A 56065-nucleotide genomic window follows, 5' to 3' on the forward strand; every position below is an offset into this window, starting at 1 on the left:
TCGTCACCAATGCCCACACGGGCATTTCGCTGCAAAGAGCGCGTACCTCGCTCGACGGGCTCCCGCTAGTGCGGGCTTCACCGCGACAGAATGCTCACCGCCGATGCTCCCGGTGCCCCATACAGATGGGTGTAACCGACGCGGGGCCGCCCCGGAACCTGCCGATCGCCGGCTCGGCCCTGCAACTGCAGCACCGTCTCGTAAATCTGGCGCAATCCGGACGCGCCGATGGGCTCACCGTTGGCGATGAGGCCGCCGTCGGTGTTCACCGGCAGCGCGCCACCGATGTCGGTGCGTCCGTCAGCGATCCATTGTTCCTGTTCGCCGTCGCCACAGAAGCCGTTCTCAGCCATATGAATCAACTCGGAGCCGGCGTCGGTGTCCTGCAACTGGGCGACCTGAACCTCCTCGGGTCCGATCCCTGCTGCCGCGTAGGCGGCCCTCGACGCATCGACCGTCGGACTCGGCGCGGTCTGTAACGGCAGAGACGGACTCTGCACCTCGAAGGCGCCGTGCCGACGGGTGCGTAGCTCCGAGGCCCGGACATAGACCGGCGTGGAAGTGAACGAGCGGGCCAGATCGCCGCGGCACAACACCACCGCGGCGGCACCCTCGCAGGGATTGCAGTACATGTAGCGCGTCAGCGGGTAGTTGACGACCTCACTGTCCCGGATGACCTCAGCCGGAACGGGTTTACGCCGCCACGCGTGCGGTGTGATGGAGCCGTTGTGCAGGTTCTTGGCGGCGATCCGGGCGAGACTGTCCGCGGAGATGCCGTGTAATCCCATGTAGCGGTTGATCTTAGTGCCAAAGAAATGCGTCGTGAGAAACAATCCGGTCTGCCCGTACCACGCGGGTTGGCCGACCACGGCCGGGTCCGCGGCGAACGCCCCGCGCGGATGCTTGTCCATGCCGATCGCCATCGCGACGTCGGCCTCTCCATTGCGGATCGCCGCGGCAGCCATCTGCAGCGAAGTCCCGCCGGTGGCGCACCCGTTGAACACAGCGCGGACCGGGATCCCGGTCAGCCCCAGCCATCCGACGATCGCATCCGGGTTAGAGACCTCGTAGCTGCCCACGAACGCCGTCTGCACCTTGGCCCACTCCGTGCCGGCGTCGGCGAGCGCGGCCCGGGCCGCCTCGACGCCCATCTGTAGCGCCAGTTTGTCGCCGTGGCGCCCGAACGGGTGCAGGCCGACACCGACGATCGCCACGTCATTCTTCGCGCTCACTGGCGCGCCTCATTCGCTTCACCCACGGGCGCAAAAGCGTAAGTCAAGATTTCGGTGCCGTCCGGGCGGGTCGTGTAGGGCATTACCACCAATTCCATCTCCATGCCGATACGCAGTTTGGCCGGGTCCGGCTCGGTGAACCGGCCTTGCACCAGCAGTTCTCCGGGCAGCTCGACATACCCCAGCGCGTAGGGCACAAACGTTTCCATCGTGTCGTCACCGTCGTAGGGCGGGGCGGGCGGACGAAATTGCTGCGTTGTGAAGGCCCACAACGTTCCTCGCCGGCTCAGCAGACGCGTGCTCTCTCCGGGGCGGGCCGGGAAGGACAGCACGCCGTCTTGTTCGGATGCGATCAGTCGGGGCTCTTCCGCGGGCCACGTAAACAGATTCTCCGCCACCGGCACCTGTGTCGCCATGGTTTTGACGATATCAAGAGTTCATTCATTTAGCTATTAAAGCCATTGCGCTGGCGCGCCATGTCGCCGCGGCGGATCTTGCCGGCCGCGGTGCGGGGAAGGGCGACGACGAATTCGATGGTCTTGGGCACCTTGTGGGCAGCCAGGCGCTCGCGGCAATAGGACCGAAGTTCGGCGGCGCTGGGCGCCGCAGCGGGATCACTGAGTTCGATGACCGCGTGGACCCGCTTGCCCCACTCGGGGTCGGGCAGCCCGACCACCACGGCGTCGGCCACCGCGGGGTGTTCGGTCAAAGCGGCCTCGACCTCAGCGGGATAGACGTTGACGCCACCGGAGATGATCAGGTCGACGCGACGGTCGGCGAGGTAGAGATAGCCGTCGTCATCGACCCATCCCATGTCGCCGACCGAGGTGAACAGATCCGCCGTGGTGGCGGGCCGGGTGTCGCCGAGATAGCGGAATACCGGCTCGGTTTGGCCGGGCCGCCGGAAATGAATGGTTCCCACCACGCCGGGCGCGACCTGGCCGCCGGCGTCATCGAGAATCCGTAGTTCGGAGTTAACCGGGCGGCCGACAGTGCCGGGTCGGGCCAGCAGCTCTTCCCCGGTCGCTAAGCAGGATCCGGCATTCTCCGAGGATCCGTAGGCGACATAGAACCGGCCGGCACCCAGGCGGTCGATCCAGAATCGGGCCAGCCAGTCCGGTAGGGGGGCACCGCCGTGTAGCAGCGATTCAACCGAATTGAGATCGCGGCGGTGCACATCGGCGCAACGAGCCATTCGTTGAAGCATGATCGTGGTCGCGGTCAATGTGTTCACGCGGTACCGTTCGATCAGGCTGAGCACCAGTTCGGCGACGAAGTGTTCCAGCAGGATCACTACCTGACGCTGCAGCAGTGCGGTGAACGTGATCAGCGCGCCGTTGGTGTGGTAGAGCGGCGCGGGCACCAACTGGATCTGACCGGCACGATGGCCCATCTCGCGCGCGGAGTCATATTCGGTGCCTGCAAGCGAGAACGTGCCGGATCCCTTGATGCAGATCACTTTTGGCACTCCGGTCGATCCTGAGGTGGCGATGGCCCGTGCCGGATCCGGCGTCCTGTCCGGCACCGGCTCGGTTGATATGGCCGGGTCTTCGAGAGTGCGGGCGGCGATCACCCGCTGACCTTCTCTGTCCGGCCACGAGGCCACCACGACTGCGGGACGTGTGACGTCGAGGACACGGCCGCGCTCCCACTCAGGCAGATCCGAGCGCAGCGGCAGGACGCATGCGCCGGCTTTCCACGCACCGAACGCGATGACAACGTGCTCTATCGAATTCGGTAGTCCGATCACCACAATGTCGCCGTGGCTGATGCCTAGGCCGGTCAGGCCGCGCGCCACACGGTTGCTGCGATGGTCGAGTTGCGCCCAGGTGACGCGATGCTCTGCCCCCGCGCCGGTGACAAAGATCATCGCCGTCGCGTCCGGGCTCTGCGCGGCGATATCGGCGAGTCGCCGCCCGTAGGAAACGGCGGCGTCCGGCGAGCTCAGAGCGGCTTCGCGTTGGTGATGATCGCCTCGGCGACAAGGCGGTCGGTGGCATCGCGGACGTGGACCTGGGAAACCTGAATCCGCCGGCCGGGTTTGATACAGACGCCGGTAGCGGTGAGGTCACTGGTGGCCGCCGAGAGATAGTTGATGTTCATCGACACTGTGGCGATGAACCCCTGCGCGCCGCTGGCCGCCAGTGATGCGGCCGTGCCGCAGGTATCTGCCAGCGACGCCACGACGCCCCCATGGAACCCGTTGCCGCTGTGGCACAACCACTCGGCGTGCGCAAGCGTCATCACGACTTGCTCGTCATCCCAGCGCAGGACACGAACACCGCACTGCCGGTTGAAGGGGACTCCCGACTCGTAATGCTGGGCCTGGCGCTTCCAGCGCGCCTCCGGCGTCTCCTGCGTCTGCTCAGGCTTGGACATCGGCCTCGCTCCCTGCGATAGAATCAGCTCAATTAATAATACGTTAATCATGTGAGTTCAGCGACGGAGGAGTGCGGTGCAGCCGGAGGTGACCGTGGGCATCCGAGTGCCCCACGAGTTATTCGTCGGCGGTGCAACAGCTTTGCGGCGAAGCGTGGCCGACGTGGAGGCCGCCGGAATTGACCGGGTGTGCGTGGGCGACCATATCGCGTTCCACGGTGGGCGCGGCTTCGACGGACTCGTCCAGGCAACGGCATTGGCGGCACTCTGCGATCTGGAGGTCCAGACAGCGGTTTACCTGCTTCCGCTGCGCCACCCCGTTCCGGTCGCCCGTCAGGTGCTGTCGTTAGCCCTGCTGAGCGGCGGCCGATTCGTGTTCGGAGTAGGCATCGGCGGTGAGGATCCGGCCGAAGTCGCGATGTGCGGCGTCGATCCTTCGACGCGGGGTCGGCGCATGGACGAATCCCTGGGCATCGTCCGCGACTTGCTCGCCGGCCGGGTTGTCGACCGCGCTGGCGGGTTCTACGAACTCGATGCCGTGCGGATGACGCCCACCCCGGCAGCCCCGGTTCCGGTGACCGTCGGTGGTCGCTCCGCCGCGGCCCTGCGTCGCGCCGGGGTGATGTCGGAAGGCTACCTGGCGCTGTGGACCACGCCGCAGCGCTGGAAGGAGTCCATCAGGATCGTGGAGGGGCATGCGCGCGATGCCGGCCGGGACGGTGTGGCATGGCGTCACGGGTTGCAGGTCTGGTGCGGCGTCGCCAACTCCGCGGCACGGGCCCGTCTACTGGTGGCAGACGCCATGGAGTCGCTGTACCGAATAGCGTTTGCGAAGTTCGAAAAGTACACGCCCTATGGGACACCCGAGGACGTCGCGAACGCCCTACGCCCCTACCTGTCCGCCGGCTGCCGCGAATTCAATCTGATCCCGATCGCTGCACATCCCGACGAGGCGATCGCCGGTGTCGGCGAGGTCCGGCGGCTGCTGCAGATCACCGACGGTTGAAGCCACGCAGACAGGTCGCCCGGCAGGTGTAGGGGGCGTGGCATCGCAGCGCTCCGCGCATCCCGCTTCAGTCCACGAAACGAGGCTCGCGTCTCTCGATGTTGGCCTGCACGGCCTCCAGCTGATTCGGAGTTCCGATCGTCTCCCACATGGCGCGGCGCTCAGCCCGCAGGTTCGCCGATGCCACCGGCACCGCCGCTGCCGTCAAGGCTTTCGCATTCCGGATCGCCTGGGGGTTGCGGGCCGCGACGTTGCGGGCAAAATCCGTTGCAGCGGTAAGTGGATCATCGAACACTGCGGTAACCAGTCCTAGCCGGGCTGCTTCATCTCCGCGTACGGTGCGCCCGGAGTAGATCAGATCTCGGGCGTGGTCGAGACCGATCAGCGCCGGCAACAACTGGGTTCCACCCATATCCGGAACGAGCCCCCAGTTGATTTCACCCGCAGCCAGCTTGGCATCACCGGTGGCGTAGCGGATGTCGGCGCCCAGCGCCAGCTGCAGACCGGCACCGATCGCGGCGCCGTGCACAGCGGCGATCACCGGGACCTCGATCAGCCGCCAGACCCAGACGGCCTTCTGGCCGCGCCCCAACAACAGTCCTTCGACGCCCAGGTCGCCCCAGCGCTGGGGATCTCCGTCAGCGTCGGCTGGGATGAGCGAGCCACCGGACTTCTGTCCGGCGAAGCTCGTTCGGTCCAGACCCGCGCAGAAACCCCGGCCTTCACCAGAAAGCACCACAGCCCGGAGGTCCGGTCTGGATCGCAGCGACTGGCCTGCTTCGATCAGCGCCTCAAAGAGCTCGTCATTGAACGCGTTCATGACCTCTGGGCGGTTCAACCGGACGTCGGCGACGCCGTCGGCGACGTCGACCAGCACCACATCCGACATCAATGCCTCACTTCGTAGTTGTGACGAACCGACTGAAGCGCGCAGCGCACTTTCCCGGGCTATCCGGCGGCGGCACACCACCGGAAACCGGCGCGCCGGGCGCTACTTCTGACCCGACCGGGACCGGAAGGCGGCCACTCGCTCGTGGAACTCCGGCGTCGTGAACGAGGTGAACTCCTCTGCGAGCGCGTACTCGAGCACGCCGAGAGCAGCGCGAGACAGGTGCATGTTCAGCGCGACCTTGCTGGCCCGCAAGGCCTGCGACGGCAGCGCGGCCAGCCGCTCACCCAGCACCAGCGCCTCGTCGAGCACCGCGTCGTCGTCGGCGATCTTGGTGACCAGATTCAGTTTCTCGGCGATCGACGGGGTGATCTTGTCGCCCAGCAACACATACTCTTTCGCCTTCATCATCCCGATCAGCAGCGGCAGCATCGCCGCCCCGCCGTCGCCGGCGACCAGGCCGACCGCCACGTGCGGGTCAGCCAGATAGCTGCTCTCCCCCATCACCAGAAAGTCGCTCAGCAGCGCGATAGAGCAGCCCAGTCCGACGGCCGGACCGTTGACCGCAGACACCAGCGGCTTGGGGAAGTTGATCACCTCGAGGAACACGGTGCGCGCTTCGGAGATCTGAAACTGGCGAGCCACCGGATCGTCGATCAGACGGCCGAACATCACCATGTCGCCGCCGGCCGAGAACGCCTTACCGACACCGGTCGTCACCACAGCGCGGACATCGTCGTCGGTGGCCAGCACCCGCCAGATGGTGGCAAACGCGTGGTGCACCTCTTCGTTGACCGCGTTCAACGCCTCTGGGCGGTTGATGCTCACCACGTGGACTCCTCCACGCTTCTCCACCAGCAGCCACGGGGCGAACTCTTCGTAACCGGGCAACGTGGCGACTTCTGAGGTGGTCATGGCGCTCCTGTCAGTTCTTCTCGGTGGAAAGGATGGTGATCGCCGAGACCGCAGTCGGACCACCGATGTTGTGTGCCAAGGCGACTCGTGCCCCGTCAACCTGATTTTCGGCCTCGCCTCGCAATTGGTTGAACAGTTCATAGCACTGCGCCACCCCGGTGGCGCCCGGAGGGTGACCCTTGGCCTTCAACCCGCCGCTCGGGTTGATCGGGATCGAGCCGCCAACATAGTGCTCGCGTCCCTCGACAAGTTTGTAGGCCTCGAAGCGATCGGCGAAACCGAGATCCTCGTAGCTGATCAGCTCAACACCGGTGAAGCAGTCGTGCACCTCGGCGACGTCGACGTCCCCCGGTGTCAGCCCGGCCATCTTCATCGCGGCCTTCGCGGCCCGCACCGTCGGCGGGAATGTCGTCATATCGCTCTTGTGCTGGTGCATCACTCGGTCCATGCCGATTCCCACACCGCGCACCCACACCGGCCGATCGGTGTAGCGGTCGACGACTTCTTCGGCGGCCAGGATGACCGCTGCCGCACCGTCACTTTGCGGGGTGCAGTCATAAAGCCCGAAGGGCTCGACGATCATCGGCGCCGCCAGTGCTTGTTCAACGGTAATCTCGTAACGCAGCTGGGCTTTCGGATTCTTCAGCGCGTGGAAATGGTTCTTGACCGCGACCATCGCCATGTGCTCCTTGGTCGCCGGCGACTCGTGCAGATAGCGGATGACGTGCAGCGCGAAGTTTGCCGGCGCGACCAAGCCCAGCGGGTAATCCCAAGCGTTGTCGCGGGTCATCGCAGCCCAGTCCCAAAATGTCGTGTTCGATGCGGTCTCACGCACCTTGTCGGCGCCAACGACCAGCACCACGTCGTAGAGGCCCGACGCAATCGCCAGCGTGCCGTTCCGAATGGCGTCATTACCGGTGGCACAAGCGTTTTCGATACGTGTGACCGGAATGTCGGTGAGATCGAGGGTGTCGGCCAAGATGCCCGACGGGAAGCCGTCGGTGGTGGACAGCTCGCCGAACCAGGCAGCCTCGATCTCCGACTTGTCCATGCCCTTGTCGACGTGCGCGACGGCTTCGGAGTATGCCATCGGCACCAGGTCTTTGATGCCGAGGTCGAAATGCTCGGCGAACGGGGTCATCCCAGCGCCGACGATGGCCACGTTCCTCATGACTGTTCTCCTTGGAAGGTGCGGCCCGGCCAGAAGGCATAGCCGTAATCGGGAATGCCGGCCCGGGTGGCGATCTTGCGCAGCACCACCGAGCCAGGCTGCCCGATGGTCGCCTCACCGGCGGGTACACCGGTCACTTTGAGCAACACGCGCACCGGGCTGTCGTCGAGCTGGACAACTGCCAGCGAGTACGGGCTGGGCAGGTCAGGTACCGGAATCCGGATCGTCGTGTGGGTATAGACGGTGCCGGTGCGGGGCAGCGGCACCATGCGGTAATCCCGGGCCAACGCACCCCCGTCGTCGACACGGAGCCGAGGCGGGAACTGCGGTGCGGTGTCGACACCGGGACGCTCGTCGAACACCGCTGCTTCCCAACGTAATTTCGGTTCAAACGCGCGTGCGTATGCGGCCAGCGAGATCGGAATACCGACGCCTTCGGAGACCCGCGTCTTGGGCAATTCCCGCGGCGGCTCCTCGTCGCGCACGATCCGCGGCGGAACTTTCGTGAGCGTCAGTTCGGCCACACTGATCGTGGACTGCTCGATCGCGAGCACCAGACCGGGTGCGCCTTTGTCGATCGCATCGGCCAGCAGCCGGATCACCGCGGCACCCGACACACTTGCGTCCTCGACCGCAGCGGACGTGTCGAAGTCGCGACCCAATTGGGCGGACTTGATTCCGCTGACGGCGGCCACAGTGGGCGTGCCGGTCAGGCCAAGCCGCGCCAGGGTCGAACGTACCCCGACCTCTCGCTGCAGGCGGGGATCGCCGTAGGCGTGCCGTGTTCCGTCGTCGGCACGCGCCAGCAAGGGCAGGCTGCGGGTCTGTCGCGCCGCCGGGGTCAAGGTCGCGCCAGAATCGCCGGTCAGCAGCGCAGCTGCACCCGCGGAGGCGTCGTTGTCGTCGGCGGCGATCACTAGCGTGCCCGGCTCGGCACTGGTCGCCTGGTCGAGCACCGCGGGCGCACCGCCGAGCACCTCGGTCACCGAGATGTCCGCGGCCAACGACAAGCCGGCCAGCAGCACCGCCGCGTTGCCACCCTCGAGCAGCGGGAAGTTGCGCGACACCATGACGACACGGCGGGCCGAGGCGCCGGGATCGGCGGCGCGGCCCGCCGCCACCGCCATGGTCAGTGCGTCCTCGTCGGGGCCTTTGACCCGGCGGGAACCGTTGATCCACGGCGGCAGGTAGCTGCCTATCGAGATGACGTGACTCATACCTGCCTCGTTTCAGTGCCCGGCAACCAGACGGGGAACGACTAATACGATATATAGTTATACCATTCGGGGGACATGTTGCGAGCCGTGCCGGCGCACCCGCCGGGGACCGCTGACGACTTGGTGGAGCCTCGCGGATCGACCGCCTTGCCGGCGCCCATGGCTTCGCGCGCAAACGTTCAATAGTCATATTGAACAACTGTTGTCGTTATTGTCTTGCGGGCAGGGGTTGTCGATGTTACGTTCGTGGCACTTGGCCAGCGACCCTTAAGCTGACCGAAAGGATGTCTGACGGCATATGACCACGGCTGGAAGAACGCATCCCTTGCAACGGCGAGAGGTCCGTGGGCAGCGGACCGGATCGCCGGTCGAGCCATCCGACGTCTGGCCGCTGGAGCACCGCGGCGAGATCGGGGCCGACCGAATACTCGATGCCGCCAGAAGTCTGTTCTCGACCCACCCGCCCGAAAGCGTCGGTATGCATGAGATCGCCAAGGCGGCAGGCTGCTCCCGCGCGACGGTGTACCGGTACTTCGAGAACCGAGAAACGTTGCGCGCGGTATACATGAACCGCGAATCCTCCCGGCTGTACCACCAGGTGGTCGAACAGATCACCGGGTTGGACGACCCGCGTGAACGGCTGATCGCCGGCGTCACCACGGCGCTGCGGTTGGTGCGCCAAAGCCCCGCCCTGGCGTCGTGGTTCACCCGCACGGGGATTCCGATCGGTGGCGCAATCGCCGAGCAGTCCGACGTCATCCAGGCACTGACCGCGGCGTTTTTGTTCACGCTGGGACCTGACGAGCCCAGCACTGTCACACGGCGTGCGCGCTGGCTGGTTCGGGTCATGACCTCGCTGTTGATCTTCACAGGCTGCGACGACGCCGACGAGTTGGCCATGCTCGAGGAGTTCGTCGTACCGATCATCGCGCCGGTACAGGCCGATCAGTAGCTCCTAGCGGGTCGGGAGCCGCCAACCGAGTGCACACCATGAGCCGGGGTCAGGATTTGTACGGTGTGCTGCCGTAGCACGCCGCATTGCCCACATCAAGGGTGCTTTCGCAGATGACCTTCCCGCGAAGGAGGATCCGTACCGTCACCCAATTATTAGGCCTGGCCTCTGGGCACCAGGCTCGTCCATCACAGACACGCGGGCGCCAATCGGCGCGAACCTCAGCGCCATCCGTGGAGGGCGCGTGAGCGTCGACTACCGTCACGGTGGTCCGCCAGGGAAGCGGCGCATCCCGCACTACTTTTCGCGCAGAGAAGTCGAAGTACTCGATATCTGCCGAGGTGACCTCGCTTGAAAGGACCTCGTACGTGACGCTATCCGCGGCGTGCACCGGCGGGGCCAGCGTCACGGCGGAAACGCCGGTAATCAGAGCTAGCATTATGAGCTGGATACGAATCATCGGCACTTCCTGCAAGTGACACCCTCGGCCTGCAGGCTGAACGGTCCGGCCGTCGCCGACATAGTCACTCCGTCCCCGCCAATACCACCGCGACCAAGCTATACCCAGTCGTTTCGTTTCGTCGCACGTCTACACCGAAATCTGTGTAGGAACAGTCCGGGATTGCGGCGTGTCCCTCCAGTAACATCCCCTTTATCGCGTCAGCTTCGTTGGGGCGAGCACCTTGAAGCACCACCGCTTTATCCCCGCTGTAACCGAGATCCTTTAGCCCAGGAAGTGGGTCAGTGATCGGGACGTGTTTTGCGATATGTTCAACATAGTCATCGGTCGACTTATTGATGATCTCCGCTGCTTGCGCGACTATCGGGTTCTCGGTCAACGGCCCGCATGAAGTTCCGCTGCGCGCGGACGCCATCACGGCTTTCACGCCCGCTGCATCCGCAAAAGCCGATGGTGCCAGCACCATACCGCCCGAAAAAACCAGCGCAATCGTCACTATCGGTCGGATACACGCTTTCCGGCGCCACGCCGCCCTCCGGACGTCAAGTGGAGCAAGTGATTGTCTTAGCACCTGAACTCTCCCATCAACACGACCCGTAACTTAGGCAGACCCGCGTGGCAGTCTCGTCGTAGCCTTTGAACCAAGTCCCTGTCTGCGTCATCAAGAACTTGAATTCACCACGTCCGCAATATGCACTGCTGTCCGGCTTGATCGCGCACATCGTTGAATTGTAGGTAACGTAACTGCGCGGCGGCAGGGTCTCAATGGCCTGTCCGGCGGGGAACTGAATGCCCGCGGTCCAGCCGTAGTGCACCGACCGATTCCCGTTGAACCAGGCGATGTGATCCGCGCCCGAGGGCGCACCCGGAATATCGCCGGCGCAGCCGAAGCTTCCCTTATCCCAAATGCCGCAGTTGAGCCCCGAGGGCGTCAAGAACCAGATACCCGGACGGCCAGCAACGACGAACCGGTCTGGCTCGATTTCGTCGTACCACGCCGTTATGTGCGATACGTCTGGGAATGGGTCGGCTGCCGCATCGCCAGGCGGGTCAGCGCGTCCAGGAACCGCGGCACTGAATACCAATCCAACCGCCGCCGCAGCGGCTGCCAGCCACCGACGACTGCCGATACGGTCCCGCATTCTTTGATCCTCCTCTGCTGAGCGGACGCGTTCGGCGCCGGCAACAGATTCCCTCGAGGCCGCCGTAGATCGAGACGAATCGCACGCCCGCCGTCTCGGATCAGTTACCGGATCGCGTTCTACTGGCATACGTGCGAACGCTTGATTCTAGTGCCCCAACGTAATACTCGTTTCACCGATGGGCCGGTGAACCAGTCGGGTTGATGGCTTTTGATCCCAGCGCTGACGTTGGATAGGTGCTGCCACAGTAAGTAGAACTCCTTACCTTGATAGAGCGGGAAGTAGATGTCGCCGGCATGGTCTGTGGACTGCGTAAGCGCTTGGGCGCGCGGGGCCAGGAAGTCCACGGATTGGTCAATATTTGCGGTAACTATGTCGGCCTGCTGTTGAAGGTCGCCGATGCTATAGTCCCAGTCGGAACCCGCGCCCGAGATCACCCCGGGCCCGTTCGGCGTGATCCGGTGGAATTGAAGCCGGTCGATCTGGCGCATCAATTCGTCATATTGGGTATTGAACCACTGGCACATCTCCCGTTCGGCGTTGATGTCCGCATCGGTAACACTTCCCCTCGTTTCGTCATAAGGGAAAGGAAATTTCGGCGCCCAGCCCGAAGGCGTCGGAGTGACCATCGGTAATGGCTCCGGAGGCCGGTCATAATCGGACGGATCCGCCCGACTAGAAGGTCCGGTCACGACAGCTGTACCGGATAACGGCAGCAGGGCGCACATCAAGGCGACGATCCAGCGGCCAATGCCTTTTCGCGTCACCATTATCATTCCCCTTCCCGGAGCGAGCCTATTTTGGTTCTAACGCGTCGCCGACCCCGCCTACCTCGGTTATTTGCCAATCCCGATCGCTGTCGATCGTGACGCTATACGTCGCCGTCGACTGCAGTGGTTCCGGCGCCTGCGCAGTCTTGGTAAGAACGCTGACAAAAGAGTCGACAATATAGATTCCGCCAGTCACGGCACGAACCTTCGCCGCGAGCGGACGCGCCGTGGACTCCCAACGGAGGGGCACCAATATCTGTTCCATCGACGTGGCAGCTTTCGTCAGCTTCTCGCTGAGTTCGGGACTCGTGCCTGCAACAAGCTTGACTTTCCAAGTATCGAGGTCTCGGTAATTCATCGCCGCCGCTTCTACCGCATAAGTCAGAGCAACGCTTTCGGCGTGCGTCTTGTTTTCGGATTGCCGGCCCTGCTCATCGAGCTTGCGTTGCGCTCCTACGTATAGCGAGGCCAAGACACCGACGCCGACGACAAGGGCGGCAATCACCAGGGCAACCGTCAGGCTGCGAAGCGAAACCGAGAGCTGCAGTCGTCGCGACCGTGTGCCCTGCGTCTCGTCTTCGGTCGCCGACGGAACTTCAATGGGTGTTTCGTCCGCCGGCTTCAAACCAGATGGATCGATCTCGGCCGCATCGGGTTCGGGGGCGTCCGGTTCGGTATCAACCATCATGTAACTTCCTCAATTCTCGGTGACGCGCAGACATACTTGCCTTGTCAATTCTCCGGGATGGTCACGTGCAATGTAATCGCGCCGTCCTCGGGTAGTGCGCCCACGATGTTGGCTAGGATCTGACTCGGGTCGAACGTCAACAACGCACCGGCAATACCCTTCATTTTTGGCCGAATCGCTTCGCCGATCACTTTGAGGTCACCGCCATTATCATCCAATAACTTCTGAATCCGGCGCAACAGATCACCCATTGTGACCATACCCTCTGGACGTAATTCTAGGCCGCCCACCGAAAATTCTTGCATGATCCTTTGAGCACCTAAGGCGCTACCCCGGATTCCGGGTACCGTGTTAGCCAGCGTCGGCCCGACCCACCCGGCGTTCTGTAACAGCGTCTGAAAGTTGCTCAGCAGCACTCGCCCGTGACCGTGCATATCCGCGGCGGTGTTTCTCAACAGCTCGCTGGCGTGAGTCAGGTTGGGTAGGACCGAGTTCGGATCAGGCAGTGCGGCGTCACCCTCAACGAGTATGCGTTCGACCGCATCGGGGTCCGCCTGGCTGAGTACCCGCCCGACGCTTACTGCCAGCTCCGTTATCGACGCTGGTTGTATCACCGATTCCGTTGCTATGTGCTGGCCGTCGCGCAACATCGGGCCATCCTCACGCCTCGGAACCAGGCCGATGTACGTTTCGCCGAGTGCAGACAGGTTTTCGAGCCGCACTTCGGTATCGGCGGGAATGCGGAAACGGCCATCAACGTAAAAGTCGACAGTGGCACCGTCGACAGATGACGCAATTTTGCTGACTTTGCCGACCGGCACGCCACGCAGCAGGATATTGGAATCGACGACGAGACCATTGATGTCTGCCACGGTCATGGACAAATTGGTACGGTCAGAAGGCGGCCTAACCCGGACCCCGAGCGCGCCGATGTAGCCCACCGCAAAGGCAATCATCAGACCGAACACAACGAACGACAGGAAATCGCGCCCCCTCATGGTGTCGCACCCAGGATCCGTAGTACTTCCTGCACATTGCCAGACAGTTCCCGACCGTCAGGCCCGACTATCGACGTAATATTGATCGCCGGATATTTATCTTGCGGGAGGAAGAAGTCGGTAAATACCCTCCGCCATGCAGGCCACTCCTCCTCGAATGACCATTTGGATTGCTGCATAGCGCCCGCTGTTTCGGTGAGTGAGTGCAGTAACGGCATCAGCCAGAAACCGCCACTGTAGATACTGCCCGTGGCCGGAAGGAGCGTGCCAACATATGAAAAGATCTCCATGAACCGCTTGAAGGCTGTCATCCCCGACTCTGAGAACATATCTTGGAATATCATGATCCTGCGGTGCATAACGCCGACCGTTCCGGACACGCCGTCGAGCCATTGATCGACCAGGTTCATATTGTCCGACAGGTCACCGAGGTCGGCCGCCACTTGGGAAGCCATTTTGCGGATCGCCGCCTCTCCCCCCGGCGGCTGGAGTCTGTTGATATGGATGATCGTGTTCTGTATGCGCTGGATGGATCCGCTCGACACGAAGTTCGCCATGTTCGCGATCGTGTCCTCCAGTTGTGGCGGAGACGAGGTCTGCGCCAACGGGACACGATCGCCCGAGCGCAACACGGGCCCTGCCGCCTGGTCTCGCGGTCGATCGAGGGCGACGTAAATATCGCCCAAAACCGTGTCTTGCTGCAGCACCGCTCGGATGTTCGACGGCACAGCGACGGCGGGGGCAATCCTCGACGTGACGTCGGCGGCGCGGCTGGAAAGTGCCACCTCCGTGACGACGCCGACCGTGGTGCCGTCCATCACCACCTTCGCGCGCTCCGGCAAGTTGAGCGCATTGTCGAATTCGATGACGATGTCATATCCACCGCGATAGCTATTACCCGGCTGAGGCAGCGCGGTGACATTAATCGAAGTGCACGACGAAACGGCAAGAACACCGGCGACTACTCCGGCCAACCACCACATCCGGGGCTTCATCGGTTCGCCTCACTTAGCACGTACTGCAGCAGCGCAACGTCAACCGCGTACGGTTGCCCTGCCACATCGGCACAGCTGCCGGGCATTGCAGCATTCATGATCCCGCACTGCGCAAGCCCATTAGGCGTGCGGATGCGGTACAGCGGCGGACGATACGTGATGTGAAATTCACGGTTATTGTAGTGATTGGCTATCGTGTTAATCCACCATGGCACCGGATTCATGAGGTTCGCCAACCACGGCGCGTGTGCACTCAGCTTTCGCACCGAAACCGACGTCGCGTCGAGCATGAACTGAATCTCCTCACCGAGGTTTTGTTCCACGTCGATCGCGGCTTTGAGCAATCCGATAAACCCTCCGACCATGTGGTGGCCACCATCCAACGTCACGGCGACGTCCGACATGTTCTGCTCCGCGTTGAGCAAAACCTCCTTCAGCGGCCCTCTGACATCGGTCAGTGCTGAAGTCAGTTGAGCGAGGTTGGTGATAATCGATCCGATGTCGCTGATCGCTTGATCCGGGCTATCGACCACCGCCGATGACGTTGTCAGCAGCTGATTCACGCCGGCCCCGTTGTTGTGCACCGCCCGATCGACCTGGCGCACGACATCGGCCACATTCGTCGACCCGTCGGGGTTGATCCCATTGACGAACGTGGTCGCCGAGCCGATCACTTCGGACAGGCTCTTCGGGGTCCATGAACGCGTAAGCGGGATACACTCACCGGTGCCCAGGTTCGGACCCGAATCAGCGTTGCCGACAAGCTCCAATGACCGGTCAGCAAGGATCGATGTCGACCTGGTGACGGCCTTGACATCGGCCGGCAACGGACGCCGCTCGGTAACACTGAACTCCACACGCACTTCGGTTGGGCGGGGATTGATGCTCGTGATTTTTCCGATCGGGTATCCCATCCGCGTGACCGGATTGCCGACGTATAGCCCGACGCTGTCGGGCATGATCGCGCAATATCCCTCAGTCGACCGTCTTTCCTGCGGCCGGCCGCAGGCAGCCCCGGCAGTCATCACCATCGCGCCTGTGAGCGCGATCGCGGCGACGCGGCAAAAGTGACGCATACCTGAACCGGCCATTAGCACCCACTCCCCGGTATCGGCATACACAGGTCAGTGGCCAGTAACTCCGGCGCCGCCTGCTGTGCGTCCAGAATCCGTTCGATCTTTCTGCGCCCCAAGCGAATGGCCCGTACGATCACGCCCTCGCGCTCCACCCACATCGTCGCTTTCTCGATCCAATCACGCAGCCTCACGAGGGCCTTGTCGCGGTGGTTCTGATAGAAAATAAAGATCGGCGTCAGACTCTCCAAGACCTGACCCATGCCCTGGAGCGCCGCAGCCAGACCCTGGCTGTAGAGCGTAATCGTCTGTTCTATAATTGATATCCTGCGGACGATGTCTTGGAGTTTCTCACGATAATTGTTTAGATCACGGACATATTCATCGGACAGGTCCAGGATGGCACTTACTTGCCCGCGTTGCCGTTCGATCGTCGACATAATCGCGTTGCCCGCATCGATGACCGCGGCGACTGATTCCACGTTGGTGCCGGCAAGCCCCTGCTGCACCTCGTCGAGCGATTCCTTCACGGGCTTCGGATCAACGTTGTCGGTGATCTTCGTCGCGTCGGTCAGGGTCCGTATCAAACTGTATGGCATCGTCACGCGCTCCATGGGAATGGCCTTGGCGTTCAAAGCGATGTCGCCCAGTGACACGATGTTCACGTAATAGCCCCCGACCACGGTGAGCATGCGGACTTGCACCTGCGACTGGTCACCGACGAATGCACTGCCGTCGACCCCGGCCCGAACCCGCACCTGATTCGCTTCCAGTGCGAGATCCTTCACCTTGCCGACGTTGATCCCGGCGATGCGTACCGGGTCTCCCGGACGGACCGCCGCCGCGTCGTCTGTGTAGAAGGTGACGATCTTCTCCCCGGGCGGGTTGACATAGACCATGGCCGTCACGAGCGCCACAATGGTCACAAGGACAAGAGCACCGGCACCCCACGCAGTCGGGTTACGTAACACTTTCATCGGTTGCACAGCACCACTCTTCGTCCATTGAGGAGTACGTCCATTTGCTCCGGCAACTGAGCCCGGCCCCGCGAGCAGGGCAGGGGCGCACCGGCCTCCGGCGGCGGTGGGATGTTTTCCCACATGACTGGAACCAGTTTGATGGCATCCATAAAGTCCTCGAGGTGCGTGAAGGCAACATCCAGTGCCTCGTCCATGTCGATGCCATTCGACGGGAAGGCATCTGGACCGTAGGTGAAATAAGAACCACTATCCGCCACGGGTGGGAACCCGATATTCGTCAGCAATTGCGCGACCTGCCCGGTGAATGCGCCGTAGAGATCGGCTTTCCGGAACTCGTCCAGCGCTTGTGTCAGAATGCCATCTACGGGCCCCTCATTAAGCCAGTCCATTATCTGGGTCAGATCTTTCCCATGTCCCCCCATGGTGTCTGAAATATCCTTCAAATTGTGCATCAACGTCGCAATGACATGCTCGCGGTCCGATACGAACCGGGTGAGCTTGCGGATGCTCTCCAGCATCGGCGCCAGTCCGCCGCCATCACCGGCCAGATAGGTCGCCGCATTCGTGGTAAAACTGTTCAGCTCCTCAGGACTGAGGGTGGCGATCACCGGTTGTAGCCCGTTGAACAGTGTGGTGACATCGAAAGACGGTTGCGTCATCGCGGTGGTCACATGGGTGACGAGCTCGGCGTTTGAATAAGTCTCCGTCGGATCCACGATATCCAGATACCGCAAGCCGGTGAGAGCCTGGTATTTGATAGCAAGCCGAGTTCCGCCGACCACGCCATATCGTTTGTCGAGGGTAAACCCGACCACGGCGATACTTTGACCGCGTTTTCGCTCGAGCGCAACCGAGTGGACCTTCCCGACTCGAACCCCTCGGACCCGCACGTCGGCGTCCAGATGCAACCCAGATGCATCAGTGAAGTCGGCACTATACGATCGCGTATCCCCCGCTACAGGCTGCCTAATAATATTCGCAACCAAAATAAACATGACGATAGCGACGGCCCCGCTGATCGCCAGCCGCCAGAATGCAGCTCTAGCCTTCATCATGGCGCACCCACGGCTGCGAACGGCGCCGCTATACCTGGAAGACTGTCAAGGACAATACGAACCTGGATAGCTCGCTGCTCGGGACTCCCCTCGTACATTTTCTCAATCCGGGAACGCAACTCCACGAGCATCTCGGAAATACCCGCCGGCCTGATCAACGGCGGCACCACATCCGTCAGTGCGGTGATACTGTCCACCACGGGCAACAGATCCTCCGTATGCGAGTACTCCAGTTTGCCGATAGCCCCAAAAAGGTTATCCGCTACAAAACTCATGAATGGCTCGATAATATCTGAGTACTCGTGCACGGTGGCGTTCCATACGCCCCTACCTAATTTGTTATGGCCGTGCGTTACCGCGGAGCTGGCATCGATCAGCGCATCGGTAAACGATGGGAACGCTACGCTCACTCCCGTCGTATTTCTCAAAAGTTGCGCGGTACTCACCGTTTGCGTGTCGGCAAGCGCATTTGCCGAGATGATCATGGTCTCGATCAGCGGATTCAACGCATCGGTGTACCGGGTGGCTTTGTCGACCACCTGGATCAGCCGCGTGGTCAACGTACCGGTGGCAAGTCTTCCGAGCCGAGACAGCAACGCTTGAAGCGCAAAGTTGCCCTTCGGCGCGATCTGCAGGTGGATCCCATCGTGGAGTGGGCTCCCGCCCTCACGTGCGATGAGATTGATACCTGTCACGCCGAAATAGTTGATGGGCCGGAAATCTATATCCATCGCGTCGGTTAATCCCGCTATTGGCGTTTTCTGCAAATCAGCATCCAGGCGAACACCACCTCCGGGTAAATTGGCAACGGCCGTGACGGCCCCGACCTTTACCCCGTGCAGAACCAGTTCCGTACCCTTGGCGACCCCCGGACCGATGTACGGCGTCTGGATGCTGACAGAAATTTCGTCAGGCGATCGACCTCCGAAGGGTTTGAACACCGTCAGCAGGCCGGCGACGACGGCGACGCAGAGCACGAGTGCTGCGCCGACGGTGGTCAGCGTCCGCTTCTCAGCTTCCTCCGAGCCGTGCAGTAACATGCCCGCTCACCTAACCTTTGAATACGAACACTGGGTGAAGGCCCCACAGTGCCACGGTCATTATCAAGTCCAGGACGATGATGGTGATCAGGCTGGTCCGCACAGCGCGACCCGATGCTTGGCCTACACCAACCGGACCACCCGAAGCAAAGTATCCGTAATAGCAATGGATGACAGTCACTGCTGCACAGTAGACGGCTATCTTCAGCACGGAGTACGTGAGATCCCTGGGTGTCAAGAATTCGACAAAGTAGTGATTATATGTGCCGCCCGGTTGGTTGTGGAAGACCCGGATAACGGCGTCCATCACGACGAAATTAGCTATTAGCGCCACCAAAAACCCCGGTACCACACACGTCATCGCGCCGACCAGGCGAGTGCCGACCACAAAAGGTATCGGCCGGAGCCCCAACGCTTCCAAAGCATCAATCTCTTCGGAAATGCGCATCGCACCGATCTCGGCTGTCATCCGACACCCCGCTTGCCCGGCGAACGCAACAGCGGCCACTATGGGCCCGATCTCTCGAACCCCTCCGATTCCGCCAACAATCCCCGACAATCCGCCGAAGCCAATAATATTCAAGACGGAAAACGCCTCAACTGCCAATGAGGCGCCGACCGCGATACCCAGGAGCAGCAGTACGCTTACCGCCCCGCCATCCACGATGAGCGAACCCCTGCCCCAGGCGAGGCTGTTCATCTGCTGCAATGTTTGCCGTCGATATTTGACGACCGCTACCGGCACGGCACTGACGACCTTGGCGATGAAGACTACCCAGTGGCCGATGTTATGGAACAGTCCGCCGATCGGCCGCACTGCCGCTGTTGCCAATCGAGTTCCGAAATACGTGCTCGGTACTGCTACGTGGCGACCGTCAGCCACTACGCCACCTCCAGTGGAGCAAACATCGACTGCAACTGTGTTATGGCGAGGTTGGCGAAGACGATCCACACGACATTGACCACCACCGATGAATTAACAGCATCCGCGACACCGCGCGGACCGCCCTTCGCCTCCATTCCTCGGAGCGATGAAACGATACCCACGATTGCCGCAAAGACCAGCGTCTTGCCGATTGCGAACCATATGTCCACGAGCTTCGCGAAGGTCCCGAACGACATCCAGAAACTTCCAGGTGCGACGTCGGACGCTCCCACTGCCATCAGAAAGGAGGATGCAGTTCCCGACACCACAATCAATATGCAGAGAATGGGGGCAATCAACAGCAGTGCGAGGAAACGCGGCACGACCAACTGCCGGACCGGGTCGACACCCATCACCCGCATTGCGTCGAGTTCCTCACGGATAGCGCGTGCCCCAAAATCCGATGCGATGGCCGAAGCCGCCGCGCCCCCCAACAACAGCCCCGCGGTCATCGGCGCTCCCTGCCGAACGACACCGACGCCGGCGGCAGCACCGAGCAGCGACGTGGCCCCGAGTTGATTGACAAGCCCCGACGTCACCACCGTGACGATTGCGCCGATCGGGATGGCCATCAACAGCGCGGGTGTCGCCGTCACTTTGAGCAAGGCCCAGGCCTGTACAACGACGTCGCCGACCGCGAGCCTCAGGGAAATGACATCGGCGACGATGTAGCGCAACACGTCCGCGAACAGCTGCAGGCCACGACCGGTCGTGGCTGCGGTACGCCGTGGAATCATGCCCACGTGGCGCGCAGCCCGGCGCGGGTAAGCCACAAAGCCTTGGCGTAACGGGCCCATCGTTCTCGAGCCCACCATGCTCGACTCCGAAGCCAGCCCGTCCTGCAGTTGGTCGTTGTCGACGCTGGCGGTCATCGATCACCGTCAGCATGTTTATGGGATCGCGTGCGCTCCGACGGGTCGGTGGGGATCGGCATCAGTGGCAGCAGGCTGTCCCGCATATCAATAGCCTTGCGGAAAGGGTAGATCTCCGTACTGCGCGGCGTGGCCGGACCGCTCTCGCGAGGCGTCGGTCGTACCACCCCATTGGCCCTGGGCAATGGGCCCGCGGGCGCCGACGATCAGTGGGGAGGCGTAGGTCGCCTGACGCGGCGCTTTCAGTGTCGGACCCGATCCAACGGCGGATCTGATCTGGAGCCACGGTCTCATGAAACGTCCCCTCCTGCTGGCACGCCCCCGGGACGCACTGTAGTGGCCGTCACGCTGGTCACGGGGGTGTGACGTAAATCAGTTATTTGGTTGGACGATTACACTAGATGAGGGCCTCGCGGTTGACAAGCGGGAATTACTTCCGCTTCAGAAGGTTCCTGTGCTGCCTCATCGGTGCTGGTCATCGAGCGGCCGCGGTGGACCCTCATCCAGTGGTCTGCGGAGACGGCAGTTGGCATCGTCTCGGTTCGCGGGGTGGTCCCGCGCCGGTTTGCGTACCGTGAATAAGGTATATAGTTACAGCATTTTGCATCAGAAGATGACGGCGAGGGAGACGGCTTTGGCAGGAAACCCGGTGGCTCCTACCTTGAAGGACCGTGTTGTTGTTGTCACCGGCGCCAGCCGCGGCATCGGCCGCGAGATCGCGGTCCGCGCCGCGGCCGACGGTGCGAACGTGGCGTTGTTGGCCAAGACGGAGATACCGAATCCCAAGATCGCCGGAACTCTGGCCGAGACAGCCGAGGCCGTGCGGGCGGCCGGCGGTCGTGCCCTGCCGCTGGTGTGCGACGTGCGTGACGCCGACGCCGTACAGCGCGCGGTGACCGCCGCGGCCGAGGAGTTCGGTGGGATCGACATCGTGATCAACAACGCGGGCGCACTGGACCTGCGACGCACTCCGCAATTGCCTCCCAAGAACTTCGCCCGGCTGCTGGAGATCAACGTGCAGGGCCCGTTCGCCGTCGTGCAGGCGGCTTATCCACACCTGCGCCGGTCCACCAACGCGCACATCGTGAATGTGTCGCCGCCGCTGAACCTGGAGCCCTCCTGGCTCGGCGCCCACACCGGGCACACGGTCGGCAAGTACGCCGAGAGCATGCTGACACTGGGCTGGGCCGCGGAGTTCGCCTCGGTCCCCATCGCCGTCAACTCGTTGTGGCCGGCCACCACCGTGGCCAGCACCGGGATGATGGTTGCGATGGGCGAGGACACGGTACGGGCGCAGGCGCGACACCCGCGCATCATGGCCGACGCGGTGCACGCCCTGGTCACCCGCCCCACCGCCGGCTGCAGCGGCCACTTCTATACCGACGAAGATGTGCTGCATGAGGCGGGCATCGATGACCTGGCGCAGTACCGGCTCGCGGCCCGCGACGAAGACCTGACCGGAAACTTCTATCTCGCGTCGACCCCGCTGCCGACGGTGTAGGACGCTACTGACGATGACCACCTTGATGCCTTCCTTCGAGGCACTGTGCGCGAACGAACCCGAACTGGCCAAGCTGCGGGCGTCGATCCGGGACTTTCTGCGCGCTGACCGTGCCGAGTTCGGCTGGACACCAGCCGTCGACTCATGGCTGGGCGGCTGGGATCCGGAATTCAGCGCCCGGTTGGGCGACGCCGGATTCGTCGGTTTGACCATCCCGAGGTCGTACGGCGGCCACGGGCTGGGCCACCTGCACCGCTACGTGGTGACCGAGGAGTTGCTGGTGCAAGGTGCGCCGGTGGCCGCGCACTGGATCGCCGACCGACAGGTCGCGCCGGGGCTGTTGACCTACGGCAGCGAGGAGCAGCGTCAACGGTTGCTGCCGCGCATCGCCGCGGGTCGGTTCTACTCGTCGATCGGGATGAGTGAGCACGAGGCCGGCTCCGACCTGGCGGCGGTGCAGACCAAGGCCACCAAGACCGACGGCGGCTGGCTGCTCAGCGGGACGAAGGTATGGACCAGCGGTGCACACCATGCCCACCAGGTCGTCGTGCTGGCCCGTAGCAGCCCGGCTGACCCGGAACACCGCCACGCCGGTTTCAGCCAGTTCCTGGTGCCCTGCGACGCCGACGGCGTCCGGATCGATCCGGTCGTGCTGATGTCGGGTGAGCACCATTTCAACGAGGTCACGTTTGACGAGGTGTTCGTGCCCGACGCCGACGTGCTCGGCGAAATCGGAAACGGCTGGCACCAAGTGACATCCGAATTGTCGTTCGAACGCAGCGGGCCCGAGCGGATCCTGTCCACCGCCCCGCTGATCATCGCCGCTATCCGCGCGCTGGGATCCGGTCCGGCTCCCGACGACCGCACCGCCGCCGAGATCGGCGATCTGGTGGCCCGGTTGATCTCGCTACGCCAGTTGTCGGTTTCGGTCGCCCGCACACTGGCCGACGGCGAGGACGCCGCGAACCAGGCTGCCCTGGTCAAAGACCTCGGCACCCGGTTCGAGCAGGAATCGGTCGGCCTGGTCGCCGACCTCCTCGAGGGCGCGAATCACGACGACGCGCTCAAACTCATGCTGGCTACGGCGTTTCTGCACAAACCCATGTTCACTTTGCGGGGCGGCACCAACGAGGTGCTGCGCGGCGTGGTGGCTCGTGGAATGGGGTTGCGATGAGCGCTCTTTCGGGTGGAATCTTCGACTCGGACCGTTCCGACGACGACACCGCCGAGTTGCGTGCGCTGGTCGACGACATCGGCCGACGGTCCTTCGAGACGCGACTGGGTCAGCGCGGTGTGCCGGAACGATTCGACCCGGATCTGTGGCGGACCCTTGAGGACACCGGGCTGGCGCGGCTGACCAGTACGCCGGACCTGGACGCCGGGCCGGTCGAGTCCGCGGTGGTGCTCTACGGCCTGGCGCGTTACGCGGGTGCCGTGCCGATCGCCGAGACGGACCTCCTGGCCGCGTGGCTGGGACAGCGGGTCGGCATCGAGCTCCCCAGCGGGCCGCTGACCGTCGCGATCGCCGACGCCCGGCACGCCGACGGCCGGGTCAGCGGCGTGGCCCACGATGTGCCGTGGACGCGGGCGTGCGCGGCGGTGCTGTTGGCCGGCCGCATCGGCGACCAGGTATGGGTCGGCACCCTCAACGCCGATGACCCGCAGATGGGTGTCGACTCCTACGAAGGTCACAACCTCGCGGGCGAGCCGCGTGATCGCATCACGTTCGATGTCGCGGTCGATCGGCTGCACTGCGTCGACCGGGCCGTTGCCGACGAGTTGGTGCGGCGCGGCGCCTGGGCACGCTGTGCGCAGACCATCGGCGCTTTGGACGCGGCCGCCGCGCTGTCGGTGGACCACACCCGAGACCGGGTCCAATTCGGCCGTCCGCTCAGCAGGTTTCAGGCCGTACAGCACGTGCTGGCGGCCATGGCCGGTGACATCGAGCGCGCCCGGGCGGCGGCCACCCTGGCGGTCGCTGCGGCAGCAGATCACGGCTTCGCCTCGGCGCAAACCGATTTCGCCGTCACTGCCGCAAAGGTCACGATCGGCCGGGTCACCGCCGCCGTCACCACGGCTGCCCACCAATTGCACGGCGCGATCGGCGTCACCGTAGAGCATCCACTGTGGCTGGCGACCATGCGCGCACAGAGCTGGGTCGCCGACTACGGCAGTACCGGGCATTACGCACAGCTCCTGGGCCGGGCGACTCTGGCGGCCCAGGATCCGTGGGACGTGCTGATCGGCGATAAAACAACGTGAGAAATATTGATCAAGAGGAGGATTCGTGACAGGAACGAAATTCGAAGGTGCATCGGCAATCGTCAGCGGCGGAGCGGGAGGCCTGGGTGAGGCGACGGTTCGGCGACTGTACGCCGAAGGCCTCGGCGTGGTCATCGCCGACCTGGCCGAAGACAAGGGCAAGGCTCTGGCCGACGAGCTGGGCAGCCGAGCCGCCTTCGTGAGCACCGACGTCACCAGCGAGGACAGCGTACTGGGCGCGGTCGAGCAGGCCAACAGGCTCGGCGTACTGCGCTATGCGGTAGTTGCGCACGGCGGCTTCGGCGTGGCGCAGCGTATCGTCGGAAGAGACGGCAGCCCAGCAGATCTCGGCGGATTCACCAAAACGATTGATCTGTACCTGAACGGGACGTACAACATGGCCCGCCTGGTGGCGGCGGCGGTGGCGAAGGCCGACCCCGGCGACGACGGCGAGCGCGGAGCGCTGGTGCTCACCGCATCCATCGCCGGCTACGAGGGCCAGATCGGACAAACCGCCTACGCCGCCGCCAAGGCCGGTGTCATCGGGCTCACTATCGCCGCAGCCCGCGATCTGAGTTCGGCGGGCATCCGGGTGAACACCATTGCGCCCGGGACCATGAAGACCCCGATCATGGAGTCCGTCGGCGACGAGGCGATCGCCAAGTTCGCGGCCAACGTGCCGTTTCCCCGCCGACTCGGAGCACCCGGCGAGTTCGCCGACGCCGCGGTATTCCTACTGAGCAATGGCTACGTCAATGGTGAGGTGATGCGCCTCGACGGCGCGCAGCGCTTCACTCCGAAGTAAAAAGCGAACCCGCGCTTACTGACAGGAGCAGACGGTATGGATCTCGGATTGCAGGATGCCCATGTCGTCGTCACCGGCGGCACCGCCGGCATGGGTCGGGCGACCGCGCAGTGCTACGCGCAGAACGGCGCCCGAGTGGCCGTCCTAGCAAGGGACCCCCGGGCCCTCGACGAGACAGTCGCGGTCTTACAGGCGGCCGGCAGCCCCGACGCCGTGGGTATCTCGACGGATCTGTCCCGGCAGGAAAGCGTCGAGGAGGCGTTCACGCAACTGGATTCACGCTGGGGTCTGCTCAACGTGTTGGTCAACACCGTCGGCCCCGCCGCCCCGATCGTCGGTGAGTTCGAGGAACTTGCCGACAGCACGTGGACGCTGGCGTTTGATCTGATGGCGATGGGCGCCGTGCGGACGTGCCGGGCTGCATTGCCCCTGCTGCGGAAGGCGGAATGGGCCAGGATCGTTAATGTTTCGGCGCATTCGGTGCAGCGGCAGTCCCCGCGTCTCATCGCCTACACCGCCGGCAAGGCAGCGTTGACCAGCCTGACCAAGAATCTCTCCCAGACCCTGGCCAAAGACAACATCCTGGTGAACACCGTCTCGCCCGGCAGCTTTATGACCGCACAGGTCCGCGACTACGTCGCGGACGAGATGACAGCGCGAGGACTGAATCCCGACGACCCGGTCGACGTCGCCGCGGTCCTGCAGGAGATGTTCGGCGACGCGTTGGGCCAACTGGGCCGCGCCGGCCTCCCCGAAGAGATCGCGCCGATGATCACCGTGCTCGGTTCGCGCCACAACACCTACACCACCGGCGCCGACCTCAACGTGGACGGCGGCTCGGACTTTCGATAGGCCCTACAGGCGCCCTTCCACCCGCAGGTCCGGGTGCACCCAGGTCGGCGACCGCTTCTCCTTGAACGCACGAAACCCTTCGATCGCCTCGGGTCCCTCCAGGCTGGTCTGCATGCCGATGCGGTCGAAGAGCCCCATGTAGTTGTCCAGGCTGGCCTTGACCAGGCCCCTGGCTGCCGGCGCCGTGCGGCAGATCTGGGCAAGCAGATCGCGCGACACGTCGTGTAACTCCTGGTGCGCTACCACGCGCGTCACCATGCCCCAGTCGAGGGCCTCCTGCGCGGTCAGCGTCCGACCGGTGAGCATCAGGTCCCGGGTCCGGACCGGTCCGATGAGACGAGCCAGCATCTGGCTGTAGTAGGTGTCTGCGATGCCGCGGAACAACTCCGGCACCCGGAAGGTTGCGCGGTCGCTGACCACGGACACGTCACTGCACAGGGTGATCTGCAGGCCGCCGCCCTGGCATAGCCCATTGACCGCCGCCACCACCGGTTTCGGCGATTTGCGCAGCACGTCGAACGGGGTGACGTCCATCCCCAGGGTCGACGCGAAGTCCATCCAGTTGTCTTCGCCGCCCTGTCCCAGATCGCCGCCGGGCGCAAACACGTCGCCGGTTCCGGTGATGAGCAGGCCCGCAAGGTCGGGGTCGGCGTTGGTCCGGCTGATCGCGTACCGGATACCGAAATACATCGCCGGCGTCATCGCGTTGCGTGCCTGCGGGCGATCCAGGGTGCAAATCGCGAACGCGCCGTCGCGTTCGAACTTCAGATACGGGCTGCCGAGCCAGTCGCCATCGGGTGGGCGCGGACCGCCGTCGGAGGTATGGGGCATGCAGAGACTTCCTTTCACGATCGTCGACCAGTCAGTAAGTAAAATTAGCGAAATAGTTGTACGATTCACAACTGCTCGCGTAGCATCCATCGATAGGTCTGTGCCGGCCGACTGCACTCGGTCAGCCTGCGCCAGGGACCGTCCACCCCAATCAGCGGGAACGAGAGGAACAGATCATCATGGCCTTACTCGATGGCCGGGTCGTCTTCATCACCGGAGCCGCGCGCGGCCAGGGCCGGTCACACGCGGTCATGTGCGCCGAGGAAGGCGCGAACATCGTGGGTGTCGACATCTGCGAAGACCTCGACGTGGTGCCCTACAAGCTCGGCACCGCCGACGAGCTGCAGGAAACCGCACGCCTGGTCGAAAAGACCGGCCAGGAAATGCTTTTCCGCACGGCAGACGTGCGAGACAAGGCCGCCCTGCAGGAGGCGTTCGACGCCGGCGTGGCGCAGTTCGGCCACATTGACACCGTCATCGCCAACGCCGGTGTCATCCTGTCCAACGCCGATGAGCGCGACGCCTCCGAAGCGCTGCGGCTGGGCATCGACATCATGCTGGTCGGTGTCTGGAACGCCTTCCAGGTCGCCATCCCCCACCTCAAAGAACGAGGGTCCGGCGGAAACCTGATCGCGACCAGTTCCATGGCGGCGCTGCTGGACCTCACCGACGGAAGCGGCGGCAACGATGCCTACCTGATGGCCAAGCTGGCCATCACCGGACTGGTCCGGGCTTACGCAAACCTGCTTGCACCCGAACGCATTCGCGTCAACGCCGTCGCCCCGACCAACTGCGCAACGCCCATGATCACCGAGAACCCGGCGCTGTTCAAGGTGATCGAGGAGAACCCGCACCTGGTCAATGCGATGCAGACCGCGTTGCCCGACTATCCGATGATCGAGGCGAAGGACGTCAGCAACGCGATTCTGTTCCTGATCTCCGACCTGGGTCGCTCATTCACCGGAAGCGTGCTCAAGGTCGACGCCGGCATGGACATCCGCCGGTAACAATGGACTACGGAATCGCCGGCAAATCGGCCCTGATCGTCGGAGGCAGCAAAGGCATCGGCTTCGAGGTCGCCAAACTGCTGGCGGCTGAAGACTGCCGGGTGGCGGTGCTGGCACGAACCAAGGCCGATGTCGACGCCGCGGTGGATACGATTCGCGCCGCGGGCGGCATCGCGATCGGAGTCTGCGCTGACGTCAGCCGCCAGCCGGAACTGGACGAGGCCGTCCGCCATATCGCCGCGGAGTCCGGGCCACCGCTGATCGTCGTGGGTCAGGCCAAATATCAACGGCCAGGCGACTTCGCCGACATCACCGATGCCGACATCTATCGCGAGTCGTTCGAGCTGCACACGATGAGCCAGATCTTTCTATTGCAGGCCGTGCTGCCGGGTATGCAGGACGCGGGTTGGGGCCGGTTCGTCCACGTCGGATCGGCCACCGCGAAAGAACCGGCGGGCAACATCCATCACGCGGTCGCCAACACCAGTCGGCCATCGACGGTCGGACTGCTCAAGACGGTGTCCGACGAATACGCTCGGTACGGCATCACCGTGAACACCGTTGCGCCCGGCTGGATTGAAACCGACAACGCGATCGCCTACCTCGAGCAGAATTTCGGGGCCGGCACCGAGGAACAACGGCGCGAATTCATGCTGACTCAGGCCAGGGTGCCGGCGGGCCGGATGGGCAAACCGTCCGAGATCGCCTCCCTGATCGCCTACCTGTGTTCCGAACCCGCCGGATATCTCACCGGCGCCTGGATCGAGGTCGACGGCGGACTGCACCGGTCGGCATTCTGACCGCCGCCCAGTGGTGCCCGAGCCAAACCAAGATGGGAGACGAGATTCAATGACCACCCAGCAGGACAGCCGGTCCGACACCCACGGCGCCCCCGTACTCACCTACGCCACTTTGCCGATGGCCACCGACCGCGGTGTCGGATGGAACGTCGTACGCGACGCCGGACCCGTGGTGTTCATGGACGGCTGGTACTACCTGACGCGCCGCGACGACGTTCTCGCCGCGCTGCGCAATCCCGAACTGTTCTCGTCGAAGAAGGCGTTCGACGTCCTCGGCAGTCCGCTTCCGCTGGTGCCCCTCGCGTTTGACCCACCCGAACACACCCGATTCCGCAGGATTCTGCAGCCCTTCTTCAGCCCGCACACGCTGAGTGAAATCCTTCCGGCGCTGCAGCAACAGGCTGTCGACATCATCACCGAGGTAGCCGGCAAGGGTGAGTGTGACGCGATGGCCGACATCGCGATCCCCTACCCGTCACAGGTGTTTCTGACGCTGTTCGGGCTTCCGCTGGCCGACCGTGATCGGCTGATCGGATGGAAAGACGCCGTCATCGCCCTGGCCGACCGGCCCACCCTCGAGGGCGCCGACCTCACCCCGGCGCTGGAGTTGTTCGCCTACCTGACCGAAGCCATCAACGAACGCCGGCAGAACCCCCAAAACGATATCTTGTCGCAGGTGCTCACCGGCGAAGACGCCCTCGATGACGCCGAAGCGATCGGCCTGAGCTATCTGTTCGTGCTGGCCGGACTGGACACTGTCACCTCCGCGATGGGATCCGCGCTGCTCGAACTCGCGCGCAACGCCGAGTTGCGCAGCGCACTGCGTGACGACCCCGAACAGATCAAGGTTTTTGTCGAGGAGATCGTCCGACTTGAGCCTCCGGCACCGATCGTGCCCCGGGTGACCACCGACACCGTCACCGTCGCCGGCGTGACGCTGCCCCCGGAATCGCAGATCCGGCTATGCCTGGGCGCGATCAACCGCGACGACAGCGACGCGATATCCACCAATGATGTCGTCCTTGATGGAAAGGTACACCGCCACTGGGGGTTCGGCGGCGGCCCACACCGCTGCCTGGGTTCGCATCTGGCGCGCATGGAGCTGACGCTGATCGTCGAGGAATGGCTGCGGCAGGTCCCCGAGTTCGAGCTGGCGCACGACTACGTCCCTGAAATCATCTTCCCGGCGCAGACCTACGCCCTGGCCTCGTTGCCACTGCGCTATGGCTGATCAGTGGAGTACCTCGTGATCAGCTCCTGCTTGTACAGCTTGCCGGCATCGGTGCGCGGCAGCTGCGGCTGAAACGAGATCGACCGTGGACACTTGTAGTGCGCCAAGCGATCCCGCAACCACGCCAGTAGTTCGTCGGCGAACCGCTCGGTGGCCTCGGCCGGGTCGACAGTCTGCACCACAGCCTTGACGCTTTGGCCCATCTCGAGGTCGGGGATGCCGAACACCGCCGCATCGAGAACCTTCGGGTGGGTGACCAGCAGGTCCTCGGCCTCCTGCGGATAGATGTTGACCCCGCCGGAAATGATCATGTGGTGGCGCCGGTCGGTCAAGAATAGATAACCGTCTTCATCGAGATAGCCGACATCGCCCACCGTCACCCAGCCGTGGGTATCGCGTGACGCCGCCGTCTTCACCTCGTCCTTGAGATATTCGAACGGATGACCGCCCTCGTAGTAGATTTCGCCGACTTCTCCGAACGGCAACTCGGCACCCTCGTCATCGAGAATGTGCGGCACACCCACCAATGGCCGCCCCACCGAACCGGGACGAGCCAGCCAGTCTTCGGCCCGGATGAACGAGGCGCCGACCGCTTCGGAGGCCGCGTAGTATTCGTCGATGATCGGGCCCCACCAGTCGATCATCTGACGTTTGATCGCCACCGGGCACGGCGCCGCTGCGTGCACCACCCGCTGCAGGCTGGACACATCATAGGAATTGCGCACCGATTCCGGGAGTTTCAGCATGCGCACGAACATCGCCGGGACGAACTGCCCGTGCGTGACGCGGTAGCGCTGGATGCACTCCAGCGCCTGCTCGGGGTCGAATCTCTCCATCACGACGGTGGTGGCGCCCAGCGCCTGCACGGTCATCGACCAGAAGGACGGCGCGGTGTGATACAGCGGCGCAGGGCTCAGATACACGGCGTCGCCGGTGATCCCGACGGCATCCATCAGCGGCATCAATATATTGGGCGCCTCCGCCGGGGAGAGACGTGGCAGCGGGCGGCGGATTCCCTTGGGCCGCCCGGTCGTCCCTGACGAGTACTGCAGGAGATCGCCCTCGCGTTCGTCGGGCATCGGCGTCGTCGGTTGGTCGGCAACGCATTCCGGGTAGCGACGCCAACCGTCGAGATCGTCGTCGGCGATCAGCAGCAGCTCCGGCAGGCCGCCGGGGAGGTGCTCGGCGAGGTTCTCGCACACACTGCGGGTGGCCCGCGATCCGATCACAGCTGCAGCCCCGCTGTTGTCGATGATGTAGGCGGCTTCGGCCGCGGTCAGATGGGTGTTGATCAGCGCGTAGTACAGGCCGCTTCGCCGCGCCGCCCACATGAACGGGTGAACGTGCTCGTTGTTCTCCAGGATTGCGGCCACGGTATCGCCTTCGCGGAGCCCGGCCTCGCGGAGGTAGTGCGCCAACCGGTTGGCTCGGGCCTCCAGCTCCGCGAAACCGATCACCGCTCCCGATGGATGCAGGATGACGGCGGGCTTGTCGGACTCGGCGTACTCGCGGATCTGCATCGCCTCACCTTAAGGGCTTCCGGCCAGGGTCGGAACGAATTCGCCGCTGCACTAAAGGGTTTCCCGGGCCAGTTTTGTCATTCGTGTCAAAAATTATGCTACGCTGCGTGACTATGGCGGTGCCGTCTGACAACCCTGAAGCTGTCGCCGTGGTGTGCGTGGAATGCCAAAACGGTGTCCTCGGCCCGGAAGCCGCACTGCCCGCACTGTCCGCCGACATCGGCGACCTCGTTCCCAATCTGCGGCGCTTGCTCCATGCCGCACGCGCCCACGGCGTGCGGGTGGTTCACGCCACCTACGAAGGAGCGCTGGGCGCCAACCACACCGGCACCGCCCGGCTATGGCGGGGGCTGAGCCAGGCCACCGCCGGATGGGCGCCGGGCACTGCACCCACCCAGGTTCTTCCCGAACTGCTGGCGCCGAGCGATCTGGTCCTGCCGCGGCACCACGGCTTGTTTCCCACCCTGGATACCGAATTGTTGCCGGTGCTGAAGGGCCTCGGCGTGCGCACCGTCGTCCTCACCGGGGTATCGCTGAATCTGGCGCTGCCCCACACCGCCGGCCAGATGACCCAAGCGGGATTTCACCTGGCTATTCCCCGGGACGCCGTGGGCGGCACCCCGGCAAGCTATGGCGAACAGGTGTTGGACAACACGATGGCCATGCTGGGTCAGCTCACCACGGTCGACGAACTCATCGCGGCGTGGACCGCGGCTTAGCCACTTCCAGTTTTCGACGCTGCGGTTTCCCAGGCGGTAGTGCCCTACTCTGCCAACCACAGACTGATCGGCATCACATCCGGCAAGCTAGACTCACCTATGTTACTAAGTGAACGAACTGGGTGTCGACACCGATTGTGAGGCCGGATGATGAAGTGGGGACTTCCATGGCCCGGTACGAAGCTGGCAGTCGAGGCGGAAGCCGCCGAGGCCGGTGCCTTCTGCGCCGGTGAATTCGCCGACCTGAGCGCCTATGTGACGACCACCGAGATGGCGAATGCGACCTCCGCGGCGATGGTCGGGCCGGGTATCGCCTACGCCTTCGCCCGCTCGCCGTTCGTTCACGCGGCAGCGGTCCGGCACCTGTCGAAGATCGCCCCGGGCCGGGTGTTTCTGGGCCTCGGCGCCGGGACATCTCGGATGAATCGGGACTGGTTCGGTGTCGACGCCAGTCACCCCGCCCCGCGCATGGCCGAATTGATCGAGGTGATCAGGGCGTATCTTCACGCGGAGAACGGCGAAACCGTCCGCTACGGAGGCGACTTCTACACCGTCGAGGCAGACATTCGAGCGCCGGTCCTGGGCCGGCTCGATGTGCCTATCCTTGTCGGCGCGTTCAACAAGGTCATGCTGCGCACGGCGGGCCGCAGCGCCGACGGCGTACTGGGCCACGGATTGTTCACCGATCGCTGGTGGGACGAGGTGGTCGACCCGGAAACCGCCCGAGGTGCCGAATCCAGTGGGCGCGATCCACAAGCCCTACGGCGCTGGGGCTGGCTGATCACCGCGATCGACGACGCCGACCCTGACCGCGCTATCCGGGAGGCACGCCTGCAGATCGCGTTTTACCTCACGGTGCGCACGTATGACTCGCTCGTCGAGTTGCACGGTTGGCAGGACCAGGTGGCAGCCATTCGAGCGTCGTTTCGCCATGGCGACCCCGCGCGGATCGCCGAGCATGTCACCGACGAGATGCTGTGGGCCGTGGCAATCTGCGGCGACGCGGCGCAAGCGCGGGAGATGCTGCAGAGCCGCCGCCGGTTGCCCGACACGGCTTTCATTGCGCCGCCGAGTTTCCTGATCGGACGGCGCAGGCGGGCCGAATACGATGCCGCCGCTATCGCGCACGCGCCTCATCTACTCTGACCCGTCGGGCGATCCGCCTGCTACATGGTTTACTCAGTCGTAGAAGTGATGCTCAGCAGGAGGTGGCCGTGTCCCGTCAGGAATCGCTCGCGCCGATGATGACACCGAACACGGCGTCGGGCGCCGTTCGGTCGCCGAAAACAGCGGAACTGGTGGCGCGCACGTTACGCAGGATGGTCGTCGACGGCAAGCTCAAGGACGGCGACTTCCTGCCTTACGAGGCCGACCTCATGGCCCATTTTCAGGTGAGCCGGCCGATCCTGCGAGAAGCGGTGCGAGTTCTGGAGTCCGAACGGCTGGTGGAGGTGCGACGCGGCTCACGAACAGGCGCCCGGGTGCGGGTACCGGGCCCGGAAATCGTCGCACGACCGGCCGGCCTGCTGCTCGAACTGTCTGGTACCACTCTCGCCGACGTGATGACCGCCCGCGCCGCGATCGAACCGGTCGCCGCAAAACTGCTTGCCGAAACCGGCAGCAAAGATGCGCACGATGAACTCAAGCGGCTGGTCGATGAGATCCCCAGCGCCAGGGAATCGGGCGAGTTGGCACAGGCTTCGGCGAGCCTGCACCGGCGAATGGTCGAGCTGTCAGGTAACGCGACCCTCGGCATGATCGCCGGCATGTTGCACGAGATATCGGAACGACACACCACCGCTGCGGTTCGGGATGTCGTGCCGAAGGCGGCGTACGCCAAGCTACTTCGTTCGTATGACCGGCTGGTGGATCTTGTCTTCGCTCGCAATGGCATCGAGGCCGAAGCACATTGGCGCAGGCACATGGAGATCGCCAGCGCAGCGTTGCTCAAGGGTTACGAGAAAACCAAAGTTCGCGACATCATGGACTGATGGGAAGACCAGACTTCCTACAATGCCGCCGTGGACGGCCCCAGGGCTTGGCATTGCGCTCCAGGAGAAGTTGCCCCGACCAGGTTGGTGCAGCCCTTGCCGGTCGACACATAGGTCCCGGGGACATAAGGGGTGAGATACGGCTGCGCCGGCCCGACCTTCGAATACTGCTGCGCGCAGACCGGAGCCGCATCGGAGCCTTGCAGCTGTACACATGCCGTCGCCACGCCGGGGACACTTGATCCCGTGCAGGGAAACACGGTCACCGTTGCGGTGACCACGTCTACCCCGGAAACCTGCGCCCGGTATGGCGGCGACAGCGTGAAGGCGCACGATGCCTCCTCAGACCCGTCGGAGCCGGGAGCCGCGGTGGCCGTGGCCGGCACGCCAATACCGAGGAGCGCAGTCGCCAGTGCCGCCGTCGCAAGACGTCGAAGCATTCCTGAATCCTAGAGTCAACAGCGCCGTTTCGGGGCCGATGCCATCAACACGTCTGCAATTGCCACTCGGCGGGATCTCGCTCAGCGGGTACACCTGCCGCCCATGCCGTGACCAGCCCCGCGGGGCAGTAAGCGTCGATGAAGGCGTCGGCAAAGCACTCGCCTGCCCGGATGCGCCCGCGCCTCTCTCCCACCCCCAAGCCGGTAATCCGATATATGAATAGATAGTTAGCTTGTCCAAGCTCCGCGGCGGATCGGGTAATGATCGAACAACCAAAGTATCGCGAAGTGGACGTCGACGGACAAATACCCGACGGCATATCAGACGGCCGAATGAGGCCGCCAAGTCACACGCGGGCTGTGCAATCGGTCGCGCGGAACACCGCTGCCGGGCAACGGTTCATGGTCGGGATGCGTTCAGGCTCATACCGGCGGAGTCACCGCGCCGACAAATCACGGGCGGCGCCATCGGCAGCCCCCGCAGCCATTCGACGGCAGGTATGCCGTGGTAGCAGCACCGAGCGAGGCCAGGTACGGCCATCTGCGTGGCACTCGCGTGCAACGATGGGCGGCCGTTCCACGCATTGGCCGCCGCGCTCCCCTCTTGGCGCCACCCGATCTCCACTGGCCCAACCCCGCGGGGGTCACAGCGCATTCGACAGCCGTCAAGACGTGAAGCCTTTGCGGCGTCGCTCCGGGGGATTCAAATTCGATAACACCGAAATTCGTCGTCAAGATAATTCGAAGCGCCGGCATTATTGGCATTCATGAAAGATTAGTGGACGACACGGGCGCATTATCAAGATCGTTGCCGAAGGGGAGGAGATCCTCGGGTAAGCGCGCGCACTGAGCTCGACCGCGACGATTTTCAGCAAACTATCACAGCCCACCTCGAGGAGGTCGGCCCCGATCACGGCCCGGCAGCCGGAGACCGGCCCTGCGCCCACCGCAGGAAACGCGTCCAAATCCGGTCGACCGGCCGATACCGACCGGTAAGGTGCGAAAAAGCGCGAAGACCACGCCCTTCAGAAGGCGCAGTCCGGCAATGTCACCACGCCGGAAGATGCCGGGCCCACGCGCGTGAGACGTTCCAGTCAGATCTGTCGCACCCGCCCACAGCAAAGTCAACACCTGCTACTAGGTGAACTTAGTGACCCGACGCCGCCGCGAGGCCCGATTTGTTGCTCCGCTCGAATTCCATGGTGTACCGTTCATCGTCAACCGTCTTGTGTGTTGGATCACAAGTCTGTGGGTCGATGACAGCTGTGAGGATTACGGAGGGGCGCGGTCATCCATGCGGGTTATTGGAAGCGATGGGAGGTGATGCGTTGATCTCGTCGAATAGCATCGCGAGGCCTATGCGAGATGTCGGCAGTTTCGCCGCCATGTCGCTGGACACCATGGTCCAGATTTTCCGGCCACCATGGGCGTGGCGCGAGTTCCTGCTCCAGACGTGGTTCGTGGCCCGGGTTTCGCTGGTACCCACGGTTCTGCTGTCGATCCCGTTCACCGTGCTCACGACGTTCACCCTCAACGTGTTGCTGGTCGAAATCGGTGCGGCGGACTTCTCCGGAACCGGTGCGGCACTGGGAACGGTGACCCAGACCGGGCCGATCGTGACGGTCCTGGTGGTCGCGGGCGCCGGCGCTACGGCGATGTGCGCCGACCTCGGCGCGCGGACCATTCGCGAGGAGCTGGACGCGCTACGGGTGCTCGGCATCAATCCCATCCAGGCGCTGGTGGTGCCGCGGGTGCTGGCGGCCACCCTGGTAGCTCTGCTGCTGGCGTCGCTGGTGACCATCGTCGGCATCGTGGGCGGCTTCTTTTTCGCGGTCTTCTTCCAGCACGTGACGCCGGGGGCCTTCGCCGCCGGACTGACGTTGATAGTCGGCACCGCCGACGTCGTCATCTGCTTGATCAAGGCCGCCATCTTCGGTATGACAGCCAGCCTCATCGCCTGCTACAAGGGCACGCATGTCCAGGGCGGACCGGCAGGGGTCGGCAACGCGGTCAACGAAACGGTCGTCTTTACCTTCATGGCGTTGTTCCTGATCAACGTCCTCGCTACCGCGGTGGCAGTCAAGGTGACCCAGTGAGCCACGTCGGCGCCCCCAGCGCGCTGTACCCGCGGATCCGGCGGGTCGCCAGCGGTTGGGCCGAGGGCTGGAATCGGATCGGCAGACAAACCGCGTTCTACGGCCAGACCATCAAGGGCATCAGCGACGCAGTGGCACATCACAAGACAGAGTTGGTGCGGCTGGTCGCACAGATGAGCCTGGGTGTCGGCGCGCTGGCCGTGATCGGCGGTACTGTCGTCATCGTCGGGTTCCTGACCCTGTCCGCCGGCTCGCTGATCGCCGTCGAGGCCTACACGCAGCTCCAGCAAGTCGGCGTCGAGGCCTTAGCCGGATTTACCTCCGCGTTCCTCAATGTCCGCCTGGTGTCACCACTGGTCGCCGGGATCGGGCTGGCCGCCACGATCGGTGCAGGCGCCACCGCACAACTCGGCGCGATGCGTATCGCCGAGGAGATCGACGCGCTGGAAGTCATGGGCATCCGCTCGATCGCCTACCTGGCCTCCACCCGAGTCATTGCTGGAGTGATCGTTGTCATTCCGCTGTACTGCGTCGCGGTACTGATGGCGTTCGTGGCGACACGCGTCGGCACGACGTTGGTATACGGGCAGTCGACCGGTGTCTATGACCACTACTTCAATACGTTCCTCAATCCCACCGACCTGATCTGGTCGTTCCTGCAGGCGGTTTCGATGGCCATCGTGGTGATGCTGGTGCATACGTATTACGGCTTCACCGCCGCCGGCGGCCCAGCTGGAGTCGGTGAAGCCGTGGGACGCGCCGTACGCACATCACTGATTGCTGCGGTGTTCGTGACCCTGTTCGTCTCGCTGGCCATTTATGGTCAGTCCGGCAACTTCCATCTGTCGGGGTAGCCAAGGTGGAATCGACACGACGAGGCAGGGGTTTGCATCCGGCGTGGTGGACGCTGATCCTCTTCGCCGCCATTGGTCTGTTCCTCTCCGTGACGCTATCGCTGTTCGCGGGGACGTTCAGAAAATTTGTGCCGGTCACGCTGGTATCCGACCGGGCCGGCCTGGTGATGGAATCCGGCGGCAAGGTCAAGATGCGCGGCGTGGAGGTGGGCCGCGTCGGCACGATCCAAAGCGGCACCGGGCAGGTGAACCTGAAGCTGGAGATCTTCCCCGGTCAGATCCGCTACATCCCGGCCAACGTCGACGCCCGCATCCGCGCCACGACCGCCTTCGGAGCCAAGTACGTCGATTTGATCTACCCCGAGCACCCCAGCCCGAAACGGTTGTCCGCCGGCGAAGTCATCAGATCGCAGAACGTGTCCACCGAGGTCAACACCGTGTTCCAGACTCTCACCGAGGTGCTGGACAAGATCGAACCCGCCAAAGTCAACGCCGTACTGGCCGCGCTCGCCGAGGGACTGCGGGGGGAAGGCCCAGCGATCGGAGACGCGATCACCGACGGCAACCAGGTACTGCTGGCGTTGAACCCCCGCGCCGAGACGTTTCGGCGAGACTGGCGGTCGCTCAAAGGTTTCAGTGACACCTACGGCGCCGCGGCGAACGACATCGTCTCCGTCCTCAACGCGGTGAGCACCACCAGCACCACCATCACGGACAATTCGAAAGCATTGGATTCGTTGCTGCTCAACGTCACCGGGTTGTCCAATGCCGGCATCGACCTGCTCGGGCCGAACAAGGACAATCTGATCCACGCGATCAATGTTCTGGAGCCGACCACCCGCTTGCTGATGAAATACGATCCGCAACTGACCTGCATGCTGGTCGGTGGAAAGTGGTTCCTGGACAACGGCGGCTACGACTTCGGTGGTGGCAACGGCAAGTCGGCGATTCTCGACGTCGCCGTGCTGCTCGGTGACGACGCGTACCGCTACCCGGACAACCTGCCGGTCAACGGCGCAAAGGGAGGACCGGGCGGCAAGCCGAGTTGCGGCTCCCTGCCGATCGTCGACGATAACTGGCCGCAACGTTATCTGGTGACCGACACCGGCTGGGGTACCGGAATGGACGTGCGGCCCAATCCGGGCATCGGCTTCCCCGGTTACGTGGACTTCTTCCCGAGCACCCGCGGAATTCCTGAGCCGCCGAGCATGCGTTATCCGGGCGGCCCCGCTCCGGGGCCGGAACCGACCTACCCGGGCGCCCCACCGTACGGTGCGCCGCTGTATGCGCCCGACGGATCACCGCTGTATCCGGGCCTGCCGCCGGCACCGCCACCAGGAGCACCGCGCGAACCCGGTCCCCCGCCTCCGGGGTCGGAACCGTTCGTCGTCCCGGCGCCGATGCAGCAGCAACCGACGCCCACGCCACCACTTCCCGAGCAGGCCGCGCCGTCACCGTGAGCGAGCCGCAAGTTACACCAGCAACTGATGAGAGGAGGCACAAGACGTGAAAGACGACCTGGGAGCGGCGGTACGGCGGCTTGTCGTCTTCTTCGTCGTCTGCCTGTTCTTCACGTTCGCGCTGTTCGCGGTCTTCGGCCAGCTGCGGTTCGAGGCCCAGAAGATGTACAAAGCGGAATTCAGCAACATCAGCGGACTGGAGAGCGGTCAGTTCGTCCGGATTGCCGGCGTCGAGGTCGGCAAGGTCAAAAAGATCAGCCTCAAACCCGACACCACCGTGGTGGTCGAGCTCAACGCGGACCCGTCCGTGGTACTGACCGAGGGCAGCCGGGCGGTGATCCGATACGACGACCTGATCGGCGGCCGCTACCTGGCCCTGGAAGAAGGCGCCGGCGGAACCAAGAAGCTGCGCCCCGGTGACACCATCCCGCTGGCGAACACCTCACCCGCTCTGGACCTGGACGCGTTGATCGGCGGATTCCGTCCGCTGTTTCGCGCCCTGAATCCCGACCAGGTCAACGCACTGACCGGACAGTTGATCAAAGCCTTTGAGGGCCAAGGAGACACGATCGGGTCGTTCTTGACCCAGACCGCGGCGCTGACGAACACCCTGGCCGACCGTGATCAGCTGATCGGGCAGGTCATCGTCAACCTCAACACCGTGCTGGGTTCCCTGGGGGACCAGCACACGCAATTCGCCAAGGCCGTCGACTCGCTGAGCCAATTGGTGTCGACGCTGGCCGGCCGTAAGGAGGAGATCAGCAACTCCCTTGCCTACGCCAACGCCGCCGCCGGATCGATCGCCGACCTATTGGTCCAGGCCCGCCCGCCGCTGCAGAAGGTGGTTCCCGAGGCCGACCGTACAGCGTCGCTGCTGGTGGCAGACCACGATTACCTCGACAACCTGCTGAACACGCTGCCGGACACCTACCAGGTGTTGTCGCGCCAGGGCATGTACGGCGACTTCTTCAGCTTCTACTTCTGCGACATCGCTCTCAAGTTGAACGGCAAGGGCGGCCAGCCGGTGTACGTCAAGGTCGCCGGGCAGAGTACGGGGAGGTGCGCACCGCGATGAAGTCGTTCGAAGAACGCAATCCGTTCATCATCGGCGCGATCGGCGCAGGCCTTTTCCTGGCTATCGTCGCCGGCGCCTTGAGCTACGACAAAATTCCGGTGCTCAATCAGAACAAGAAGTACTCGGCATACTTCACCGAGGCGAGCGGGCTGATACCTGGTGCGGCCGTGCAGGTTTCGGGCTTCAAAGTCGGGAAGGTGGAAAGCGTCTCACTGGACGGCCCACGCGTGTTGATCAAGTTCAATATGGACAAACATGTTCGTCTCGGCGAGCGGACCGAGGCGGCCATCAAGACCAAGAGCCTGCTGGGTGCCAAGATCCTGGAGGTGTCTCCCCGCGGGGACGGCCGACAGTCGGGCACGATTCCCATCGACCGCACCAGGCCCGCCTACCAGCTGCCGGATGCTCTCGGCGATTTGACGACCGTCATCAGTGGCCTGAACACCGACCAGCTGTCGGACTCGCTGTCGACGCTGTCGGACACCTTCAAGGACACCCCGCCCGCCGTCAAGGTCGCCGTAGCGGGTGCGGCCCGATTCGCCGAAACGCTGGACAAGCGCGACGCGGAGTTGCGCAACCTGCTCACCAACGCCAGCAAGGCGACCGGGGTGCTCGCCCAACGTAGTGACCAGGTCGTCAGCCTGATCGCCGACACCAACGCACTGCTTGTCCAGTTGCAAGCCCAAAGCAGTGCCCTGGACCATCTCGCGGGCAACATCTCGGCAGCCACCCGGCAACTCAAGGGCTTGATCGACGAGAACAACACCACGCTGAAACCGGCACTGGACAAACTCAACGGGGCACTGGCGATCGTGGACAACCGCAAGGAAAGGGTGCAGCAGGCGCTGCCCAAGCTCAACGCGTACGCGATGTCCCTCGGCGAATCGGTGTCGTCCGGACCGTTTTTCAAGGCTTACGTGGTCAACTTGTTCCCCGGTCAGTTTGTGCAACCGTTCGTCGACGCGGCGTTCTCCGACCTCGGCCTGGACCCGGCCACGCTGTTGCCTTCTGAGCGCACCGATCCCCAGATCGGCCAGGACGGAACCCCGGCACTTCCGGTGCCCTATCCGCGGACCGGTCAGGGCGGCGAGCCGAACCTGAATCTGCCGGACGCGATCACCGGCAAACCGGGCGATCCGCGCTACCCGTACCGGCCGCCACTGCCCGCGCCGCCGCCGGGCGGCCCGCCGCCCGGACCACCCGCGCCTGCACCACCCAAACAGCAGGACCACTTGCCGCCCCGCGGGTCCGTCAGCGACCCCGCTCCGGGCGAGAACGGCGGCGGTCAGTGATGGACAGACGCAACGCACGCGTCGGCTTGGCCACGGCGCTGGTGATCCTGCTGATCGCCGGGATCGTCGGGGTGGCGCGCACGTCGAACACCGCGCGCAAAACCCACGTCACCGCATACTTCGCCAACACCAACGGCATGTACCCGGGGGACGAAGTGCGCATCCTGGGGGTGCCGGTCGGCAAGATCGACCGGATCGAGCCACAACCGCAGCGGGCGAAGGTGACTTTCTGGTACGACGAGGCGTACAAGGTGCCCGCCAACGCCGATGCCGTGATCTTGTCGCCGTCACTGGTGACGTCGCGAGCCATCCAGTTGACCCCGGTCTATACCGGCGGGCCGGCAATGGCCGACGGCGCGGTGATCCCGCAGGAACGCACCGCAGTTCCCGTCGAGTGGGATGATTTCCGTGATCAGCTCGAAAAGCTGACCCACACTTTGCAACCCACTGAGCCGGGCGGCGTCAGCACGCTTGGTGAGTTCGTCAACACCGCGGCCGATAACCTGCGTGGCCAGGGTACGAACATCCGTGACACCGTCATCAAGCTGTCACAGGCGTTCTCCGCACTCGGCGACCACAGCGGCGATCTGGTCAGCACCGTCAAGAATCTGTCGATCCTGGTGTCAGCGCTGCAGAGCAGCACAGACCTGATGCGCCAGCTGAACCAGAACCTCGCCGCGGTGACCGGGCTGCTGTCGAACGACCCGAACGAGGTCGGCAACGCCCTTGCGGACGTCAACGCTGTGGTCGGCGACGTCCAGAACTTCCTGGCGGACAACAAGGAGACGCTGGGGACCACGTCGGAGAAGTTGGCGTCGGTGACAACGGCACTGAACGATAGCCTGGACGAGCTCAAGCAGACGCTGCACATCGCGCCGAACGCATTCCAGAACTTCCTGAACATCTACCAGCCGGCACAGGGCGCACTGACCGGTGCGCTGGTGGTGAACAACTTCGCCAACCCGATCACCTTCCTGTGCGGCGCGATTCAGGCCGCTTCGCGACTTGGGGCCGAACAATCCGCGAAGCTGTGCGTGCAGTATCTGGCCCCGATCATCAAGAACCGCCAGTTCAACTTCCCGCCGCTGGGCGAGAACCTATTTGTCGGTGCCACGGCCAGGCCGAATGAGATCACTTACAGTGAGGACCGGTTGCGGCCGGATTACGTTCCCCCGCCCGGACAGGCACCGGCACCAGCACCCGAAGCGCCGCCGGCACCCGCGCAGGTGCAGGCGACCGACCCGGCCAGCGGATTGTCGGGCATGATGGTGCCGCCGGGGGCCGGCTCATGACCGTCATGCGCAAGGCCAGCATCGGGGTGCTGGTACTTGCCGCCGGGCTCGGGGTGTCCGGATGCGAGTGGCGGGGCGTCAACTCGCTGCCGCTACCGGGAACGGCGGGCCACGGTGCCGGCGCGTTCACCATCCAGGTGCAGCTGCCCGACGTGGACAACATCGAGCGAAATTCCCGGGTCCGAGTCGGCGACGTGACCATCGGTAGCGTCACCAAGATCGAACGCCAGGACTGGCACGCACTGTTGACGATGACGCTCGACGGCGACGTGGACCTGCCCGCCAACGCGACGGCGACCATCGGCCAGACCAGCCTGCTGGGCTCCTTGCACATCGAGCTGGCGCCGCCGAAAGACCTTCCGCCGCAAGGCAGGCTGCACGAGGGGTCACTGATCCCGCTGCGCTCGGGTTCGGCGTACCCGAATACCGAGAGGACGCTGGCGGCGGTGTCGCTGGTTCTGAACGGTGGCGGAATCGGCCACCTCCAAGAGATCACCCAGGTTCTGAGTACCGCGTTCGCCGGCCGGGAAAACGACCTGCGCAGCCTCATCGGCCAGCTCGACACATTCATCGGCTATCTCAACGACCAGACCGGCGACATCATCGCCGCGACCGAGAGCCTGAACAATGTGGTCGGTCAGATCGCCGAACAGAAGCCGGTGGTGGACAGGGCACTCAAAACCCTGCCGGACGCGTTGAACGTCCTCAAGGACGAGCGGGATACCCTCGCGGAGACGCTGGCGCAGTTGGGCAAGTTCAGTGCGCTGGCCGCGGACTCGGTGAACCAGACCAAGGAGAACCTGGTCAAGGAGTTGAAGGATCTGGGGCCGGTGCTGCAGTCACTCGCCGACGCCGGTCCGGCGCTGACCCGGTCGCTGAGCTTCTTCGCGACTTTCCCATGGCCCAAGGAGACACTGACCAACTGGGCGCGCGGCGATTACGCCAACCTGACCGCAGTCATCGACCTGACGTTGAGCAGGCTGGACGCCGGGCTGTTTACCGGCACCCGCTGGGAGGGCGATCTGACCGAGTTGGAGATGCAGTGGGGCCGCACCATCGGTCAGATGCCCAGCCCGTATACCGCGATCAACCCGCTCGTCGCTCCTTACAACTGGGATCAGGGGCCCTGATATGCACTTGGCCAGACGTATCTGGATTCAGCTGGCGATCTTTGCCACGGTGTCGATCACCGCGTTCACGTTCATGATCTTCGGGTATATGCGATTACCTACCCTGTTGTTCGGCCTCGGGCACTACACGGTGACGGTGCAGCTGCCGCAGGCCGGAGGTCTTTATGAGCGGGCCAACGTCACCTACCACGGCACCAAGGTCGGCCTGGTCAAGAACGTCCATCTCACCGATTCGGGCGTCGATGCGGTGCTGTCGTTGCGCTCGGACATCACGATCCCATCGGATCTGGAGGCGGAGGTGCACAGCGTATCGGCGGTGGGCGAGCAGTACATCTCGCTGATGCCTCGCGCCGGCGACGGCCCACCGCTGAAGAACGGCGACGTCATCACCGCCGACAACGCCCGGGTGCCGCCGGCGATCGACACGCTGCTCGACGCGGCCAACCAAGGCCTGCAGGCGATCCCGGGCGACAACCTGAAGACCACGATCGACGAGGCCTACGTCGCGTTCGGCGGGCTGGGTCCGGATATCTCACGGTTCGTCAAGGGCGCCACCAATCTGGCGACCGACGCCCGCAAGAACCTGGATGAACTCACCAACGTGGTGGACAATGCGGCGCCAGTGCTGGACACCCAAACCGACACCGCCGGTTCGGTGCAGGCGTGGGCGGCGCATCTGGCCGATATCACCGGGCAACTGCAGAGCAACGACGCCGCGCTCCGCGGTGTGCTGCAGAACGGCTCCGGGGCTGTGGACGAAGCGCGCGCGCTGGTGGACAAACTGCGGCCTACGCTGCCGATCGTGCTGGCCAACCTGGTCAGCATCGGGGACGTCGCGGTGACCTATCGGGACAACCTCGAAATGTTATTGGTATTGCTGCCGCAGGGCACCGCCGACATGCAGGCAATCGGTGCCGCCAACCGGAACACCAAGCAGGACTACCTCGGGGCGTTCTTGAGCTTCAACCTGAACCTCAACCTGCCGCCGCCATGCACCACCGGCTTCCTGCCGATCCAGCAGCAGCGGGTGGCCAGCTACGAAGACTATCCGGACCGCCCGGCCGGCGATCTCTATTGCCGGGTGCCGCAGGATTCGCCGTTCAATGTCCGCGGTGCGCGCAACACGCCGTGCGTGACCCGGCCAGGCAAGCGCGCGCCGACAGTGAAGATGTGCGAGAGCGACCAGAACTATGTTCCGCTCAATGACGGGTTCAACTGGAAGGGCGATCCGAACGCAACCCTGTCGGGGCAAGGCATCCCGCAGCGCCCGGACAATACGCCGACGTCGGCGCCAGCGGCCCCCGCGCCGCCACCGGTCGCGGCCGCCCGGTACGACCCGGAAACCGGCATGTATGTAGGACCGGATGGGAAGGTGTACACACAATCCAACCTGGCCCGTGGCGCCCAAGAGAACCAAACATGGCAATCGATGCTGGTCCCCCCGGGAGCAGGGTGATGGCGCCACGATCCCAGCCGCGACAGCGCCCCCGTTTCCCGGACGAATCCCCCAACCGTCCGGGATATCTGGTCGGCTTCGTGAAGCGTCGAAATGTCATCGCAACAGGAGTGGTCATTGCTGCCATGGCAGGCTGCTCATCGCCCGCGGCCACACCTCCACCGGCTGGGCAATTGGCTGCCGGTACCGCCCGAGTGAGCGTCGACAATCGAGAAACCGACCTCTTGCACACGGTGAGCTGCCAGACAACCGCGCCTGTCGTGACGATCACCATCGGGAACGACGCCGCGGGCGTTACGGCCGTCGTCGACAACGCCCAGGGACTGCGCGTCACGTCGGTCACCATCGACAACGTCGGCGGGTTCACCGGTACCTACCTGAACGGCCTGCAAGGCAACGCCCAAGTCGCAATCAAAGGCCGCACCTACGTGATCGACGGTGTCGCCGGCGGCTTCAGCACCGACAATCCCAGCGTGTCGACAAGTGAGGATTTCGCCATCACCGTTGCCTGCTAGAGCGTGCCCCGCCCCGGCACCCCGCTGGGCATCGCCGGCAACGACGCTGGGTAACGTCAGGCTGGAGCCACACCGAGAGGACGCCCGTGAGCACCGTGAACAGCACATCCCGGACCGTCGAGTTCGCCGGGGCCGGCGGCATCACCCTGGTCGCCGACGAATGGAACCGGGATACGGTATCGGATCGGCCCACCATCCTGATGCTGCACGGCGGGGGTCAGAATCGGTTCTCCTGGAAGAACACCGGTCAGATCCTGGCCGACCAGGGCTATCACGTCATCGCGATCGACACCCGGGGCCACGGTGACAGCGACTGGTCCCCAGGTGCCGACTACGCCATTGAGACGCTCGCCGACGACGTACTGGGCGTGCTGGAATCTATCGGCCGGCCGGTGGTGCTGATCGGCGCGAGCATGGGCGGCCTGACCGGCGTCCTGGTTGCTGACCAGGCGGGACCGCAGCAGGTCAGAAAGCTGGTGCTCGTCGACGTGGTGCCGCGGTACGAAAAGAGCGGCAGTGCCCGCATCCGTGACTTCATGTTCTCCGGCGTGGAAGGCTTCGACTCGCTGGAGCAGGCCGCCGATGCGGTGGCGGCCTACCTGCCGCACCGGAAGAAACCCCGCAGCCCAGAAGGATTGACGAAAAACCTGCGGCTACGCGACGGCCGCTGGTATTGGCACTGGGATCCGGCGCTGATGACCAAACCCGGCGATAATCCCGGTCTGCGCACCGAGAAGATGGAGCGGGCCGCGATCGGCCTGCAGATTCCGATCCTGCTGATCCGTGGCAAATTGTCCGACGTGGTCAGCACCGAGGGCGTTCAGGACTTCCTGGCCAAGGTGCCGCACGCCGAGTTCGTCGAACTCTCCGACGCCGGACACACCGCTGCCGGCGACGACAATGACGCGTTCAGCGAGGTCGTCGTGCAGTTCGTGAGCCACTGAGAATGCCCGACCTACTCGCCGCCCTCGGGGATGTCGCGTCGCACGCCTGCCCAGATCGCACTCACGGTCGTTGATCGAGACTGAGCGCAGCTTCTCCTAGGCGGCAATCTCAACGGGATACGGAATGATGCTGCCCATGGCGTTTCATTGGGCTGAGCCCACGCGATGATCGCGGTCTACCTGCTCGCGGGTCTAGCCTTGGCCGAAGGCATCGTACTGATGCTGGTATCGATGCAACTGGCGCGCACCCGCCGCGAGGTCGAAGAATTGCGTCACCGCGCCGAGCCGCGAAACTGGCTGCTGGCCGGAGGGCGCGAGGCGGTCAAGACCGTGTGGCAGACCACCAACCTGGTCCGCAAGGAAGGCCTCGGCGCGGCCGTGCGCAGTTCGATCGAAGACCTCGCCTACTGGGCCGAGGTCGAACGCCCCGACCTGGCCCGCCTCACCCCAGACGGGCACGCGGTGATCCTGTTCACCGACATCGAGGAGTCCACGGCCCTCAATGAGCGGATCGGTGACCGAGCGTGGGTGAAGCTGATCGCCCGGCACGACGAGATGGTGCAGCGCACGGTGCGTGAGCGCCGCGGGCACGTGGTCAAAAGCCAGGGCGACGGGTACATGATCGCGTTCGCGCAACCCGAGCAGGCGGTGCGTTGCGCCGTCGACATCCAACGCGGGTTGCAGCAGCGTCGCGGCCGCAAACCGCAGCACCCGATCCGGGTCCGGATCGGCGTCCACATGGGCCGTTCGGTGCGCCGCGGCGACGACCTGTACGGGCGCAACGTTGCGATGGCCGCACGGGTGGCCGCCGCCGCCGACGGTGCCCAGATCCTGATCAGCGGACCGGTGCGCGACGCCGTCAAGGACTGCGACGACATCACCATCGGGGCCGGCCGCGACGCCGAACTGAAGGGCTTCGCCGGTACCCACCGGCTCTACGCGGTCGAGACCGCCGGTTAGTCGTCGCGGCCGGCATCGGCCAGCCGCTGATGCAGCCGGGCGCGGACCTCATCGGGGGTGTAGGCCCGCCGCCGGCGCTGGTCCCGCACCACCAGCACGCCCCCGGCGGCGACGCCGACCGCGCCCGCCAGGCCGATCCATTTCCAAATGCTGCGCACCATCACACCTTATGGTGCTGTCGTGGACGAACACACGGTGACTTTGGAACGCGCGCTAGCCGAAACCCGCACCGGTGACATCTGGCTGTTTCGGGGCCGCTCCGGCCCGGACCGCGCCATCCAAGCCCTGTCCAACGCCCCGGTGAACCACGTCGGGATGACGGTGGCGCTCGACGACCTGCCCCCGCTGATCTGGCATGCCGAACTCGGTGACAAGCTGCTCGACTACTGGACGGGCACCAACCATCGCGGTGTGCAGCTCAACGACGCCCGGGCCGCCGTCGAACAGTGGATGGGCCGCTACGAACAGCGCTGCTGGTTCCGGCAGCTCAACGGAACCATCACCCGGAAACAGGAGGACCGGTTACTGCAGGTGATCGCCCGGATGGACGGCACCGCGTTTCCCACCACGGCGCGGCTCACCGGCCGCTGGCTGCGCGGCCGACTGCCGACCCTGGGCGACTGGACCCGCGGCATCCCGGTCGTGGAGCGCAAAGCCCGAGAGATCAGCCAGCGCCGCAAGGCGCGTAACAGCAAAGTGGCGCTGCAAACCGCCTACTGCGCCGAGACGGTGGCCATCACCTACGAGGAGATGGGCCTGCTGTCGACCGACAAGACCGCGAACTGGTTCGACCCCGGGTCGTTCTGGAGTGGCGATATCCTGCCGCTGACCCCCGGGTATCACCTGGGCCGCGAGATCGTCGTCACCGGGTCTTGATCAGCAGCCCGTGCTGGCCCGCAGCGTGCGGCAGGCCTGCTGCATGCGCACCGGCGACAACCCCCTGCGGGTGCGGGTCAGTGCCGCAACGACAACCGAGCCGGTTAGTCGATCGTCAGCTCCCCCATTAGCGACCAGCCTGTCGCGTCGAGCTGCTGGCTGACGATCTTCGGGGTCGACACCAGCGCCTGCGGCATCTCGGCCATGGCTCGGGCGAAGTGCTCGCTGTTGACGTGCGCACTGCCGGCCGCGCCGTCGCGAAACGCTTCGACCAGCACGTACTCGTCGGGATTGGCCAGGCTGCGTGACCACTCGAACCACAGGTTGCCTTCTTCGGCCCGGGTGGCTTCGGTGAAGGCCGCGACCAGCTGCGGCCAGCGCTCGGACCACTCCGGTTTGGTCTCGAATTTCACCACGATGAAGATCACCATTGCCCCCTACCTACCGGCGCTCAGTCAACGGCGAGCGTAACAACGCTGCGCCCAGACCTCGCCGATCCAGACCAGCGTGCCGATGAGCGGGAAGACGGCGCCGAGCAGGCAGACCGCGCCCCAGCCCCACGCCCCGTAGACGACGGCCGAGGCCACACTGCCCAGCGAACCGGCGGCGAAGTAGCCGGTCATGTAGGCGGTGTTGAGCCGGCTGCGCGCCGCGGGCCGCAACGGATAGAACACGCTCTGGTTGCTGATGTGAGTGCCCTGGATCCCCAGGTCAAGCAGCGCCACCCCGACCGCGAGCAGCACGACCCGGCTCTGGCCGGTCCACAGCAGCAGGAAACTCAGCGCGGTCACGGCGATGAAAATCCCGGTCTGCCAACGGGCATAGCCCCGATCGGCCAGCGTGCCGGCGAATTTCGCAGCCAGCGCCCCGGCCACGCCGAACAGCGTGAACAGCCCGATCCGCCCGTCGGACCAGTGATAGATCCCGCCGGCGAGCATGAACCCGACGCTGGTCCAAAACACCCCGAAGGAGGCGTAGGTGAGCATCCCGTAGGCCATCCGCAGCCGCAGCACCGGCTCCTCGCGGATGAGCTCGACGACCGAGCCGAGCAACCGGCCATAGCTCATCTGCACTGCGGGCGGATGCACCGGCAGCGTGCGCACCAGCGCGCAGGCGACCAGCATCAGAGCAGCCGCGACGACGAACACCGCCCGCCACCCGGCCACCGCGGCGATCAAGCCGGCCACCACCCGAGACAGCAGGATGCCCAGCAGCAGTCCGGTCATCACGCTGCCGATGACCTGGCCACGTTCGTCGTCGCGGGCCAATGTGGCGGCGAACGGCACCAGCACCTGGCCCACCACCGAGCCCAAGCCGACCAGGATCGCGGCGACGGCCAGCACCGGCCAGCTGGGTGCAAACGCCATCCCGAGCAGACAGACGCACGTGCCGATCAGCATGAAGGTGAGCAACCGGCGTCGCTCCAGCAAGTCACCGAGCGGGACCAGCAGCGCCAGGCCGATCGCATAGCCGACCTGGCTGGCGGTGACGATCAGCCCCACGCTGGTGGTCGAGGCGTCAAAGTGGCCGGCGATCGTGTCGACCAGCGGTTGCGCGTAATAGCTGTTCGCCACCACGAGCCCGGAGATCAGGGCCATGACGAGCACCAGCCGACGGTCGAGTCGCGCCGGTGCGGCTTCGGCGGTGAGGGTCATCTGCCCATGGTCACGTCCCGCGACTCTGATGTAAAACAAGATAATCGAGTCAGTCTGACCACTAGAATCGATATATGGAGATCAGGCAGTTGCAGCACTTCGTGGCTGTGGCCGAATACGGGCATTTCACCCACGCCGCCGAGGCGCTGAACATCTCCCAGTCGGGTCTGAGCGCATCGGTTCGGGCCCTGGAAAAGAGCCTGTCGACTCCGGTGTTCGAGCGCACCACCCGCTCGGTGGTGCTCACCGCGGCCGGGCGCGCGTTGCTCGTGCCCGCCCGGCGCGTCCTGCGCGAGGTGGCCGCGGCCGAGTCCGCCGTCGCGTCGATCCGCGCTGCCGAGGCGGGTCAGCTGGCACTCGGCGTGGTGCAGACGTTCACCGCCGTCGATCTGCCGGCCGCCATCGCGCAGTTGCACACCCGTCACCGCGGCATTCAGGTGCTGCTGCGGGAGGCGCCCACCTCAGATCTGCTGGACGGCGTCGACGACGGCGAGCTGGACCTGGCGTTCGTCGCACTGGATGCCGCACCGCTGCCGGCGGGGCTGGCCGCGTTGCGCGACTACCCGGAGACGCTGGTGCTGGTGGTCGGCGCCGGACATGCGCTGGCTCAGCGAACCACGGTGCGGATCGCCGAGCTGGCCGAGCAGTCTTTCGTGGAGTTCGCGGCCGGGCTCGGTTTGCAGACGGTGGTCGCCGCGTTGTTCCGCGACGCGGGTGTGCGGCGGCGGATTGCGTTTCGCACCAGCCAGATGGACCAGGCGCTGAGCCTGGTCGAACACGGACTCGGGGTGGCGGTGGTGCCCGAACCGGTCGCCCGCCAGAGCGGGCTGCACATCGTGGCGCTGCACCCGATCAGCGGCGCCGCACCGCCCACCCGCCGATTGGCGCTGGTCGGTCGCACCGCGGTGCCGACCAATCCGGCCGCTCGGGCGTTTCTGGATCTGCTGCCCGCTGCTTAACCGACCTCGAGGCGGGTGTGCACCGGCGTCGGGTTGGTGGTGAGATCCAGTACCGGGCAATGGGATTCGACGACCCGATGCAGTTCGGCGTAGCGCTCCGGGGTTTCCGGGCCGGTGACGGTGATGACGACCCGCACCTCGCTGAAGCCGGGACGCACCGAGTCGTCGAGGCCGAAGAAGCCGCGCACGTCGAGGTCGCCCTCGGCTTGGCCGGTGATCTCGTCGACGGTGATGCCCAGCTTCTCGGCCCAGTACCGCCAGGTGACGATCTGGCACGACAACAGCGAGCCCAGGTAGTACTCGACGGGGTTCGGGGCGGTGTTCTCACCGCCAAGCGTCGGCGGTTCATCGACTTCGACGCTGTAGCGCCCCATGGTGATCGTGCTGGCCACCGCGTCGTGGGCGACCGCGGAGGCCCGGAACACGACCTGGGAGCCGGCCGGATCGGCGGCGGCCGGGTCGCTGGTGGCGGCGACAACGGCGGCCAGGCGGGTGGTCGATGAGGTCATGCCGGTCAAGGGTAATGGGCGACCCTCCGGTAAGGATTGGCCCATGCCCCTGTCACGGGCTAGCCTGAGCCACGTGGAGGTACTACGGCACGTAATAGTTCTGCTGCACATCGTCGGCTTCGCGGTGACATTCGGGGCGCTGGCCGCCGAGGCCGCGGCACGGCGCTTCGAGCTCACCCCGGTGATGGACTACGGCGTGGCGCTGTCGTTGGTGACCGGCCTAGCGCTGGCCGCGCCCTGGCCCGCCGACGTGGTGCTGAACTACCCCAAGATCGGGACCAAGCTGGTGCTGCTGATCGCCCTGGGCGCGGTGCTCGGGATCGGCCGGGCCCGGCAACGCCGATCCGGCGAGACGGCTCCGCGGGTGCTGTTCTATGCCGCGGGCGCATTGATCCTGACCGCCGCGGGGCTCGCCGTCATCTGGTAGCCGGCATCAGGGCTGGGGGACGAGCTCGACACCGATCTCGGCGGCGGCGACCCTCAGCCTGTTGTCCCTGGTCTACAATTTCGCGCCATCGGCAATCAGGACCGCCCCCAGGAGGGCGGCGTCGACGGCACTCAGACCACGTCCCCACAACCGCCGTGACTCGACCAGCGCCAGAAGCTCCGGGTGGCTGACGACCGGGAATTGGCGCAGATTCGACAGTGACCCCAACACTTGGTTGCGCTGCTTGATGGAACCCAAGGCCAACTCTTCGATCACCAAAGGGTGGCAACCGATCTGGTCTTTCTCGAGCAGGGATGCCAGCTGCGCATCGTGGTCGTGAAGGTGATCGATCCACACCGAGGTGTCGACGAGGATCACTCCCCGGCAGCCCTCCGCCGAGGCGCAGCGGTTGCCTGCGCGTCCGTTCCGCCCAACGCGGCCAGTCGACGTGCACTCTCGACACGAATCAGGGTCTCCAGGCCCCGCCTGAGCAGGACGGCGTTCTCATGGACCCCGGTGAGCTCGGCCGCCTTCTCCAGCAGGGCGTCGTCAATGGTGACCGTCGTCCGCATAGTGCACCTCCTGACGCATCAATTGATGCTGTCTATGATGCCCTATCGGAGTCCGAATTTCTGTCGGGCCTGGTCGGTGACCGGGGTGAACAGGTTGACGAGGTTGCCGTCCGGGTCCCGAAACAGCAGCGCGCGGTTGCCCCACGGCATGGTCGTCGGCTCGGTCACGACCTCGCACACCTGCCCGCGCAGACGCTCGAACTCGGCGTCCACGTCGTCGACGATGAACTCGAGGATCGCGCTGCGGTTGGCGCCCGGCTCGGCGGATCCGGCCCCGAACAGCGGGACCGTCTTGTCGCTGCCGATGGCCAGCGTGCCGACAGGTGTCGGGATCTCGGCGAACAGCTCGTTGCCCCAGACCGCCGAGACGCCGGTTACCAACTCGTAGAAGGCGACCAGGCGCTTGACGTCGGCGGTGATGATGCGGGTCGAGACGAATTTCATGCCGGGCACGCTAGCCGCGACCCCTGACAACCCGTCCTCTCGATGCGCCAAGAACCGGCCGTGCCACAGCTCGGTACGGGCCCATGGCGCGCTCAATGGATAGGCGTACACCGCCGATCAACCGATTGATGCGACGCCGCCTGGCGCGGAGCTTCAGGAAGTACCGGCCTCCGACGCACACCGCCGCGGTTACCACGAGAATCCACAGCGTTGCCGCCACCAGGTAGATCACCTCAACCACCGCCATGACGACGAGCGTCCTCTGCCCCTGTTGCGGTCAGGTCACCGGCACGACACACGTCGGCGACTTTCTTTCCCGCGAAATTGAAGCTACGCAGGTGATTCGGCGATTTTTCCAGCATGGCTGCAATCTCGCGGCGGTTTCACGCCCGGTAACCTGACGCCGTGAATCCCGTGCTGGACGAAGGCCCGTTCTTCCACGGAACCAAGGCCGAACTGCAGGCCGGAGAGCTACTCACCGCGGGCTTCCGCTCCAACTACCGGCCCGAAACCGTCATGAACCACATCTATTTCACCGCCCGACGCGACGGTGCCGGGCTGGCGGCCGAGCTCGCGGCCGGCGACGGCACGCCGCGGGTGTATCTGGTCGAACCGACCGGTGTGTTCGAGAACGATCCGAACGTCACCGACAAGAAGTTCCCCGGCAATCCGACCCGCTCCTACCGCAGCAGCGAACCGCTGCGCGTCGTCGAAGAGATCCACGATTGGCCCAGGCTGACTTCCGAGGCGCTTCAGGAGTGGCACGACCGCTTGGCGGCGCTCCGCGCAGACGGGCTCGACCAGATCATCAACTGAGCGCACCGCCCATCGACGTCAGCGTCGCTACGGCGGAGGCTCTTCGATCGCCCGGCGGGTTTCTGCCACCGCACGTCTGATCGGTCGCCCCTTCACGCTCGTCCGCTTGCCGCTCGCGCTCATCGGCCGCCTGGTCGCGATCTTCGGCAATACGGTCCCGTTCATCGGCGACCCGGTCGCGTTCATCCGATGGACTCGCGTCGGGTTTGCTCGAATTCACGCCGCGCGAGGGCGCGCTTGCGTTCCTGCAGATCATCGGTAGCTCGATCGACGTCATCCCCAGCGCCGACATCCTCATGACCGACCATTGAGCAACCGTAACGCCGCCGCGAGAACCCGGCTACACGTTGAACCGGAACTCCACCACGTCCCCGTCGGCCATCACGTAGTCCTTGCCCTCGATGCGCACCTTGCCGGCGGCTTTGGCAGCGGCCATCGACCCGGCCTCGACCAGGTCGTCGTAGGACACCACTTCGGCCTTGATGAAACCTTTTTCGAAGTCGGTGTGGATCACCCCGGCCGCCTTCGGCGCGGTGTCGCCCTGGTGGATGGTCCAGGCCCGGGCCTCCTTCGGCCCGGCGGTCAGATAGGTCTGCAACTTCAGGGTGTGAAAACCGGCCCGCGCCAAGGCATCCAGGCCGCGTTCGGTCTGCCCGATCGACTCCAGCAGCTCCATCGCCGACTCGTCGTCCAGCTCGGCGAGCTCGGCCTCGATCTTGGCGTCGAGGAAGACCGCGTCGGCCGGCGCGACCAATTCGCGCAACGCGGCCACCCGCGCGGAGTCGGTGAGCACCGACTCGTCGGCGTTGAACACATACAGGAACGGCTTGGTGGTCAGCAGGTTCAGCTCGCGCAGCGGCGCGGGGTCCACCCCGGCCGAGAACAGCGTCTTGCCGCTGTCGAGGATCTGCTGCGCGGCCACCGCCGCCTCCAGCATCGGCTTGCGGTCCTTGTTGTTGCGGGCTTCCTTCTCCAGGCGCGGCACCGCCTTCTCCAGGGTCTGCATGTCGGCCAGCATCAGCTCGGTGGCGATCACCTCGATGTCGGCTTCCGGATCGACCTTCCCGTCGACGTGCACCACGTCGTCGTCGGAGAACACCCGGACCACCTGACAGATCGCATCGCACTCGCGGATGTTGGCCAGGAACTTGTTGCCCAGTCCGGCCCCTTCCGAGGCGCCCTTGACGATCCCGGCGATGTCGACGAAGGTCACCGGTGCCGGCAGGATCCGCTCGGAGCCGAAGATCTCCGCCAGCTTGGCCAGCCGCGGATCGGGTAGCGGCACCACGCCCTCGTTCGGTTCGATGGTGGCGAACGGGTAGTTGGCGGCCAGCACGTCATTGCGGGTCAGCGCATTGAACAGGGTCGACTTCCCGACGTTGGGCAACCCCACGATTCCCAGGCTCAAGCTCACAGGGAGCCAAGTGTAGAGCGTGCCACGATGCACGGCCGCCGACGCCAGCCGGTACCGTCAGTGTGTGGCAGCGCAGCGGGAGACGTCGGCGGTAGCGGCCGACCACCGTTCGATCCTGCCCAATGCCGCCGGTTTTCCGTGGTGGGGCGCGGTGGCGGTGGCGCTGGTCGCGACCGCGGTCGGGGTGGCCTTCGACGCCGGCTCCGGCGACAAGGAACTGAGCATCGTCTTCTCCGCACTGTATGCCATGGGCTGCATCGCCGCGGTGCTCACAGTGCGGCAGTCGGCGGTGTTCACGGCCGTCGTCCAGCCCCCGTTGATCCTGTTCTGCATCGTGCCAACCGCCTACTGGCTGTTCCGCGGCGGCGGATTCCCGGGCGTGAAGGCCATCCTCATCAACTGCGGATACCCGCTGATCGAGCGATTCCCGTTGATGCTGTTCACCACCGCAGCCGTGCTGTTGCTCGGAATGGTCCGCTGGTATCTGGGAATGCTGAGCGGCGCGACGACACCCACGTCCGACGACGATGCCGCCCCACGGCGACGGCCCCCGCTCGTCGAGAAGCTGAGCGCCTGGCTCACCGCGGCTCTCACCCGTGAC

General features: G+C 64.6%; 61 protein-coding genes and 1 pseudogene. 29 read left to right on the forward strand and 33 right to left on the reverse strand.

The window, feature by feature from the left end:
• Positions 1 to 77: 77 nt before the first annotated feature.
• From DQP56_RS06555 to DQP56_RS06570, 4 genes are read right to left on the reverse strand one after another with little or no spacing between them, the layout of a single operon-like run.
• On the reverse strand, positions 78 to 1232 hold the full coding sequence (locus DQP56_RS06555) for a thiolase family protein (RefSeq protein ID WP_112684155.1): 1155 nt from the start codon (positions 1230 to 1232) through the stop codon (positions 78 to 80).
• The gene (locus DQP56_RS06560; RefSeq protein WP_165824923.1) at positions 1229 to 1648 is read right to left on the reverse strand and encodes a Zn-ribbon domain-containing OB-fold protein; all 420 of its coding nucleotides are present in this window, start codon (positions 1646 to 1648) and stop codon (positions 1229 to 1231) included. Before DQP56_RS06560 ends, DQP56_RS06555 begins: the two co-directional genes overlap by 4 nt.
• Positions 1649 to 1677: 29 nt before the next feature.
• On the reverse strand, positions 1678 to 3282 hold the full coding sequence (locus tag DQP56_RS06565) for a class I adenylate-forming enzyme family protein (RefSeq protein WP_353617112.1): 1605 nt from the start codon (positions 3280 to 3282) through the stop codon (positions 1678 to 1680).
• Positions 3177 to 3611 carry a PaaI family thioesterase gene (locus DQP56_RS06570; RefSeq protein WP_165824924.1) on the reverse strand — a complete coding sequence of 145 codons (435 nt, stop codon included), beginning with the start codon at positions 3609 to 3611 and terminating at the stop codon, positions 3177 to 3179. The genes DQP56_RS06565 and DQP56_RS06570 overlap by 106 nt, the downstream gene beginning before the upstream one ends.
• A 76-nt stretch (positions 3612 to 3687) precedes the next feature.
• On the opposite strand from DQP56_RS06570, the gene DQP56_RS06575 reads away from it, so the two are divergent.
• Positions 3688 to 4617: an LLM class flavin-dependent oxidoreductase gene (locus tag DQP56_RS06575; protein ID WP_112684158.1), complete on the forward strand. Its 930-nt coding sequence runs from the start codon at positions 3688 to 3690 to the stop codon at positions 4615 to 4617.
• Positions 4618 to 4684: 67 nt separating this feature from the next.
• Here DQP56_RS06575 and DQP56_RS06580 read toward each other — a convergent pair whose 3' ends face one another.
• The 4 genes from DQP56_RS06580 to DQP56_RS06595 form a co-directional block, all read right to left on the reverse strand.
• A complete protein-coding gene (locus tag DQP56_RS06580; RefSeq protein ID WP_234825530.1) occupies positions 4685 to 5497 on the reverse strand; it encodes a crotonase/enoyl-CoA hydratase family protein in 813 nt (270 codons plus the stop codon).
• Positions 5498 to 5608: 111 nt separating this feature from the next.
• A complete protein-coding gene (locus tag DQP56_RS06585; protein ID WP_112684160.1) occupies positions 5609 to 6421 on the reverse strand; it encodes an enoyl-CoA hydratase/isomerase family protein in 813 nt (270 codons plus the stop codon).
• Positions 6422 to 6431: 10 nt separating this feature from the next.
• Positions 6432 to 7592: a thiolase C-terminal domain-containing protein gene (locus tag DQP56_RS06590; RefSeq protein WP_112684161.1), complete on the reverse strand. Its 1161-nt coding sequence runs from the start codon at positions 7590 to 7592 to the stop codon at positions 6432 to 6434.
• Positions 7589 to 8809 carry a Zn-ribbon domain-containing OB-fold protein gene (locus tag DQP56_RS06595; protein ID WP_112684162.1) on the reverse strand — a complete coding sequence of 407 codons (1221 nt, stop codon included), beginning with the start codon at positions 8807 to 8809 and terminating at the stop codon, positions 7589 to 7591. The genes DQP56_RS06590 and DQP56_RS06595 overlap by 4 nt, the downstream gene beginning before the upstream one ends.
• Before the next feature lie 298 nt (positions 8810 to 9107).
• On the opposite strand from DQP56_RS06595, the gene DQP56_RS06600 reads away from it, so the two are divergent.
• On the forward strand, positions 9108 to 9761 hold the full coding sequence (locus tag DQP56_RS06600) for a TetR/AcrR family transcriptional regulator (RefSeq protein ID WP_112684163.1): 654 nt from the start codon (positions 9108 to 9110) through the stop codon (positions 9759 to 9761).
• A gap of 49 nt (positions 9762 to 9810) precedes the next feature.
• On the opposite strand, the gene DQP56_RS06605 is transcribed toward DQP56_RS06600, so the two are convergent.
• The 13 genes from DQP56_RS06605 to DQP56_RS06660 all read right to left on the reverse strand — a co-directional run bounded on the left by DQP56_RS06605 (position 9811) and on the right by DQP56_RS06660 (position 20702).
• Positions 9811 to 10221 (reverse strand): MmpS family transport accessory protein, encoded by a 411-nt coding sequence (locus DQP56_RS06605; protein WP_112684164.1) that lies wholly within the window; start codon positions 10219 to 10221, stop codon positions 9811 to 9813.
• Positions 10222 to 10285: 64 nt separating this feature from the next.
• Complete coding sequence (locus tag DQP56_RS06610; RefSeq protein WP_234825531.1) at positions 10286 to 10717, reverse strand: hypothetical protein; 432 nt, start codon at positions 10715 to 10717, stop codon at positions 10286 to 10288.
• A gap of 88 nt (positions 10718 to 10805) precedes the next feature.
• Positions 10806 to 11363, reverse strand: a complete 558-nt coding sequence (locus tag DQP56_RS24415; protein ID WP_133258892.1) for a hypothetical protein — start codon at positions 11361 to 11363, stop codon at positions 10806 to 10808.
• A gap of 119 nt (positions 11364 to 11482) precedes the next feature.
• Complete coding sequence (locus DQP56_RS06615) at positions 11483 to 12133, reverse strand: hypothetical protein (RefSeq protein ID WP_435673824.1); 651 nt, start codon at positions 12131 to 12133, stop codon at positions 11483 to 11485.
• A 25-nt stretch (positions 12134 to 12158) separates the two neighbouring features.
• The gene (locus DQP56_RS06620; RefSeq protein WP_112684166.1) at positions 12159 to 12821 is read right to left on the reverse strand and encodes a hypothetical protein; all 663 of its coding nucleotides are present in this window, start codon (positions 12819 to 12821) and stop codon (positions 12159 to 12161) included.
• Positions 12822 to 12865: 44 nt separating this feature from the next.
• Positions 12866 to 13819, reverse strand: coding sequence for an MlaD family protein (locus DQP56_RS06625; RefSeq protein ID WP_112684167.1), 954 nt, complete (start codon positions 13817 to 13819; stop codon positions 12866 to 12868).
• A complete protein-coding gene (locus DQP56_RS06630) occupies positions 13816 to 14814 on the reverse strand; it encodes an MlaD family protein (RefSeq protein ID WP_205868810.1) in 999 nt (332 codons plus the stop codon). Before DQP56_RS06630 ends, DQP56_RS06625 begins: the two co-directional genes overlap by 4 nt.
• Positions 14811 to 15905 (reverse strand): MlaD family protein, encoded by a 1095-nt coding sequence (locus DQP56_RS06635; protein WP_112684168.1) that lies wholly within the window; start codon positions 15903 to 15905, stop codon positions 14811 to 14813. Before DQP56_RS06635 ends, DQP56_RS06630 begins: the two co-directional genes overlap by 4 nt.
• On the reverse strand, positions 15905 to 16864 hold the full coding sequence (locus tag DQP56_RS06640; protein ID WP_112684169.1) for an MlaD family protein: 960 nt from the start codon (positions 16862 to 16864) through the stop codon (positions 15905 to 15907). The genes DQP56_RS06635 and DQP56_RS06640 overlap by 1 nt, the downstream gene beginning before the upstream one ends.
• Positions 16861 to 17922 (reverse strand): MlaD family protein, encoded by a 1062-nt coding sequence (locus DQP56_RS06645; protein WP_112684170.1) that lies wholly within the window; start codon positions 17920 to 17922, stop codon positions 16861 to 16863. The genes DQP56_RS06640 and DQP56_RS06645 overlap by 4 nt, the downstream gene beginning before the upstream one ends.
• On the reverse strand, positions 17919 to 18962 hold the full coding sequence (locus DQP56_RS06650) for an MlaD family protein (protein WP_112684171.1): 1044 nt from the start codon (positions 18960 to 18962) through the stop codon (positions 17919 to 17921). The genes DQP56_RS06645 and DQP56_RS06650 overlap by 4 nt, the downstream gene beginning before the upstream one ends.
• Before the next feature lie 10 nt (positions 18963 to 18972).
• Positions 18973 to 19845 (reverse strand): ABC transporter permease, encoded by an 873-nt coding sequence (locus DQP56_RS06655; RefSeq protein ID WP_112684172.1) that lies wholly within the window; start codon positions 19843 to 19845, stop codon positions 18973 to 18975.
• Positions 19845 to 20702 carry an ABC transporter permease gene (locus DQP56_RS06660; protein ID WP_435673827.1) on the reverse strand — a complete coding sequence of 286 codons (858 nt, stop codon included), beginning with the start codon at positions 20700 to 20702 and terminating at the stop codon, positions 19845 to 19847. Before DQP56_RS06660 ends, DQP56_RS06655 begins: the two co-directional genes overlap by 1 nt.
• A 706-nt stretch (positions 20703 to 21408) precedes the next feature.
• Between DQP56_RS06660 and DQP56_RS06665 the strand changes: the two genes are divergently transcribed.
• From DQP56_RS06665 to DQP56_RS06685, 5 genes are read left to right on the forward strand one after another with little or no spacing between them, the layout of a single operon-like run.
• Positions 21409 to 22260: an SDR family oxidoreductase gene (locus DQP56_RS06665; RefSeq protein ID WP_435673825.1), complete on the forward strand. Its 852-nt coding sequence runs from the start codon at positions 21409 to 21411 to the stop codon at positions 22258 to 22260.
• A gap of 25 nt (positions 22261 to 22285) precedes the next feature.
• Complete coding sequence (locus DQP56_RS06670; RefSeq protein WP_112684205.1) at positions 22286 to 23434, forward strand: acyl-CoA dehydrogenase family protein; 1149 nt, start codon at positions 22286 to 22288, stop codon at positions 23432 to 23434.
• A complete protein-coding gene (locus DQP56_RS06675) occupies positions 23431 to 24522 on the forward strand; it encodes an acyl-CoA dehydrogenase family protein (protein WP_112684175.1) in 1092 nt (363 codons plus the stop codon). The genes DQP56_RS06670 and DQP56_RS06675 overlap by 4 nt, the downstream gene beginning before the upstream one ends.
• 25 nt (positions 24523 to 24547) lie before the next feature.
• Positions 24548 to 25327 carry an SDR family oxidoreductase gene (locus DQP56_RS06680; RefSeq protein WP_112684176.1) on the forward strand — a complete coding sequence of 260 codons (780 nt, stop codon included), beginning with the start codon at positions 24548 to 24550 and terminating at the stop codon, positions 25325 to 25327.
• 36 nt (positions 25328 to 25363) lie between these two features.
• Positions 25364 to 26179, forward strand: a complete 816-nt coding sequence (locus DQP56_RS06685; RefSeq protein ID WP_112684177.1) for an SDR family NAD(P)-dependent oxidoreductase — start codon at positions 25364 to 25366, stop codon at positions 26177 to 26179.
• Positions 26180 to 26182: 3 nt separating this feature from the next.
• On the opposite strand, the gene DQP56_RS06690 is transcribed toward DQP56_RS06685, so the two are convergent.
• Positions 26183 to 27010 carry an enoyl-CoA hydratase/isomerase family protein gene (locus tag DQP56_RS06690; protein WP_112684178.1) on the reverse strand — a complete coding sequence of 276 codons (828 nt, stop codon included), beginning with the start codon at positions 27008 to 27010 and terminating at the stop codon, positions 26183 to 26185.
• 179 nt (positions 27011 to 27189) lie between these two features.
• Here DQP56_RS06690 and DQP56_RS06695 point away from each other — a divergent pair, with 179 nt between their 5' ends.
• From DQP56_RS06695 to DQP56_RS06705, 3 genes are read left to right on the forward strand one after another with little or no spacing between them, the layout of a single operon-like run.
• The gene (locus tag DQP56_RS06695) at positions 27190 to 28017 is read left to right on the forward strand and encodes a mycofactocin-coupled SDR family oxidoreductase (protein ID WP_112684179.1); all 828 of its coding nucleotides are present in this window, start codon (positions 27190 to 27192) and stop codon (positions 28015 to 28017) included.
• Between the two features lie 2 nt (positions 28018 to 28019).
• Complete coding sequence (locus DQP56_RS06700; RefSeq protein WP_112684180.1) at positions 28020 to 28817, forward strand: SDR family oxidoreductase; 798 nt, start codon at positions 28020 to 28022, stop codon at positions 28815 to 28817.
• 49 nt (positions 28818 to 28866) lie between these two features.
• Positions 28867 to 30048, forward strand: coding sequence for a cytochrome P450 (locus DQP56_RS06705; protein WP_112684181.1), 1182 nt, complete (start codon positions 28867 to 28869; stop codon positions 30046 to 30048).
• Here DQP56_RS06705 and fadD4 read toward each other — a convergent pair.
• Positions 30039 to 31568, reverse strand: coding sequence for a fatty-acid--CoA ligase FadD4 (gene fadD4 / locus DQP56_RS06710; RefSeq protein WP_112684182.1), 1530 nt, complete (start codon positions 31566 to 31568; stop codon positions 30039 to 30041). The two genes, DQP56_RS06705 and fadD4, sit on opposite strands and share 10 nt — an antisense overlap.
• 113 nt (positions 31569 to 31681) lie before the next feature.
• Here fadD4 and DQP56_RS06715 point away from each other — a divergent pair, with 113 nt between their 5' ends.
• The 3 genes from DQP56_RS06715 to DQP56_RS06725 all read left to right on the forward strand — a co-directional run bounded on the left by DQP56_RS06715 (position 31682) and on the right by DQP56_RS06725 (position 34278).
• The gene (locus tag DQP56_RS06715) at positions 31682 to 32287 is read left to right on the forward strand and encodes a cysteine hydrolase family protein (protein WP_112684183.1); all 606 of its coding nucleotides are present in this window, start codon (positions 31682 to 31684) and stop codon (positions 32285 to 32287) included.
• 150 nt (positions 32288 to 32437) lie between these two features.
• Positions 32438 to 33433, forward strand: a complete 996-nt coding sequence (locus tag DQP56_RS06720) for an LLM class flavin-dependent oxidoreductase (protein ID WP_112684206.1) — start codon at positions 32438 to 32440, stop codon at positions 33431 to 33433.
• A gap of 68 nt (positions 33434 to 33501) precedes the next feature.
• Complete coding sequence (locus tag DQP56_RS06725; protein ID WP_112684207.1) at positions 33502 to 34278, forward strand: FadR/GntR family transcriptional regulator; 777 nt, start codon at positions 33502 to 33504, stop codon at positions 34276 to 34278.
• Positions 34279 to 34295: 17 nt separating this feature from the next.
• Here the strand turns inward: DQP56_RS06725 and DQP56_RS24420 are convergent, their stop codons facing one another.
• Entirely contained in the window at positions 34296 to 34718 is a 423-nt protein-coding gene (locus DQP56_RS24420) for a hypothetical protein (RefSeq protein WP_133258893.1), read from the reverse strand.
• Between the two features lie 1358 nt (positions 34719 to 36076).
• On the opposite strand from DQP56_RS24420, the gene DQP56_RS06730 reads away from it, so the two are divergent.
• From DQP56_RS06730 to DQP56_RS06780, 11 genes are all read left to right on the forward strand, one after another.
• On the forward strand, positions 36077 to 36814 hold the full coding sequence (locus DQP56_RS06730) for an MlaE family ABC transporter permease (protein ID WP_435673826.1): 738 nt from the start codon (positions 36077 to 36079) through the stop codon (positions 36812 to 36814).
• The gene (locus DQP56_RS06735; protein ID WP_112684184.1) at positions 36811 to 37668 is read left to right on the forward strand and encodes an ABC transporter permease; all 858 of its coding nucleotides are present in this window, start codon (positions 36811 to 36813) and stop codon (positions 37666 to 37668) included. The genes DQP56_RS06730 and DQP56_RS06735 overlap by 4 nt, the downstream gene beginning before the upstream one ends.
• Positions 37669 to 37673: 5 nt before the next feature.
• Positions 37674 to 39128, forward strand: a complete 1455-nt coding sequence (locus DQP56_RS06740; protein WP_112684185.1) for an MCE family protein — start codon at positions 37674 to 37676, stop codon at positions 39126 to 39128.
• A gap of 46 nt (positions 39129 to 39174) precedes the next feature.
• The gene (locus DQP56_RS06745; RefSeq protein WP_112684186.1) at positions 39175 to 40203 is read left to right on the forward strand and encodes an MCE family protein; all 1029 of its coding nucleotides are present in this window, start codon (positions 39175 to 39177) and stop codon (positions 40201 to 40203) included.
• Positions 40200 to 41495: an MCE family protein gene (locus DQP56_RS06750; protein ID WP_112684209.1), complete on the forward strand. Its 1296-nt coding sequence runs from the start codon at positions 40200 to 40202 to the stop codon at positions 41493 to 41495. The genes DQP56_RS06745 and DQP56_RS06750 overlap by 4 nt, the downstream gene beginning before the upstream one ends.
• The gene (locus tag DQP56_RS06755; RefSeq protein ID WP_112684187.1) at positions 41495 to 42787 is read left to right on the forward strand and encodes a virulence factor Mce family protein; all 1293 of its coding nucleotides are present in this window, start codon (positions 41495 to 41497) and stop codon (positions 42785 to 42787) included. The genes DQP56_RS06750 and DQP56_RS06755 overlap by 1 nt, the downstream gene beginning before the upstream one ends.
• A 5-nt stretch (positions 42788 to 42792) precedes the next feature.
• Positions 42793 to 43917 (forward strand): virulence factor Mce family protein, encoded by a 1125-nt coding sequence (locus tag DQP56_RS06760; RefSeq protein WP_435673828.1) that lies wholly within the window; start codon positions 42793 to 42795, stop codon positions 43915 to 43917.
• Between the two features lies 1 nt (position 43918).
• Positions 43919 to 45373 carry an MCE family protein gene (locus DQP56_RS06765; RefSeq protein WP_112684189.1) on the forward strand — a complete coding sequence of 485 codons (1455 nt, stop codon included), beginning with the start codon at positions 43919 to 43921 and terminating at the stop codon, positions 45371 to 45373.
• Positions 45373 to 45888, forward strand: a complete 516-nt coding sequence (locus DQP56_RS06770) for a lipoprotein LpqH (RefSeq protein ID WP_165824925.1) — start codon at positions 45373 to 45375, stop codon at positions 45886 to 45888. Before DQP56_RS06765 ends, DQP56_RS06770 begins: the two co-directional genes overlap by 1 nt.
• A gap of 86 nt (positions 45889 to 45974) precedes the next feature.
• Positions 45975 to 46832, forward strand: a complete 858-nt coding sequence (locus DQP56_RS06775; RefSeq protein WP_112684191.1) for an alpha/beta fold hydrolase — start codon at positions 45975 to 45977, stop codon at positions 46830 to 46832.
• Positions 46833 to 46997: 165 nt separating this feature from the next.
• Complete coding sequence (locus DQP56_RS06780) at positions 46998 to 47792, forward strand: adenylate/guanylate cyclase domain-containing protein (RefSeq protein ID WP_112684192.1); 795 nt, start codon at positions 46998 to 47000, stop codon at positions 47790 to 47792.
• Here DQP56_RS06780 and DQP56_RS06785 read toward each other — a convergent pair.
• A complete protein-coding gene (locus DQP56_RS06785) occupies positions 47789 to 47953 on the reverse strand; it encodes a hypothetical protein (RefSeq protein ID WP_162113154.1) in 165 nt (54 codons plus the stop codon). The two genes, DQP56_RS06780 and DQP56_RS06785, sit on opposite strands and share 4 nt — an antisense overlap.
• 34 nt (positions 47954 to 47987) lie before the next feature.
• Here DQP56_RS06785 and DQP56_RS06790 point away from each other — a divergent pair, with 34 nt between their 5' ends.
• Positions 47988 to 48668: a guanylate cyclase gene (locus DQP56_RS06790; protein ID WP_435673829.1), complete on the forward strand. Its 681-nt coding sequence runs from the start codon at positions 47988 to 47990 to the stop codon at positions 48666 to 48668.
• Positions 48669 to 48772: 104 nt separating this feature from the next.
• Here DQP56_RS06790 and DQP56_RS06795 read toward each other — a convergent pair whose 3' ends face one another.
• Positions 48773 to 49096: a putative quinol monooxygenase gene (locus DQP56_RS06795; protein ID WP_112684212.1), complete on the reverse strand. Its 324-nt coding sequence runs from the start codon at positions 49094 to 49096 to the stop codon at positions 48773 to 48775.
• Positions 49097 to 49123: 27 nt separating this feature from the next.
• Positions 49124 to 50323 (reverse strand): MFS transporter, encoded by a 1200-nt coding sequence (locus tag DQP56_RS06800; protein WP_234825532.1) that lies wholly within the window; start codon positions 50321 to 50323, stop codon positions 49124 to 49126.
• Positions 50324 to 50397: 74 nt separating this feature from the next.
• On the opposite strand from DQP56_RS06800, the gene DQP56_RS06805 reads away from it, so the two are divergent.
• Positions 50398 to 51282 (forward strand): LysR family transcriptional regulator, encoded by an 885-nt coding sequence (locus DQP56_RS06805; protein ID WP_112684194.1) that lies wholly within the window; start codon positions 50398 to 50400, stop codon positions 51280 to 51282.
• On the opposite strand, the gene DQP56_RS06810 is transcribed toward DQP56_RS06805, so the two are convergent.
• The gene (locus tag DQP56_RS06810) at positions 51279 to 51791 is read right to left on the reverse strand and encodes an OsmC family protein (protein WP_112684195.1); all 513 of its coding nucleotides are present in this window, start codon (positions 51789 to 51791) and stop codon (positions 51279 to 51281) included. The genes DQP56_RS06805 and DQP56_RS06810 overlap by 4 nt on opposite strands.
• A gap of 73 nt (positions 51792 to 51864) precedes the next feature.
• Between DQP56_RS06810 and DQP56_RS06815 the strand changes: the two genes are divergently transcribed.
• Entirely contained in the window at positions 51865 to 52218 is a 354-nt protein-coding gene (locus DQP56_RS06815) for a Fe-S protein (protein WP_112684196.1), read from the forward strand.
• 6 nt (positions 52219 to 52224) lie between these two features.
• Here the strand turns inward: DQP56_RS06815 and DQP56_RS06820 are convergent.
• The 3 genes and pseudogenes from DQP56_RS06820 to DQP56_RS06830 all read right to left on the reverse strand — a co-directional run bounded on the left by DQP56_RS06820 (position 52225) and on the right by DQP56_RS06830 (position 53234).
• Positions 52225 to 52596: pseudogene (locus tag DQP56_RS06820) on the reverse strand (type II toxin-antitoxin system VapC family toxin).
• Positions 52593 to 52790, reverse strand: a complete 198-nt coding sequence (locus DQP56_RS06825; protein WP_112684197.1) for a type II toxin-antitoxin system VapB family antitoxin — start codon at positions 52788 to 52790, stop codon at positions 52593 to 52595. Before DQP56_RS06825 ends, DQP56_RS06820 begins: the two are co-directional and overlap by 4 nt.
• Before the next feature lie 42 nt (positions 52791 to 52832).
• The gene (locus DQP56_RS06830; RefSeq protein ID WP_112684213.1) at positions 52833 to 53234 is read right to left on the reverse strand and encodes a VOC family protein; all 402 of its coding nucleotides are present in this window, start codon (positions 53232 to 53234) and stop codon (positions 52833 to 52835) included.
• 405 nt (positions 53235 to 53639) lie between these two features.
• Between DQP56_RS06830 and arr the strand changes: the two genes are divergently transcribed.
• Positions 53640 to 54050 carry an NAD(+)--rifampin ADP-ribosyltransferase gene (gene arr, locus DQP56_RS06840; protein WP_112684199.1) on the forward strand — a complete coding sequence of 137 codons (411 nt, stop codon included), beginning with the start codon at positions 53640 to 53642 and terminating at the stop codon, positions 54048 to 54050.
• Here arr and DQP56_RS06845 read toward each other — a convergent pair.
• On the reverse strand, positions 54043 to 54327 hold the full coding sequence (locus DQP56_RS06845; protein WP_133258894.1) for a hypothetical protein: 285 nt from the start codon (positions 54325 to 54327) through the stop codon (positions 54043 to 54045). The genes arr and DQP56_RS06845 overlap by 8 nt on opposite strands.
• Positions 54328 to 54390: 63 nt before the next feature.
• On the reverse strand, positions 54391 to 55464 hold the full coding sequence (ychF, locus tag DQP56_RS06850; RefSeq protein WP_112684201.1) for a redox-regulated ATPase YchF: 1074 nt from the start codon (positions 55462 to 55464) through the stop codon (positions 54391 to 54393).
• Positions 55465 to 55528: 64 nt separating this feature from the next.
• Between ychF and DQP56_RS06855 the strand changes: the two genes are divergently transcribed.
• Positions 55529 to 56065: DUF6542 domain-containing protein (locus tag DQP56_RS06855; RefSeq protein ID WP_353617111.1), on the forward strand; the 537-nt coding region annotated here is incomplete at its 3' end.

This window comes from Mycolicibacter senuensis (assembly GCF_003284925.1).
Classification (GTDB): Bacteria; Actinomycetota; Actinomycetes; order Mycobacteriales; family Mycobacteriaceae; genus Mycobacterium; species Mycobacterium algericum_A.

Bases quoted from the DNA above. Each gene is read 5' to 3' on its own strand.
- fadD4 (WP_112684182.1), bottom strand. From the start codon at position 31,568: ATGCAGATCCGCGAGTACGCCGAGTCCGACAAGCCCGCCGTCATCCTG.
- DQP56_RS06560 (WP_165824923.1), bottom strand. From the start codon at position 1,648: ATGGCGACACAGGTGCCGGTGGCGGAGAATCTGTTTACGTGGCCCGCG.
- DQP56_RS06615 (WP_435673824.1), bottom strand. From the start codon at position 12,133: ATGGTGACGCGAAAAGGCATTGGCCGCTGGATCGTCGCCTTGATGTGC.
- DQP56_RS06635 (WP_112684168.1), bottom strand. From the start codon at position 15,905: ATGGCCGGTTCAGGTATGCGTCACTTTTGCCGCGTCGCCGCGATCGCG.
- DQP56_RS06695 (WP_112684179.1), top strand. From the start codon at position 27,190: ATGGCCTTACTCGATGGCCGGGTCGTCTTCATCACCGGAGCCGCGCGC.
- DQP56_RS06810 (WP_112684195.1), bottom strand. From the start codon at position 51,791: ATGACCTCATCGACCACCCGCCTGGCCGCCGTTGTCGCCGCCACCAGC.
- DQP56_RS06830 (WP_112684213.1), bottom strand. From the start codon at position 53,234: ATGAAATTCGTCTCGACCCGCATCATCACCGCCGACGTCAAGCGCCTG.
- DQP56_RS06700 (WP_112684180.1), top strand. From the start codon at position 28,020: ATGGACTACGGAATCGCCGGCAAATCGGCCCTGATCGTCGGAGGCAGC.
- DQP56_RS06685 (WP_112684177.1), top strand. From the start codon at position 25,364: ATGGATCTCGGATTGCAGGATGCCCATGTCGTCGTCACCGGCGGCACC.
- DQP56_RS06825 (WP_112684197.1), bottom strand. From the start codon at position 52,790: ATGCGGACGACGGTCACCATTGACGACGCCCTGCTGGAGAAGGCGGCC.
- DQP56_RS06590 (WP_112684161.1), bottom strand. From the start codon at position 7,592: ATGAGGAACGTGGCCATCGTCGGCGCTGGGATGACCCCGTTCGCCGAG.
- DQP56_RS06770 (WP_165824925.1), top strand. From the start codon at position 45,373: ATGGCGCCACGATCCCAGCCGCGACAGCGCCCCCGTTTCCCGGACGAA.
- DQP56_RS06720 (WP_112684206.1), top strand. From the start codon at position 32,438: ATGAAGTGGGGACTTCCATGGCCCGGTACGAAGCTGGCAGTCGAGGCG.
- DQP56_RS06650 (WP_112684171.1), bottom strand. From the start codon at position 18,962: ATGTTACTGCACGGCTCGGAGGAAGCTGAGAAGCGGACGCTGACCACC.
- DQP56_RS06750 (WP_112684209.1), top strand. From the start codon at position 40,200: ATGAAGTCGTTCGAAGAACGCAATCCGTTCATCATCGGCGCGATCGGC.
- DQP56_RS06605 (WP_112684164.1), bottom strand. From the start codon at position 10,221: ATGATTCGTATCCAGCTCATAATGCTAGCTCTGATTACCGGCGTTTCC.
- DQP56_RS06805 (WP_112684194.1), top strand. From the start codon at position 50,398: ATGGAGATCAGGCAGTTGCAGCACTTCGTGGCTGTGGCCGAATACGGG.
- DQP56_RS06690 (WP_112684178.1), bottom strand. From the start codon at position 27,010: ATGCCCCATACCTCCGACGGCGGTCCGCGCCCACCCGATGGCGACTGG.
- DQP56_RS06785 (WP_162113154.1), bottom strand. From the start codon at position 47,953: ATGGTGCGCAGCATTTGGAAATGGATCGGCCTGGCGGGCGCGGTCGGC.
- DQP56_RS06755 (WP_112684187.1), top strand. From the start codon at position 41,495: ATGGACAGACGCAACGCACGCGTCGGCTTGGCCACGGCGCTGGTGATC.
- DQP56_RS06705 (WP_112684181.1), top strand. From the start codon at position 28,867: ATGACCACCCAGCAGGACAGCCGGTCCGACACCCACGGCGCCCCCGTA.
- DQP56_RS06780 (WP_112684192.1), top strand. From the start codon at position 46,998: ATGATCGCGGTCTACCTGCTCGCGGGTCTAGCCTTGGCCGAAGGCATC.
- DQP56_RS24420 (WP_133258893.1), bottom strand. From the start codon at position 34,718: ATGCTTCGACGTCTTGCGACGGCGGCACTGGCGACTGCGCTCCTCGGT.
- DQP56_RS06800 (WP_234825532.1), bottom strand. From the start codon at position 50,323: ATGACCCTCACCGCCGAAGCCGCACCGGCGCGACTCGACCGTCGGCTG.
- DQP56_RS06645 (WP_112684170.1), bottom strand. From the start codon at position 17,922: ATGATGAAGGCTAGAGCTGCATTCTGGCGGCTGGCGATCAGCGGGGCC.
- DQP56_RS06640 (WP_112684169.1), bottom strand. From the start codon at position 16,864: ATGAAAGTGTTACGTAACCCGACTGCGTGGGGTGCCGGTGCTCTTGTC.
- DQP56_RS06660 (WP_435673827.1), bottom strand. From the start codon at position 20,702: ATGGTGGGCTCGAGAACGATGGGCCCGTTACGCCAAGGCTTTGTGGCT.
- DQP56_RS06765 (WP_112684189.1), top strand. From the start codon at position 43,919: ATGCACTTGGCCAGACGTATCTGGATTCAGCTGGCGATCTTTGCCACG.
- DQP56_RS06600 (WP_112684163.1), top strand. From the start codon at position 9,108: ATGACCACGGCTGGAAGAACGCATCCCTTGCAACGGCGAGAGGTCCGT.
- DQP56_RS06585 (WP_112684160.1), bottom strand. From the start codon at position 6,421: ATGACCACCTCAGAAGTCGCCACGTTGCCCGGTTACGAAGAGTTCGCC.
- DQP56_RS06625 (WP_112684167.1), bottom strand. From the start codon at position 13,819: ATGAGGGGGCGCGATTTCCTGTCGTTCGTTGTGTTCGGTCTGATGATT.
- DQP56_RS06595 (WP_112684162.1), bottom strand. From the start codon at position 8,809: ATGAGTCACGTCATCTCGATAGGCAGCTACCTGCCGCCGTGGATCAAC.
- DQP56_RS24415 (WP_133258892.1), bottom strand. From the start codon at position 11,363: ATGCGGGACCGTATCGGCAGTCGTCGGTGGCTGGCAGCCGCTGCGGCG.
- DQP56_RS06760 (WP_435673828.1), top strand. From the start codon at position 42,793: ATGCGCAAGGCCAGCATCGGGGTGCTGGTACTTGCCGCCGGGCTCGGG.
- DQP56_RS06630 (WP_205868810.1), bottom strand. From the start codon at position 14,814: ATGAAGCCCCGGATGTGGTGGTTGGCCGGAGTAGTCGCCGGTGTTCTT.
- DQP56_RS06620 (WP_112684166.1), bottom strand. From the start codon at position 12,821: ATGATGGTTGATACCGAACCGGACGCCCCCGAACCCGATGCGGCCGAG.
- DQP56_RS06670 (WP_112684205.1), top strand. From the start codon at position 22,286: ATGCCTTCCTTCGAGGCACTGTGCGCGAACGAACCCGAACTGGCCAAG.
- DQP56_RS06675 (WP_112684175.1), top strand. From the start codon at position 23,431: ATGAGCGCTCTTTCGGGTGGAATCTTCGACTCGGACCGTTCCGACGAC.
- DQP56_RS06845 (WP_133258894.1), bottom strand. From the start codon at position 54,327: ATGACGTCGATCGAGCTACCGATGATCTGCAGGAACGCAAGCGCGCCC.
- DQP56_RS06715 (WP_112684183.1), top strand. From the start codon at position 31,682: ATGGCGGTGCCGTCTGACAACCCTGAAGCTGTCGCCGTGGTGTGCGTG.
- DQP56_RS06570 (WP_165824924.1), bottom strand. From the start codon at position 3,611: ATGTCCAAGCCTGAGCAGACGCAGGAGACGCCGGAGGCGCGCTGGAAG.
- DQP56_RS06730 (WP_435673826.1), top strand. From the start codon at position 36,077: ATGCGAGATGTCGGCAGTTTCGCCGCCATGTCGCTGGACACCATGGTC.